Genomic DNA, 54,796 nt, shown 5'->3' on the forward strand with positions numbered 1-54,796 from the left:
CCCGCCGTGGGCGACTGCGGGTGCGTGGGGCTGTCTCAGGTGAGCCGCTTGCTGAACCAGTGCTCGGCGTACGGGTCCGTGTTGTGCGGCTGCGTTTCCTCGTAGCCGAGGCGTGCGTAGAGGGCCCGGGCCTCCACCAGGTCGCTCCTGGTGTCCAGGATCATTCGGGTGGCGCCCAGGGTGCGGGCGGCCTGCTCTGCGGCGGTGACGAGGTGGGTTGCTCCGCCCTTGCCGCGCAGGTGGGGTAGGAGGAACACGCGGGTGAGTTCGGTGGTGGTCGGGTCGGGGGTGCGGCGTATGCCTGCGGTGCCTGCCGGGGTGCCGTTGTGCCGGGCGAGGAGGAGCAGGCTGAGGTCCTTGCCCGTGTTGGCGGTGATCTCCCGTTCCAGTTCGGCCGGGTCGGTCGTACGGCCCTGGTGGAGGAGGTACCAGCGGTCGCTCACCTCCGTGTAGTACGACCGCCAGAGCGCGACGGCGTCGGGGGAGTCGACGGGTTCCGGGGTGATCGTCCAGGTCATGGGCGGCATTGTCGGGCATGGGGGTGGGCGTCGTTTGGGTGGGGGCGTGTGGGCAACCCGGTCAGCGGACCGGCTCGGCGATGGGTCGGTCGGGTCGAGAACCCGGAAGGCATTCATGTCCACTGGCTGGATCATTGCTCTGATCGTGATTGTGGCGGCGGTCGCCCTCATCGTGGCCGCCCTGACCCTGCGCGGCCGTGGCGCCGGCGGCGGACGGGACCTGAGGCGGCGCTTCGGACCCGAGTACGACCGGGCCGTGTCCCGGCACGACGGGGATGCCAGGGCTGCCGAACGTGAGCTCGCCGAGCGCGTGGAGCGGCACGGCAAGCTGCGCGAGCGGCCGCTCGAACCGGCGCAGCGTGAGCGGTTCGAGGCCCGCTGGACGGCCGCCCAGGAGCGGTTCGTCGAAGCGCCGCAGGACGCCGTGACCGAGGCGGACCAGCTGCTGGCCGAGCTGGCCGCCGTACGGGGTTTCCCGGACGGCGGGCAGTACGAGGAGCAGCTCGCCGCGCTGTCGGTGCACCACGCGGACCACGTGCACGGCTACCGGCACGTCCACCGCATCGCCCGCGCGCGGGTGAGCGGCGCACCCGAGGGGCGCACCGCCACCGAGGAGATGCGCGAGGCCATGGTCGAGGCCCGTGCCCTGTTCGACGACCTGCTGCGTCCGACGCGCGACGACGACCAGGGGCGTCCGCCCGCCGAACGGACCAGGACACCGGCCCACGCGCGCCCCGGCCGCCTGCATCTGCCGTGGGCCTTCGGGCGCCATGCGAAGGGGAGTTGAGGCACATGACCGACGTGACACGGCCCATGGGTGGCGAGCCGCCCGAGCAGGGGCGCGAGGATCTCATCGGGCGTGAGGCGGTGCCGGGGGCGACTGGTGAGGCGGGGGTCGGTGGGGCTGAGGGGGCTTCTGAGGCGCAGGAGACTCCTGGGGCGCCGACTGCGACGAGGGCCCCGGCCGACCCCTCCGCCCCGACCTCCCGTATGGCCCCGCTGCTGCCCCGCGAAGAGACCGACAAGTTCGAGCTGCGGATGCAGCAGGCGGTGTCCTCGTTCGTGGACGGTCCGCGGGCCGCCATCGAGGAGGCGGACCATGTGATGGAGGAGATCGCGAACCGGTTCACGGACGCCGTGACCCAGCGCCGTCGTACCCTGCGCAGGTCCTGGGAGGCGACCGACGAGGCCACCCCCGCCACCTCCGACACCGAGCAACTCCGCCTCGCTCTGCGGGACTACCGTGAGCTGGCCGACCGGCTGCTGCGCCACTGACCGTGGCTACTCGGCCCGGCCCTCCCGCCACCGCCGTACGACATCCTCGACGTCGTAGGGCTTCAGACCGAGCGGGGGGCCGGGCGGCGGCTTGAACATGACGTCACGGATCTTGACGTTGATGTCCTCGACGATCTTCCGCACGAGCCGCTCCGACGGCGCCCGCATCGCGGCGAGCAGCGCGTCCTCGGCCTCCTTGCGCAGGGCGAGGGTGGGCGGCAGGACCGAGATGCCCTCTCGGGCCAACTTCCGCTTGATCCACCACTGTTCGTCGTAGCTCTCCTCGATGTCCTTCGGCAGTGGCTTGCCGGCGCCCGGCAGATGGGCGAAGTCGCCGCGCGCCTCCGCATCACGGATCTGCTTGTCCGTCCAGGACTCGAAGCTGACGCCCGGTGGCTTTCGCTCGGTCATGAGGCCATTGTGCCGGACGCCGCCACGCCGGGCGATTTATCATGCGGCGGCGGCAGGCCAACCGGACTGCCGGACAAGGACATTGCAAGGGAGCGCACGTGCTCGAACTGACCATGGCCTCCGTCTCCGGGACGGAAGCGGGCGCCACGGCCGGCATGCTCATGGCCGACGCGCCCAGCGAGCCGGGGACGGTGCTGCGGGTGGGCCGGGACAAGACCGTGTGCCGGCTCGTGACGCCCGAGGACTGGCTGTTCGTCTCGCGGGTGCACCTGGAGTTCCTGTGCGGGCCGGACGGCGGCTGGCAGGTGACCTGGCTGCGCGGCTCGCAGCCGGACCCGTCCTCCGAGGTCCGGCTGATGTCAGGCGAGTACGCCCAGCCGCTCGCGTACGGCGGTACGGTGCCGCTGCCCAGAGGCGGCAACGGCGAGATAGTCATCCAGGACCGCACCGGGCCGCGCAGCGTGAACGTGGGCTACTACCACGAGGCCTGAGCGGCGTCACCCGAGGACGCGGGCCAGCGCGAAGCCGTCGTAGCCCTTGCTGCCCACCGTCTGGATCGCGGTGCCGGTGAGCCTGGGGTGGGAGCCGATGAGTTCGATGGCGGCCCGCGTGCCCTGGACGTCGGGAGCGGAACTGTCCGTCTCGGCGACGCGGCCGCCGCGGACGACGTTGTCGACGACGATCAGGCTGCCCGCGCGCGTGAGTTTCAGCGCCCACTCCACGTAGTGGGCGTTGTTGGCCTTGTCGGCGTCGATGAAGACCAGGTCGAAGGGCGGCGGATTCTCGTCGGCGAGCTGCGGCAGCGACTCCAGGGCGGGGCCTACACGCACCTCGACGATCTTGTCGAGGCCCGCGCGGGCGATGTTGCGCGTGGCGACCTCGGCGTGCTTCGGGCTGTACTCCAGCGAGATCAGGCGGCCGTCGGCCGGGAGGGCGCGGCCCATCCAGATGGTGCTGTAGCCGCCGAGCGTGCCGAGCTCCAGGATGTTCCGCGCCCCCTGCACCTGGGCCAGAAGCTGGAGGAACTTGCCCTGGGTCGCCGTGACGTTGACCGGCGGCAGCTCGGCCGCCTCGCTGTCGCGCAGGGCGGCCCGGAGGACCTCGTCGTCGCGGGAGAGGTGGGTGGTGAAGTACTCGTCGACGGCGTCCCAGATCTGCGACTCACTCATGCGGTCTGCCTCTCCTATCCCCGATCACACGACGGGTCTCATCGTCCCACGCCGGTCCCGCCGGGAGGGCGGCACGCCGTGACTGCGTACCGCCCGCGGAGGGGTGGGTCAGGAGAGCCAGTCGGCGTAGCGGGTGGGAGCCAGGTGAGCGTTCTTGTCGGTGAGGACGTCGCCCTTGACGGCGGCGAACGTGCCCGCGGTGGGGTCGGTGACGACGGTGCGGTGGTCGCCCTTGCGGGACAGAGTGATCCGGCCCAGCTCGTCCAGGGCGAAGATCTCGGGGCCGCCGATGTTGCGAATGCCGTTCAGCGGGGCGCCCACGGCGACCTCCGCCACCGCGTCGGCCACGTCGTTGGCGGCGATCGGCTGGATCGGCGTGGCGGGCAGCCGGACGGTGTTGTCGTCGGCGGTCCAGGACATGACCGCGTCGATGAACTCCATGAACTGCGTCGCCCGGACGATCGAGTAGGGGATCGGCCCGGACGCGAGGAGCTGCTCCTGGAGCGCCTTGGCCCGGTAGTAGTCCAGCTCCGGCACCTGGTCCACACCGACGATCGAGAGGAGGACGAAGTGGCCGACGCCGGCCTTGTGGGCCGCGGCCAGCAGGTTGTCCATCGAGGTCTGGAAGAAGTCCAGGGACGCTTCGTCGAAGGTCGGGGAGTTCGTCAGGTTGACGACGACGTCGGCGCCCGCCACCGCCTCGTCCAGTCCCTCGCCGCTGATGATGTCGACTCCGGTGGACGGCGAGTGCGGTACCGCTTGGTGCCCGGCGGCGTTCAGCTTCCCGACGACCTGCGAGCCGATCAGCCCGGTACCGCCCATGACTGCGATCTTCATGATGTGCCTTTCGTTCGGAATACGGCTTATTCGGAATGTGGCGGCAACGGGCTCTCCGTCGCGGCGGTCTCGCTGTGGTGGGCGCGGATGAGCCCGATGACGGTGTCGGCGGTGCGGTCGAGGTGGCTGCGGCCGTCGGGCAGCCGAGCCGTCGGGCTGATGTAGCTGCCGGGCCCGACATGGGTGGCCGGGTCGAGCCGATGGACGGTGATCTTCCCGGCGCGGCGGGCCCGGTTCCATCCGCTCCCGCGGAACAGCGGCCAGCGCTGAGGGAAGATCCAGGTGCCGACCCGCTCGATCCGGTCGCCCGCACTGGTCAGCCGATGCAGGTGCTCGGCACGGGTGATGTCGTTGGCGCCGTTGTGGAACCCGCCCAGCGTGATCAGCAGGAGCGGGGAGCGCAGCCGGGTGTGCAGTTCGTCGACCGCGCCGGTGGCAACCTGAGCGCCGCCGCTGTAGCTCAGCAGCACCACGGGGACACCGCTGCCGGGCTGGTAGCCGGCGAGCCGGAGCTGAGTGGCGATCTGGGAGCCGACGGCCCGGTTGTACAGGGGCCGGTAGCGGTGGTCGGCGGCGACGAAGATCTGCATGACGTTGTGCAGGAACAGCAGCAGCCCGATGCGCCGGCGCAGCCACGCCCAAACCGGCCGGTCGGCGAGCGGCTCGGCCAGTGGCGAGTAGGGCTGCACCTGACCCAGCAACCGCAGCTCCGGCGCCCCGGCGAGCAGGGCCTTGACCAGCTGCCCGCCGTCCCGGCTGTCGCGGACCCGGCGTTTGCCGATGCCGTCCAGGTAGACCAGGTAGGCAGCCGGGGGACGGTCGGGAGCCGCGCCCCGGGCGTAGGGCAGGCCCCCCGGGAGTTCGGTGACGGGGGCCCGCCAGCCCGCGCCGTAGGCCAGCACCTCGTAGCGTGCCAGCAGAGCCTCGGCGATCAGAGCAAGCCCGAGCCCGCCGCCCCAGAACAGGAAATCGTTCATGCCGTCGACTCCCGCCCCTCGGTCGCGCTGATCCGCACGACCAGACGCCGAACGGCCTCCACGGCGACACCGAGCCCCGCGCCGGCGACGGCCACGCAAGCCGCGGCGCCCCACCAGCCCAGCCCGGTCGCCGCGGCGAGCGGGCCGGCCAGACCCGCGCCGACCCCCACGAAGAGCAACAGGTGAAGAAGGGGCCCGAGCAACGGGAACGCGAGGACGGCGGCGAGCACGAGCGGGGCGACCAGGTCCGGTGTCCACGCCAACCCGGCGCCCGGCGGCTCGGAGGACAGCACCAGCTCGGCCAGGGTCCACGCGGTCAGCGGCCACAGCGTGAACACGGCAGCCTCGACGAGGCCACCGGCCACCAGCAACCCGGCCACCACAGGCCGCGACATGCCGGGCCGGCGCACGGCCAGCGGCACGATGCGCCCCGCGGCCTCCGACACCCCGGCGAGCAGCAGCAGGAAGACGACGAGTGACATCACTCAGCCCCGCTGTGACGGATCGACGGGAGCGGACTGACCGACCGACCCGGCCGCATGCAGATACCGCTCGAGTTCGTCGGCGGCGCGCCGGTGTCCACCCGCCTCGTGCTGGGCAACCCGCAGGGTGGCCGCGGCTGCCCGGAACCGGGCGCTGTGGAGCAGGCGCCCGGCGAGAGCGCGCACGGAGCCCTTGGTGACGTCCTCGGTACGAATGGACAGGCCGGCGCCGAGCTCCACGATGCGACGGGCCACCATCGGCTGGTCGGCACCCTGCGGGACCACCAGCATCGGAACCCCGGCGTACATGGCCTCATTGACGCTGTTCATCCCGCCGTGGGTGACGAACAGCGCCGCACGGGCCAGCACCTCCGGTTGCGGGACGAAACGGCGCGCGAGCACATGCGCCGGCAACGGACCCAACGCGGCGGGATCGGTCTGCCCGGTGGAGACGATCACCGAGCCGCCCAGTGAGGCGAGCCCGGTGGCGAAAGTGCGCAGCAGCCTCGGGTCGGCGTTGAACACCGTGCCCAGCGACGCGTACAGCACGGGGTCCCGCAGCCGATCGGCCGGAAACGACGGGTCGTCGGGGCGGGCGCCGATGCTCGGGCCGACGAACCGGTAGGACTGGTCGAATTCCTCCACGGCGGGCTGGAAAGCCCGCGAGGTGTAGACCAGATTGAGCGGTTGGCGGATGTTCCCCAAGTCGACCCAGGGCAGCCCACTCGCGTCGAACCGGCGCCGCAGCTCCCACCGGGACCGCAGGTAGCCCTGGACACCGCGTGGTCGAGCCAGCGCCGCGGCCAGCAGGTCCCACGAGCCGCGGGTTGGGCTGGGCACGTGCCGGTTGAACGCGAACGTGGTGAACGACGCCGCCGCCGGCACCCTGAGTTGGCGCGCGGCGACCGCCCCCCACGGACAGGCGTTGTCGTGAACGATCAGATCGGGCCGGATACGACGCAGATCGGCGAGCACCGCGGGCAGCAAGCGAACGGCGGTGCCCGCCAGCCCCTCGATCAGCGAGACCGGCGTCGGCGGATCGGGGAGCGGCTGCTCGCCCCCGGCGTAGAGGCACACCGTCGCGCCGACGGCCTCGATCTCCTCACGGAACGCGGGCGAGGTGTGGTACGTGACGGAGTGACCGCGCCGGACCAGCTCGGCCACCACCGGCAGCGTCGGGTTGACGCGCCCGTGCATGGCGATGTTGAGGAACGCGACGGTACTCACCGGGCAGCCCCCGAAGCGGAGGAAGCCGATGGCTCGCCCGGCCCGGCCGGCACCGCCGGGGCGTTCTCGAGCCGATACAGGCCCGGCCCACTGACACGCAGCCCGTCGAGAAAGCGTCCTGCCGTGCGGGACGCGGTGCTGATCAGTCGTCGGGTATGGCCGAAGTCCCACGGGGCGGGCCACGTGTCGACGCCGGTCGGCAGCACGACGGTCGGGATGTGCTGGGACACTTCGTGCAGGTCGCGCTCGATCTGATGGTGCAACAACAGCTGCCCGGCCCTGGCGGCGATCGCGCCGGCCCGTCGGCGCGGGACGGTGGGGCTCAAGGGCGAGCTCTCCGGCCCGGTCGCCACGACCACCACGCTGGCCGCGCCGGCCTGCCGGGCCGCCAGTACCGGGACATAGGCGATCACCCCGCCGTCGACGAGCGTCCTGCCCTCGCGATCCACCGGGGGCAGGATCCCGGGAATGGCCGCGCTGGCCAGCAGTGCGGACTCCAGGTCTCCGTGGTCGAGCAGCGCCGCGGCGCCGGTGCCCAGGTCCATGGCGACCGCGGTGAACGGAACGGCCAGCTCCTCGATCCGCGACGGCAGCCCGGACCGGGCGATCAGTCGCCGCAGGCCGCGATCGGTGAAGATGCTGGCCCGTGAGGACAGATAGCCGAGCGGATACACCTCACGGCGACGCAACTGCGTCCACACGTGATCCAGCCACGGCGCGGCCCTGTCGGGGTGGGCGGCCGCGATGGCCCCGTTGAGGGCGCCCACCGAGGTGCCGATGATCATGTCCGGGACGAATCCGCGCTCCTCCAGCGCATACCCGACACCGACATGCGCCGCGCCGAGTACGCCACCGGCGCCCACCACCACGGCCACGGGGCGGGGCAGGGCGTCCAAGGCCATCATGATCCACCTTTGTGCACATGAGGGAGGAACGTGGCTGTCTCCCCACAAACCAGCATGGACTCATCCGGCGGTGACAGCACCTCCGCACCTCTTCGTTTCACTCACGATAGTATCACTCAATACCTTCTCACGTTAGACCACCTGTACGGAGTGCCTCGCCGCATGAAAAAGCGCGCCCGCGCGGCACACAACTGCCGCGCGGGCGCGCTTACGCCTCACCCTCGGGATGGGCAAACCGGCTCAACCGCCGGAGGCAGCCGCACCCGCCGACACCGAAGGCGCAGACCCCGGCAACGGACGCCCCGCCGACTCGGCCATGAACCACACCGCCACACCACCGATCACGGCCGCGGCCATCATGTAGTACGCGGGCATCATCATGTTCCCGGTCGCGCCGATCAGCGCCGTCACCACCAGCGGAGTCGTACCGCCGAACAGCGACACCGAGACGTTGAAGCCGATGGACAGCGAGCCGTAGCGGACCCGGGTCGGGAACAGCGCGGGAAGAGCCGACGGCATCGCGGCGGTGAAACAGACCAGCAGCAGACCCAGCGCACCCATGCCCAGCGCGACCGCGGCGAGGCTGCCCTCGCGGATCAGCAGCAGGGCCGGGATGGAGAGGAACAGAAAGCCCGCGCACCCGAACGCGATCACCGGACGGCGCCCGACGCGGTCGGTCAGCGCACCCGTGAACGGCTGGGCGATCATCATCAGGGCCATCACGGCCAGCACGACCAGCAGGCCGTGCGTCTCGTCGTAGTGCAGCTCACTCGTGAGGTAGCTCGGCATGTACGACAGCAGCATGTAGTCGGTGACGTTGAAGACCAGCACCAGGCCCACGCACAGCAGCAGCGCCTTCCACTGACCCGTGATCATCTCGCGCAGCGGCACCTTCGGCCGCGCCGTCTCCGCCTTCTCGACCTCCGCCGCGAAGGCAGGGGTCTCCTCCAGCCGCATCCGCAGGTACAGGCCGATGATGCCCATCGGGCCCGCGATCAGGAACGGAATCCGCCAGCCCCAGGACAGCAGATCGTCGGAGGACAGCAGCGCGGTCATCAGCGTGACCAGGCCCGCACCGCCGATGTAACCCGCGAGCGTGCCGAACTCAAGCCAGCTGCCGAGGAAGCCACGCCGCTTGTCGGGCGCGTACTCGGCGATGAAGGTGGCGGCACCCGCGTACTCACCGCCGGTCGAGAAGCCCTGCACCAGACGCGCCGCCAGCAGCAGGATCGGCGCGCCGACGCCGATCGCGGCGTACGACGGGATCAGGCCGATCGCGAACGTGCCGATCGCCATCATGATCATCGTCAGGGCGAGGACCTTCTGGCGGCCGATCCGGTCGCCCAGCGGGCCGAAGACCATGCCGCCCAGCGGGCGGACCAGGAAGGCCGCGGCGAAGGCGCCGAACGTGGACAGCAGCTGCGCCGTCGGGTTGCCGGAGGGGAAGAAGACCTTGCCGAGCGTCACCGCGATGTAGCTGTAGACACCGAAGTCGAACCACTCCATGGCGTTGCCGAGCGCGGCCGCCTTCACGGCGCGCTTGACCAGGGCGGGGTCGGTGACGGTGACGTCCTTGACCGGCGGACGGGTGGGGACGGGGAACGGATTCGGGGCGGCGACAGTGGCAGTCGACAAGACTTCGCTCGCCTACCTTTCGACGGGGACAGGGACGGACCCGCGCGGCAGCGTCGGCGGCAGGCCGAAAAATGACGATAGGGGGTTCTGTCCTGATTACGCAGGGTGGCCATTTCGGTGCATTAAGCACCTAAATGCGCCCTGTCCAGGCCTGTCGAAGGGCGCCCGACCGCCTGTTCCGGAACCGCCTTGTGATCTATCTCGCCCCCGCCCGAGGCAACCCGACCCCCTGGCGACTATCGTCTTCCGGACAAAAGGAGGGGGGACGTCAGGTGAAGCGGGGGTTGCCTGCGTCTTCCCCACGTGCGCGGCACGTGGGACGAACGGGGCGGGAGGCCGACGCGGCGTGGCGAATGCGGAGCACAGCGGGAGACCGGTGGGAGTCCTCGGAGCGACGGTCGGCGCACGCCTGCGCGCCGCGCGCCTGGCCCTGTGGGTGGTCGCCGCCATCCTCGGCGTACGGCAGATCGCCGTCGTCCTCAGCACCCCCCGGGGTGAGCGGCTGACCGACCTGGAGACCTGGGTCGGTCCGGGCGGCGTCCTGCACGTCGAGGGCTCGCTCTACGACTCCACCCGCTTCACCGGCACCCCCTTCGGCGGCCTGGTCCTCAAACCCCTGACCCGGTCCGCCGAGCAGGCGCTCGGCTGGGGCTGGACGTTCGGCACACTGCTGCTGGTCGTCGTCCTCGGCCTGGTCGCCGCCCGCGCCCTCCCGCACCCCATAAGCCGCCGTACGTCCCTCGTCGCCGCGCCCGTCGCGATCTGCCTGCTGATGCTGTCGCTGCCGGTGCGCAACGCGTTCTGGCTCGGCCAGACCAGCATCATCCCGGTGCTGCTGGTCCTCCTCGGCTGCTTCGCCGTGCGCGGCGAGCGGGCCGGCGGCGCGCTGATCGGTGTCGCCGCCGCCTTCCAGCCGACGGTGCTGCTCTTCGCCCCGCTGCTGTGGTTCACGGGGCGCAAGAAGGCCGCCGCCTCCCTGGGCGTCACGTTCGCCTCGTGCACGGCGCTCGCCTGGGCGGCGATGCCACAGGACTCGTACACCTACTGGGTGCACCACCTGGCCGGCGTCGGCCTCGGCGGCCGGGCCGACGACCTCGCCAACCAGTCCCTGCACGGCGCGCTGCTCCGGCTGGGCCTGTCCGGCCCGCTGGAGATCGTCCTCTTCCTGACCCTGGGCGCGGCGGTCGCCACCCTGGGCCTGCGCCGGGCCGTCCGCTACGCCCGCGACGGCCAGCTCCTGCTCGCCGTCGCCGTCACCGGCTGTGCCGCGATCGTCGTCGCGCCGACGGCCTGGCAGCACCAGCTGCTGTGGGTGCTCCTCGCGGTGGTCGGCCGGGTCGGCAGGCGCGCCTCCGACCGCATGGTGTGGCCGGTGGCCGTCGTCCTGGTCATGACGCTCCCGGCGAAGATGCTGCTGCCGAACATGGCCGCGCTGCACCCCCTGCGCGACAACGTCGTCCTGCTCGCCGCGATCGCCGCCGCCACGGCCGTACCGTTCCTGTCGCGCACCTCGCCCTACTACCGTGCACCGATCCCCACGGACTACGCCCCACCGGTCCCCGCCCGCTGGAAGCACATACCGCTCCTGCCCTTCCTGCGCCGGGTCCTCGGCCGCCCGAACCTCCTCCTGGAGCTGCTCCTCATACGCGTCACCTACGCCGCGTACTCCAAGGTCCGGCTGGCGGCGACCGGCGGCACGATCTCCGGCGGCCGGGAACGGGCTGAGGCGCACGGCGAGCAGATCCTCTCCCTGGAGCGGGTGCTCCACCTCGACATCGAGCACACGCTCAACCACGCCATAGTGAAGGTCGACTGGCTCCGCCAGTTCTTCGACTTCTACTACACGTCGTTCCACTTCACGATCCCGCTGACCGTCCTCGCCGTCCTGTACTGGCGCCGCCCGGTCGACTACCGCTGGGCCCGCTCGACGCTGGGCCTGACCACCCTGCTGGCCCTGATCGGCTTCTGGCTCTACCCCCTCGCCCCGCCCCGCCTGATGCCGGACCTCGGCATCATCGACACGGTCCACGGCGTCCAGGACTTCTCCCAGCCGGACTACGGCACCCTGACCGCCCTCACCAACCAGTACGCGGCGATGCCCTCACTGCACTTCGGCTGGTCCCTGTGGTGCGGCGTCGTGATCGCGATCGTCGCGCCCAAGGGATGGATGAAGGCACTGGGCCTGCTGCACCCGACCCTCACGGTGACCGCGATCGTCGTCACCGGCAACCACTGGGTGCTCGACGCGGTGGGCGGTGCACTGGTGGTGGGCGCGGGCTTCGGGCTGGCGTATGTGTTCCAGGGGCCGCGGGCGCGGGCGGTGACGGCGGCCGCGGCCAGTGCGGAACGGGAACCGGAGCCCACGGCCGGGAAGATCGGGTGACCGTGGGCTCCGGTTGTGGCGCTCAGGGTGTTACCAGGTCCACCTCTGGTCGTTGTTCGTCGAGCAGGTCCACTGAACGGCCGCAGTACCGATGGCGGGGTTGGCCTGAGGGATGGCGAGACACTTGTCGCTGTTCAGGTTCCGCAGTCGGCCGATGCTGTCGTTGATCCAGATCTGGTCGTTGCTGCCGGAGCAGGTCCATTGAATGGCCTGGGTACCGTTGTCCAGGCCGGCCTGGGGGATGGCGAGACACCTGTTGCTGTTCTGGTTCCGGACGCGGTAACGGTCGCCGTTTCCGCCCGCGACCTTCTCCAGGTGCCACTGCTGTTCGCTGTTGCCGGTGCAGGTCCACTGCATCAGCTTGGTGCCGTTGTCCAGGCTGGCCTGGGGGACGGCCAGGCACTTCCCGGTCGCCTTGTTGGTGAGGGTGTGGGGGGCGGTGACGGCGGTGGTGACCCAGGCGGCCAGGTCGTCGGCGCGGGAGGCGATCGCGCCGGTTCGGGTCTCCTCGGAGCCGAAGCATCCGCCTTGCCAGGAACGGCTGCTGACGGCGACAAGCTCATCGCCGGAGGTGCCGGCACGGACCACCGGACCGCCCGCGTCACCCTTGCAGATCGCGGCGCCGTCCTGGCCGTCGATGTCCAACTCCAGGCCGCGGGTGCCGGTGACGGTGAACGCCCCGGTGTGCAGCCGGTTGGGCACCCACTCGGTCTTTGTACGGCCGTAGCCTCCGGCGGTCAGTGCCTCGCCGTTGGTGGGGGCCGTGGCGCTGAGGGCGACGGGAGTGACATTCGAGACCGGCGCGGACAGCCTCGCCAGGACCAGATCCCGATCGGTCCGGGGGATCAGTTCCACGATGTCGCGCACCTGGCCGGACGTCGTCGTGAGGTCGGTGCGTCCCACGGTGACCTTTGCGGGGAGAGACGGCGCGCCCGCGGGGACCGATGCGTACTGCGCGGGGTCGTCGACGAAGCAGCTCGCCGCCGTGACCACCCACCGCGCCTCGATGAGGGCGCCGGTGCAGGCACGGTCCGTGGCACCTATCTCGATCTTCGCGACGTAAGCCTTCTCCCCGTCACCGGCCGAGTCACCCACGATCGCCTGGGCCGGACTGGCAACGAGCGTTCCCGCCGCGACCAGCACACCGGCGACCCACGCCCCGTATCTCGTTGTCCTTCTCACGTTGCTCCCCACATCGCGGCTCGCCGACCGCTTGTTCATGTTGTTCATGCAATGGCCCACTGATGCCCTTGCTGGGCGTATCACTTGGTGTGTCACTTGGTGGCGCGGATCTCCACGAGCATGTGCTCGCGCCCGTCCGGATCGGCGCTTTCCCCCACCGGCGTCCACGTGTTCTGGCCGACCTCGAAGGTCTTCCGCTCGTCGTCGACGGTCATCGCGACCTCGGTCTGGTAGTCATTGCCCCGGACGGCGTAGACGGAGGGGATCTCCAGGGTCAGCCAGCCGGAGTTGCCCGTGACGTTGAAGCAGACCTTTTCCCGGCTGCGGGCCCAGACCTCGAGCTGGCCGGTGTCGCTCACACAGTCGGCGAGCAGGATGTGGCCGTCGCCGCGCTTGAGGGTGATGCCCTGCTCGGCCAGGATCCTGTCGGCGCCGGGGTAGTTGAAGTCCTCCACCGCGTAGCCGGGGGCTTCGTCGGCGACCGCGCGGACCGCCGGCCCGTCCGCGCCGCCGGAACCGCCGGCCGTGAGGGCCAGCACCATGGCACCGGCCGCGGCCAGCCCCGTGGCCAGCACTCGAGAAATCAATCTCATAGGTGTCCCGTTTCGTGTGTCCGTGAATCAGAAAAGAGCACGCGGAAATACACCAGGCGCGCACCATCGCATTTGCGTGTGCCGCACCTGGCGACTGGCGACTCGAGAAGGTCAATTCATCTGGATGTCAGGATTCCGACACCGCGCATTCACCTTGGTCAACTCCCCCCGTACCGAACCAAGTTGTCGCCCTGAAATCCGGATCGACAGGCCTATTGCTATCACCGGAAACAACTCGCACAGAAGTTCACCCTGCGGTGACGGGCGTCACAACGCGGAGGCGGCCTCGCATTCGAACCAGACCGTCTTGCCGCCGTCCGCCCTCGGCTCCACGCCCCACTTGTCCGCCACCGCGTCCAGCAGCACCAGTCCGCGGCCGTTCTCCGCGTCCGGGGACAAGGTGGCGGAGGGCGTGGGCAGTTGGGGCGAGCCGTCCGACACCTCCACACGGGCGCCCGTCTTCTGACGCAGGAGCAGCAGGGTGCAGCGGCGGTCCGGGACATGGCGTACTACGTTGGCGACCAGCTCCGTCACGCCGAGTTCCACCGCGTCGGTCAGGTCCGGCATCTCCCACTCCGCCAGGAGCGAGCGGACGATGCTGCGGATGTGCCGCGCCGAGTGCTCGCCCACGGTCAGGCTCATGCGGTACTGGACGGGGCGCGGGGCCAAGTAGGCCGGGGGAAAGTATTCGTTCACGCTACGAGGCTGGCCAGCCGCGACTACTCTGGGCAACGGAATGGATACAACCCGTCCCGCTGTGGGCGGAGTTGCGTGAGAGGGGACCGTGCGTGACCCACATCAACGTCCTCGACCCGGGTGCCTCGCCTCTGGACTACTACGGCTACGAGCTGCGGCGACACCGGGAAGCGGCGGGACTGACACAGCGGCAGCTCGGGGAGATCATCAACTACACCGGTTCGCTGATCGGGCAGATCGAGACGGCGCGGAAGTTGCCGACGCCGGAGTTCAGCGAGCGGGTGGACGCGGCCCTGGGTACGGGCGGCTTGCTGTCCCGCCTCATGGAGCTTGTGCTGCGCAGCCAACTTCCGGCCTGGTTTCAGCAGACGGCGGAACTCCAGGCGCGGGCAACGGAGATCTGTTGCTTCGAAATGAACCTCGTGCACGGCCTGCTTCAAGCCAGGGGGTACGCACGTGCCGTTCTCGGCGTGCTGAACCAGACCGACCTCGACGACCGCACCGCCGTACGACTCGCCCGCCAGCGCATCTTCGAGAAGTCCGAGCCGCCGGTCTTCTGGCTGATCATCAGCGAGGCTGTGCTTTATCAGGAGATCGGCGGACCCGAGGCCATGCGCGAGCAACTCACACACCTGTTGTCCTTCGAGGGCAACCCCCGCGCCAACATCCAGGTGCTGCCGTTCTCGGCTGGCGCTCATGCAGGGCTGCAAGGCTCGTTCGACATCTACCGCTTTCCGAGCGACCCGACCATCGTCTACACCGAGGGTTACGGCAGCGGGCACCCGACCGCCAATCCGGACACCGTCAAAGACTGCTCGCTCCGTTACGATCATCTTCAAGCCGCCGCGCTCTCCCTCACGGACTCGGCGGAGCTGATCCGGCGCGTAATGGAGGAACGCTATGGCGAGCAACGCGATTCCGACGTGGGTCCAGTGGCGTAAGTCCAGCTACAGCAGCGACCAGGGCGGCAACTGCGTCGAGTGCGCGTCTGTCGGTCTGGCGTGGCGCAAGTCGACGTACAGCGGTGATCAGGGCGGCAACTGCATAGAGGTCGCTGAAGCCCCCTGCGCCACCATCGCCATCCGCGACTCAAAGACCCCGACCGGCCCCATGCTCACCGTCGACCCCGCCGCCTTCACCACCTTCGTCTCCTGGTCGGCGGCTACAGTCGCTGGATGATCGTGCCGGTGGCCAAGCCGCCACCCGCACACATCGTCACCAGCGCGAACTCCTTGTCCGCTCGCTCCAGTTCATGCAGCGCCGTCGTGATGAGCCGGGCACCCGTCGCTCCGACCGGGTGCCCGAGCGCGATCGCACCGCCGTTGACGTTGACCTTCTCCAGGTCCTGTTCGAAGACCTGCGCCCAGCTCAACACCACTGACGCGAACGCCTCGTTGATCTCGACGATGTCGATGTCCTTCAGTGACATCCCCGCCTTGCCCAGTACGGCGCGCGTGGCGTCGATCGGACCGTCGAGGTGGAAGTGCGGGTCGGCGCCGACCAGCGCCTGCGCGACAATCCGTGCCCTCGGCTTCAGCTTCAGGGCGCGAGCCATGCGCTTCGAGGCCCACATGATCGCCGCGGCGCCGTCCGAGATCTGCGACGAGTTGCCCGCCGTATGCACGGCCGTCGGCATGATCGGCTTCAGGCCCGACAGTGCCTCCATCGACGTATCGCGCAGACCCTCGTCGCGGTCGACGAGCCGCCACATGCCCTGCCCGGCGTGCTGCTCCTCCTCCGTGGTGGGGACCTGTACGGCGAAGGTCTCGCGCTTGAAGCGTTCCTCGGACCAGGCGTTGGCGGCGCGCTGCTGGGAGAGCAGGCCGAGGGTGTCGACGTTCTCGCGGGTCAGGCCGCGGTGGCGGGCGATGCGTTCCGCGGCCTCGAACTGGTTCGGGAGGTCGACGTTCCACTCGTCGGGGAACGGCTTTCCGGGGCCGTGCTTCGAGCCCGACCCGAGCGGTACGCGGGACATGGACTCGACGCCGCAGGAGATGCCGACGTCGATGACGCCCGCCGCGATGAGGTTGGCGGTCATGTGGGAGGCCTGCTGCGAGGAACCGCACTGGCAGTCGACCGTCGTCGCCGCCGTCTCGTAGGGCAGGCCCATGGTCAGCCAGGCCGTGCGTGCGGGGTTCATGGACTGCTCGCCGGCGTGCGTGACCGTGCCGCCGACGATCTGTTCGACGCAGTCGGCGGGGATGCCGGTACGGCCGAGGAGTTCGCGGTACGTCTCGCCCAGCAGGTAGGCGGGGTGCAGATTGGCGAGCGCGCCGCCGCGCTTGCCGATGGGGGTGCGGACGGCTTCGACGATGACGGGTTCGGCGGCCATGAGGCAGTCCTCTCGTCCAGAACCAGGACCAGCAGGAACCAGCGGGAACCAGCAGGAACCAGCAGGAACTGGCGGAGCCGGGGGAGAGCTGGTTGGGAACTAGTACGTGTTCTAGTTCTCTGTGCAGTCTGCTGACGTGACGTCCGTCACCGCAAGGGTCTTGCAGTCTTCGGTGTCCGCCGTTACGTTCACGGCACTTCCTGATGGGTCGTCAGATGGCTGGAGCCGCCATGCCCTGTCCAGCGCTTCCCGACGGGTTCGACTTCACCGACCCCGATCTGCTGCACCACCGTGTGCCCCTGCCGGAGTTCGCCGAACTGCGCCGCGTCGAGCCGGTCACCTGGATCGCCCAGCCCGCGGGCCTGGCCGGATTCCAGGACGAGGGCTACTGGGCCGTCACGCGGCACGCCGACGTCAAGTACGTCTCGACCCACCCCGAGCTCTACTCCTCGTACCTCAATACCGCGATCATCCGCTTCAACGAGCACATCGAGCGGGACGCGATCGACGCGCAGCGGTTGATCCTGCTGAACATGGATCCGCCGGAGCACACCCGGGTGCGGCAGATCGTGCAGCGCGGGTTCACGCCCCGGGCGATCCGGGCGCTGGAGGAGCGGCTGCGGGCGCGGGCGCACGCCATAGTCGAGAGCGCCCGCGCGCACTCCGGTCCGTTCGACTTCGTCACGGAGGTCGCGTGCGAGCTGCCGCTCCAGGCGATCGCCGAGCTGATCGGCGTACCGCAGGACGACCGGGCGAAGCTCTTCGACTGGTCGAACAAGATGATCGCGTACGACGATCCCGAGTACGCCATCACGGAGGAGGTCGGCAAGGAGTCGGCCACCGAGCTGATCGCGTACGCCATGAACATGGCCGCCGACCGCAAGCAGTGCCCGGCGCACGACATCGTCACCACGCTGGTGGCAGCGGAGGACGAGGGCAATCTCGGGTCGGACGAGTTCGGGTTCTTCGTGCTGATGCTGGCGGTGGCGGGCAATGAGACGACCCGCAACGCCATCACGCACGGCATGCACGCCTTCCTCACGCATCCCGAGCAGTGGGACCTCTACAAGCGGGAGCGGCCGTCGACGGCGGCGGAGGAGATCGTGCGCTGGGCGACGCCGGTGGTGTCCTTTCAGCGGACGGCCACCCAGGACACGGAACTGGGCGGCAAACAAATCCGGAAGGGCGACCGGGTCGGCCTCTTCTACTCCTCGGCGAACCACGACCCCGAGGTGTTCGACACCCCGGACGCTTTCGACATCACCCGCGACCCCAACCCCCACCTCGGCTTCGGCGGAGGCGGCCCCCACTTCTGCCTCGGCAAGTCTCTGGCGGTCCTGGAGATAGACCTCATCTTCAACGCGATCGCAGACGCGATGCCGGAGCTTCGGCTGGAGGGGGATCCGCGGAGGCTGCGGTCGGCTTGGATCAACGGGGTGAAGGAGCTGCGGGTCAGGGCGGAGTGAGTGCGTACGCAGAAGGCGGCGGCCCCGGGGATCGGGGGCCGCCGCCGTCTTGGGGGCTGGTTTTCAGCACCAGCCGAGGCTGTGGGTGTCGGCTCAGTACCAGCCGTTGGCCTGCCAGAAGTTCCAGGCGCCGACCGGGCTGCCGTAGCGGGACTTCATGTAGTCCAGGCCCCACTTGATCTGGGTCTGGGCGTTGGTCTTCCAGTCGGAGCCGGCGGTGGCCATCTTGTTGCCGGGCAGGGCCTGGACCAGGCCGTAGGCGCCGGAGGACGGGTTCGTGGCGTCGATGTCCCAGCCGCTCTCGTGCTGGACGATCTTGCTGAAGGCGTTGTACTGGGCGGCGTCCGGGATCATCTTCTTGGCGATCGCCTGGGCCTGGGAGGGGGAAGCGCCCGACGCGGCGTGGGCCGGGGCGGCGGACAGCGCCATACCGGCGGTGGCGGCGGCGACGGCGATACCGGTGAGGGCCTTCTTCGGGGTGGCGATGCGGCGGAGGATGGAGACGGACACGAGCGAACCTTTTCGTCGGGGACGGGGGGTCGCGGCAGGCCGTAACCACGTGGTGTGCGGCGGTGGCATGCGTTGGCGCCGCGGCCCTGTGGGCTCTCGGCGCCTTGCGACGTCATCCAGAGAAGCAGCCGACCGAAGTGTCCGCAATGACCCCTTTTACTAGTTGTGGTCGCATCCGGGGTGTAGGTCCCCTGTGTGATCTGGCTCTCAATGCGCAGGTCAGAGGGCCTGATGCTGCGTGCATGACAGGGTTTCGGATCTACGAATGCGGGTCGTAGGTGATGTGCGTCATGTGGGGTGCTTCACCGTCGGGGTGACCGTCCGCGTGCGAGCTCTCACCCGCTGGTGAACGAGTGGGCGGGGCGAATGTGACCGGCGTCTCGAAGGCGGCGCGGCGAGTGGCTCGGCGGAGGGCCTTCAGGACCGCCGGGCCGAGGGTGACCGTGAGGACGACCGTCACGATCGCGCGACCCAGGTCCCAGCCGAGGGACGTGGCCAGGCAGTACGCCAGGAAACGGGCCAGGTTGGCGGGGACCGGTGCGTTCGGGTCGAAGGCGATGTTCGAGGCCAGCGCGCTCATGAAGGGCCAGCCCGCCAGGTTCATGATCGTGCCGTAGGCGAAGGCCGCTAGGAAGCCGTACGCCGCCAGGAGGAGCAGTTCGGTACGACCGCGGAGGCGGTCCCCAGCCGGGAGCAGGCCCGCCGCCATCGTGAACCAGCCCATCGCCAGCATCTGGAACGGCATCCACGGACCGACACCGCCCGTGAGCAGTGCCGACGCGAACATCGTGATCGCGCCGAGTACGAAGCCGAAGCCGGGGCCGAGGACGCGGCCGCTCAGCACCATCAGGAAGAACATCGGCTCGATGCCCGCCGTACCGGCACCGATCGGCCGCAGTGCCGCACCCGTCGCGGCCAGCACACCGAGCATGGCCACGGCCTTCGGGCCGAGACCCGACTCGGAGATCGTCGCCGCCACCACTGCTATGAGGAGGACCAGCAGGCCTGCGAAGAGCCAGGGGGCGTCCTGGGCGTGGGCCGCGACCTGGGAGGTGGGCGGGGCCAGGAAGGGCCAGAAGAACGCCGCCGCGCCGACTGCGGTGGTGAAGGTGAGGGCGGCGAGGGAACGGGGGCCCAGGTGGACGGGGCCCCTCATGACAGGGCCTTTCGGACCTGGGCGACCGTGAGCCACTGCTGGGGGGCGAGGATTTTCGTGACCTGCGGGGCGAAGGACGGGGACGAGACCACCACGTCCGCCGTCGGGCCGTCGGCGATCACCTCGCCCTCTGCCAGCAGGATCACCCGGTGGGCCAGTTCGGCGGCCAGTTCCACGTCGTGGGTGGCGAGGACGATCGCGTGGCCCTCGGCGGCCAGCTCGCGCAGGAGCGTGACCAGGCGGGACTTGGCCGCGTAGTCCAGGCCACGGGTCGGTTCGTCGAGGAGGAGGAGTGGTGGGCGGGCGGTGAGGACGACCGCGAGGGCGAGCGTGAGGCGCTGGCCCTCGGAGAGGTCGCGGGGGTGCGTGTCGTCGGTGATACCGGGGAGCAGTTCGGAGACCAGCGCACGGCAGGTGCCGGGGGCGGCGCCCGCGTCGGCGTCGGCGGCCGTGCACTCGGCGGCGACCGTGTCGGCGTAGAGGAGGTCGCGTGGTTCCTGGGGGACGAGGCCTACGCGGCGTACGAGGTCGGGGGGTGGCGTGCGATGTGGGGTCGCGTCGCCTACGCGGACGCTTCCGGAGGTCGGCTGGACCAGGCCGACGAGGGTGGAGAGGAGGGTGGACTTTCCGGCGCCGTTGCGGCCCATGAGGGCGATGGTTTCGCCGGGGGTGATGGAGAGGTTGATGTGGCGGAGGGCTTGGATGCGGCCGCGGGTGACGGTGAGGGCTTGTATTTCGGCCGCACAGGGGGGCTTTGAGGTGGTGTGGGTGCGTTTGCGGCTGAACCATCGGCGGTGAGTGGCGCCCAATAGCTCGGGGGGTGTTGATTGTTGGCGGGTGCGGGTTTGCTGTGGCTGGTCGCGCAGTTCCCCGCGCCCCTGGGCGGCGATGTCGTGCCGTTCCTTGAGTCGTTCCCGGAGTTCTGCCGCGCGTCGCCGTGCGTCCCTGACTGTCAGCGGTAGGGGGGTCCAGGCCGCCAGGCGGCCCAAGGCCACGACCGGGGGGTACACCGGGGACACGGCCATCACCTCCGCCGGGGTGCCGAGTATCGGGGGTGCGCCAGGGGTCGGGAGGAGGGCGATCCGGTCGGCGTACTGGATGACTCGTTCCAGGCGGTGTTCGGCCATCAGGATCGTCGTACCGAGGTCGTGGACGAGGCGCTGGAGGACGGCGAGGACCTCTTCCGCGGCGGCCGGGTCCAGGGCGGAGGTCGGTTCGTCGAGGACGAGCACGCTGGGGTGCGGGGTGAGGACCGAGCCGATCGCGACGCGCTGCTGCTGGCCGCCGGAGAGGGTGGCGATGGGGCGGTGGCGCAGGTCGGCGAGGCCGAGCAGGTCGAGGGTCTCCTCGACACGGCGGCGCATCACGTCCGGGGCGAGGCCCAACGACTCCATGCCGTAGGCGAGTTCGTCCTCGACGGTGTCCGTGACGAAGTGGGAGAGGGGGTCCTGGCCGACCGTGCCCACGACGTCGGCGAGTTCGCGCGGCTTGTGGGTGCGGGTGTCGCGGCCGGCGACCGTGACGCGGCCGCGCAGGGTGCCGCCGGTGAAGTGCGGGACCAGGCCGCTGACCGCGCCGAGCAGGGTGGACTTGCCGACGCCGGACGGGCCGACGAGGAGGACGAGTTCGCCTTCCGGGACCTCGAAGTCGACGCCCTGGATGGTGGGTTCGGCTGCCCCGTCGTAGATCACGGAGACGTCCTCGAAGCGGATCATGACGGTTCCTTGGGTGGTGCGGTGAGGAACGCCGGGAGCAGGCCGAGGAGTACGGCTGCCGCGGGCCAGAGGGGGAGGGTGGGGGCGACCAGGGGGATCACGCCGGGGTGCAGGGCGGTGGGGTCGGTGGAGGCGGCGAGGGTGAGGAGCGCGGCTACCGCGGCGCCGGACGCGGCGATCAGGCAGGAACGGGGGTTCCAGGTGTCGGGGCGGTAGCGGGTGCGGGGGGTGCGGCGGCCGCCCAGCCAGAGGCCCGCGAGGGCGGCGGCGAGGCCTGCGAGGAGGACGGGGAGGCCGTAGGTGCCGCCTTCGGCGGTGAGCAGGCCGTACGTTCCGGCGCAGACGCCGAGCAGGCCGGTGAGCGTGAGCGCGGCTGTCGTACGGCGGACCGCGCGCGGGACCTGGGCGGTACGGCCGTAGCCGCGGGCGTCCATGGCGGCGGCGAGGGCGACGGAGCGTTCGAGGGCGCCTTCGAGGACGGGGAGGCCTACCTGGAACAGGCCTCGTATGCCTCTGTCCGGGCGGCCGCGCAGGCGGCGGGCGGCGCGGAGGCGTTGGGCGTCGGCGATCAGGTGCGGGGCGAAGGTGAGGGCGACGACTACTGCCACGCCGGTCTCGTAGAGGGCGCCGGGGAGGGACTTGAGGAGGCGGGTGGGGCTGGCGAGGGCGTTGGCGGCGCCTACGCAGATCAGGAGCGTGGCCAGTTTCAGGCCGTCGTAGAGGGCGAAGACGAGGGTCTCGGCGGTGACCTTGCCGCCCAGGCGGATGCCCTGGGCCCAGTCGGGGAGGGGGACTTCGGGGAGGGTGAGGAGGGTGTGGGTGCCGGGGAGGGGGGAGCCGAGGGTGATGGCGAAGAGGAGGCGGATGAGGAGGACGGCGAGGGCGAGTTTGACGAAGGCGCCGTAGGAGCGGGACCACGGCGTGGCTGGGCGGCGGGTTGCCACGACGTACGCCGAGACCGTGATGAGGAGGGTGAGGAGGAGGGGGTTGGTGGTGCGGGTGGCTGCGGTGCCGAGGGCTAGGGACCAGAGCCACCAGGCGCCGGGGTGTGTCTGTGCGCGGAGTTGTGCGCGGTGGTGCGCGCCGTCGTTCGTCTGCGGGCCGTGGGGGGCTGGTCGCGCAGTTCCCCGCGCCCCTTTAGGGCGATGCTGCTCAGCCACGTCGATGGCGCCGGGTCTGCCATACAGCCGCAGCGCCCAGTACGGCGATCGCTGCGATGCCCGCCCAGACGCTCGCCGTCGGTCCCGAGTCGGACGTGTCGTCCTTGCTCGGCGTGGACTGCTTGCTGTCCGTCACCTGCTCGCCGCACCCCTTCTCCGGATACCCCCCGATCGCGCACAGCAGCGCGTTCGTGTTGTAGCGGAGGGGCTTGGCCACGGCCGCCAGGGCCTCGGCCGTCGTCGCGTCGGGGGAGAGCTGGGCGCAGGCCGTGCGGGCGGGCGGTGGGGTTTCGCCGGAGGGGGCGTCCGACGTCGTACCGAAGTCGATGACCAGGGCCACCCGCTTAGTTCCGTCCCGCGCCGGGGTGTCGGCGCAGATCGTCGCGAAGTCGGCCGTGCCGCGCGGCTGGGACGCGTCCGCGGAGTCCTCGCTGACCGCGAAGCGGAAACCCTGGACGTCGCCGTCGGCGGGGCGGGTGGTGGCGGGGCCCTGGGTGGCGTACGTCCACGCCTCGCCGTTGCGCTCCCAGAACGACCAGTAGCGGTAGCCGGCGGCCTGCGCCTGGCCGGTGTTCAGCAGGAGGAACAGCGCGGCCAGGAGCAGGGCGGCGATACGGCGGAACCTCACGGCTACTGCCTCTTGTTGCGGTTGCTGAGCAGGAAGCCGATGCCGATGCCGACGACGAGGAAGACGCCGACGTACCACCACACGCCGAAGGTCAGGCCCTCGTCCTCGTCGTCCTTGTCCGCGGCCTTCGCCACGGCCCGGTCCTGGACATGGAGCTGCGGGGTCGGGCCGGTCGCGTTGAGCTGGGCCACCAGGTCGGTGCCGCCGAAGTCCTTCGGGTCGGCGCCGGCCGCGTGGGCGGCGAGGATCAGCTGGGCGTAGGCGGCGGGGCCGCTCTGCCTGGCCCAGTTGGCGGAGTTCTGTTCCAGCCAGGTCAGCGGCTTGGCGGCCTGCGCGGCGCCACCCTGCGCGGCCAACGCGACCACGGCGTCGGCGGTGTTGCCGTAGTCGGGCTGGTCCTCGGCGCCGGGGAGGGCGGAAGTGAGGTGGCCGTCCTTGGCGAGGGTCTTGGTGAGGTAGGCGGCGCCATTGGCGGCGGCCTGCTCGGGGGTCTTGGCGTCGGCGCAGGTGGGCTCCGCCTTCCGGCCCGCCTTCTGGCCTGCCTCCCTGCCCGCCTCGGCCGCGAGGCCCTTGCCCAGCGCGCCCAGGACGGCCGCCGCGGTCGCGTCCGCGTTGGCCGCCAACGTGCCCTTCTTGTCGGGCTGGTAGGCGAAGGCGCCGCCGTCCTTCTCGTCGCACGGGATGGCCAGCTTCAGCAGGGCGTCGTAAGGAGACTTGCCGTCCTTGACGACGGCGTCCGGCTTCTCGCCCGCCGCGGTGAGGGCACCGATGACGACGGCGGTGGAGTTGGCGTCGCTGGGGCCGCCGGGGGTGTAGCCCCAGCCGCCGTCCTTGTTCTGCACGGACTTCAGCCAGTCGACCGCCTTGCCGGTGGCGGCTTCGTAGTCGCCGACCGCGGCGAGGGCCTGGACGGCGGCGGCCGTGCTGTTGGTGTCGACCACGGTCTTGGCGTCGCAGTCCTTGGCGGGCTCGGCCCGGTAGGCGGCGAAGCCGCCGTTGTCGCACTGCTGCCGGGCCAGCCAGTCCGTGGCCTTCCAGGCGGGCGTGAGGCCCATCGTGTCCTGGGCGAGCAGGGCCAGCGACTGCCGCCACACGCCGTCGTAGGTCGGGTCGGACGTGCCGAACAGGCCGGAGGGCAGGGCCACCGACGGCGACGGGGACGGGTCGGCGGCCTGCGCGAGGGGGGTCGCGGCGGTGCCGAGCACGACGGCGGCGGCCAGGGCCGCGGCGGTGCGGCGGACGACGTTCATGATCGGCGGGTGCCTCTCCCTGCGGGGAGCCGGGCAGCACGGGGCACCCCCGGGCGGCTCGGCTCCGTATACCTCGACGGTGCCGCACACCGGCCGGTTGCCGGTGCACGTGAGCCGGTCACGTTCCGTGCGGGGCATTCCGGCTCACAGCTCGGGCTGCGCACAGCTTCTGCTGCTCACAGCTACGGCTGCTCACGGTTGCGGGTCAGCGCCGGATTTGCACCGGCTTCCCCCCGTACGGGTGTGATGACGACGCCGCCACTCTACCGGGCCGTAATGGAACGCCCTGCGGGGGCCCACAACCGCGAGTGGCCCGGCTCACATGGCGTGGCAGGCCCGCCCCCGACACCATGGTGCTCACTGCCGGCAGGCTGAAGGGGGCACGAATGTTCCGCAAGGTGCTGGTCGCCAACCGCGGAGAGATCGCGATCCGCGCGTTCCGGGCGGGTTATGAACTGGGCGCGCGTACCGTCGCCGTCTTCCCCCACGAGGACCGCAACTCGCTGCACCGCCTGAAGGCCGACGAGGCCTACGAGATCGGGGAGCCGGGGCACCCGGTGCGCGCCTATCTCTCCGTGGACGAAATCGTCCGCGCGGCCCGCCGCGCGGGTGCGGACGCCGTGTACCCGGGGTACGGCTTCCTGTCCGAGAACCCCGAACTGGCGCGGGCGTGCGAAGAGGCGGGCATCACCTTCGTCGGGCCGAGCGCCGACATCCTGGAGCTGACCGGCAACAAGGCGCGCGCCGTGGCCGCCGCCCGCGAGGCCGGCGTCCCGGTCCTCGGCTCCTCGGCGCCCTCCACCGACGTGGAGGAGTTGGTCCGGTCCGCCGATGACATCGGCTTCCCCCTGTTCGTCAAGGCCGTCGCGGGCGGTGGTGGGCGCGGTATGCGCCGCGTCGAGGATCCCGCCCAGCTGCGGGAGGCCATTGAGGCCGCATCCCGGGAGGCGGCGTCCGCGTTCGGTGACCCCACGGTCTTCCTGGAGAAGGCCGTCGTCGAACCCCGCCACATCGAGGTGCAGATCCTCGCCGACGGGCACGGCGACGTCATCCACCTCTTCGAGCGCGACTGTTCGGTGCAGCGCCGCCACCAGAAGGTGATCGAACTCGCGCCCGCGCCGAACCTCGACCCGGCGCTGCGCGAGCGGATCTGCGCCGACGCCGTGCGGTTCGCCCGGCAGATCGGCTACCGCAACGCCGGCACCGTGGAGTTCCTCCTCGACCGCGGCGGAAACCACGTCTTCATCGAGATGAACCCGCGCATCCAGGTCGAGCACACGGTCACCGAAGAGGTGACCGACGTCGACCTCGTGCAGGCGCAGCTGCGCATCGCCGCCGGCGAGACCCTCGCCGACCTGCGACTCGACCAGGAATCCGTCACGTTGCGGGGCGCGGCCCTGCAATGCCGTATCACCACGGAGGACCCGGCCAACGGCTTCCGCCCGGACACCGGCAGGATCAGCGCCTACCGCTCGCCCGGAGGCTCGGGCATCCGCCTCGACGGCGGAACCACCCACGCCGGTACGGAGATCAGCGCACACTTCGACTCCATGCTGGTCAAACTGACCTGCCGGGGCCGGGACTTCAGCACCGCCGTGGGCCGCGCCCGGCGTGCCGTGGCCGAGTTCCGCATCCGCGGCGTGGCCACGAACATCCCGTTCCTGCAAGCGGTGCTGGACGACCCGGACTTCCAGGCCGGCCGGGTCACCACCTCGTTCATCGAGCAGCGCCCGCACCTGCTCACCGCACGCCACTCCGCCGACCGCGGCACCAAGCTCCTGACCTACCTCGCAGACGTCACCGTGAACAAGCCCCACGGCGAGCGGCCCGACCTGATCGACCCGCTGACCAAGCTGCCGCCGCTGCCGGACGGTGAGCCACCGGCCGGCTCCCGGCAATGGCTCGCCGAACTCGGCCCGGAGGGCTTCGCCCGCCGGCTGCGCGCGTCACCGACCATCGGCGTCACCGACACCACCTTCCGCGACGCCCACCAGTCGCTGCTCGCCACCCGGGTCCGCACCAAGGACATGCTCGCCGTCGCTCCGGTGGTGGCGCGTACCCTGCCCGAGCTGCTGTCGCTGGAGTGCTGGGGCGGTGCCACCTACGACGTCGCCCTGCGCTTCCTCGCGGAGGACCCCTGGGAACGCCTGGCCGCCCTGCGGGAAGCCGTGCCGAACCTGTGCCTGCAGATGCTGCTGCGCGGGCGCAACACCGTCGGCTACACGCCGTATCCGACCGAGGTCACCGACGCGTTCGTGCAGGAGGCCGCGGCCACCGGCATCGACATCTTCCGCATCTTCGACGCCCTGAACGACGTCGAGCAGATGCGCCCCGCCATCGACGCCGTACGACTGACCGGAACTGCTGTGGCGGAGGTGGCGCTGTGCTACACCTCCGACCTGTCCGATCCCTCCGAGCGGCTCTACACCCTGGACTACTACCTGCGACTGGCCGAACAGATCGTGGCCGCGGGCGCCCACGTTCTGGCCGTCAAGGACATGGCGGGCCTGCTGCGGGCACCGGCCGCGGCGAAACTCGTCTCGGCCCTGCGCCGGGAGTTCGACCTGCCGGTCCACGTCCACACGCACGACACCGCCGGTGGCCAGCTCGCCACCTACCTGGCCGCGATCCAGGCGGGCGCGGACGCGGTGGACGGAGCAGTGGCGTCCATGGCGGGCACCACCTCGCAGCCGTCCCTGTCGGCGATCGTGGCCGCGACCGACCACTCCGACCGGCCCACCGGCCTGGACCTGAGGGCCGTCGGCGACCTGGAGCCGTACTGGGAGAGCGTCCGCAAGGTCTACGCACCCTTCGAGGCGGGTCTGGCCTCGCCGACCGGCCGCGTCTACCACCACGAGATCCCCGGCGGGCAGCTGTCCAACCTGCGCACCCAGGCGATCGCGCTGGGCCTCGGCGACCGCTTCGAGGAGATCGAGGCGATGTACGCCGCGGCGGACCGGATGCTGGGCCGCCTGGTGAAGGTGACCCCCTCGTCGAAGGTGGTCGGAGACCTGGCGCTGCACCTGGTGGGTGCCGGAGTGTCCCCGGGGGACTTCGAGGCGGCCCCGGACCGGTTCGACATCCCCGACTCGGTCATCGGCTTCCTGCGCGGCGAGCTGGGCACACCGCCCGGCGGCTGGCCCGAGCCGTTCCGCAGCAAGGCGCTGCGGGGCCGCGCCGAGCCCAAGCCCCTACAGGAACTGACCGACGACGACCGTACGGGGCTCGCGAAGGACCGGCGGGCGACGCTCAACCGACTGCTGTTCCCCGGACCGACGCGCGAGTTCGACACCCACCGCCACACGTTCGGCGACACCAGCGTGCTGGACAGCAAGGCCTTCTTCTACGGGCTGCGGCCCGGCAAGGAGTACGGCGTCGACCTCGAACCCGGAGTGCGTCTGCTCATCGAGCTGCAGGCCATCGGTGACGCGGACGAACGCGGCATGCGCACGGTGATGTCGTCGCTGAACGGTCAGTTGCGGCCGATCCAGATCCGCGACAGGGCAGCGGCCTCCGACGTCCCGGTCACCGAGAAGGCGGACCGGGCCAACCCCGGCCATGTCGCGGCGCCGTTCGGCGGCGTGGTGACCCTCGCGGTCGCCGAGGGCGACGAGGTGGCGGCCGGCGCGACGGTGGCCACCATCGAGGCGATGAAGATGGAAGCCGCGATCACCGCTCCGAAGTCCGGCACGGTGGCCCGGCTGGCCATCAACCGAATCCAGCAGGTCGAGGGCGGTGATCTCCTCGTGGAACTCGCCTGAGCCGCCGACGTTCACGAAGCGCTCTGTACGTTCGCCTCCTGCACGCTGCGGTCCGGTCGCCGCTGCATGGGCGGCGCGGCTCGGTGCGCCGGTGGCGCGTCATGCGCCGGCAGGGCCTGCTCGGCCCAGATGACCTTGCCCTGCGGGGTGTACCGAGTACCCCAGTGGTCCGCCACCTGGGAGACCAGGAACAGTCCCCGGCCGCCCTCCTCCGTCGTGGTGGCGTACTGCAGGTGCGGCGAGGTGCTGGTGCCGTCGGACACCTCGCAGATCAGGGTGCGGTCGCGCAGGAGCCGTACGTGGATCGGGGGCGAGCCGTGGCGGATGGCGTTGGTGACCAGCTCGCTGAGCACGAGTTCCGTTCCGAAGGAGAGCTCGGACAGGTCCCACTCGTCCAGCTTCCGCGCCACGGCGGCGCGCATTCCGGCGACGGCGGCGGGGTCACAGGGCACGTCCCAGTCGGCGACCCGGTCGGCCGGCGTGGCCAGGGTACGGGCGATGAGCACTGCGACGTCGTCCCTGGGCCGCCCGTGGAGGAGCTCCTCCACCACAGCCTGGCAGTGTTCGTCGGGCGAGCGGTCGGGGTGACGGGCGAGGGCCTCGCGCAGCATGTCCATGCCGACGCCCAGATCCCGCGAGCGGTCCTCGATGAGCCCGTCCGTGTAGAAGACGATCTGGGTGCCCTCCGCCAGCTCGAGTGCGACGGCCTGGTACGGCATGCCTCCGAGGCCCAGCGGCAGGCCCGCCGGCACGTCGGCGAACGTGACGTCGCCGTCGGGACCCACCAGGGCGGGGGCCAGGTGCCCGGCCCGTGCCATCGCGCAGCGGCGCTCGACCGGGTCGTAGACGGCGTAAAGGCAGGTGGCACCGATGACGCCGGAGTCCCGGTCCGCATCGGACTCGTCCTGGTCGATACGGCTGACGAGCTCGTCGAGACGGCTGAGCAGTTCGTCGGGCGGCAGGTCGAGGGTGGAGAAGTTGTGTACGGCGGTGCGCAGTCGGCCCATGGTGGCCGCCGCGTGCAGACCGTGGCCGACGACGTCGCCGACCACCAGCGCCACCCGGCCGCCGGGCAGGGGGATGACGTCGAACCAGTCGCCGCTCACACCCGACTGTGCGGGCAGGTAGCGGAAGGCGACGTCGAGCGCGCTCTGCTCGGGCAGTGCGCGCGGCAGCAGGCTGCGCTGGAGGGCGACGGCGAGGGTGTGCTCGCGGGTGAAGCGGCGGGCATTGTCGATGCTGAGCGCGGCGCGGGCGACCAGCTCCTCGGCCAGGGACAGCTCCTCCTCGTCGAAGGGCTCCGGTTTGCGGCAGCGCCAGAAGGCGGCCACCCCGAGCATGATGCCGCGGGCCTGGATCGGGACGGAGATCATGGAGTGGATGCCACGGGCCTCGATCGTCCTCATCTGCTCGGCGTCCTGCAGACGGAGTCCCGTCGCGGTGGCCAGATCCGGCACGAGCTCCGAACGACCCGTGCCCATGCCCCGGGCGTGCGGTGTGGAGGGGACGAAGTCGATCAGGCTGCCGACCTCGGAGAAGGGATGGTCCTCCCGGATGCCCTTGACGGCGGTACGGCGCATTCCCGTCCCGGTGCCGGTCGGCTCCTCGCCCTGCAGCACTTCGTCGACCAGGTCCACGGTCACGAAGTCGGCGAAGCGGGGAACGGCGATGTGGGCCAGTTCCTCGGCCGTACGCGTCACATCGAGGCTGTCGCCGATGCCCAGACCGGCGTCGTAGAGAAGTTTCAGGCGCTCGCGGGCCATCTCGGCCCGGCCGGAGAGTGCACGCAACTCGGTGGAGTCGCGCAGGACGACCACCGTGCCGTCGGAGCAGCCACCGCGGCGTGCCGTGGGCCGCTGGGTGACCGCGAGCAGGCGCTCCCCGGCGAGGTGCACTTCGCCGCTGGCCCTGCGCCCGGAGGTCAGCAGTTTCCGGATGCCCGGGGGGAGGCCGGGCAGCTCCGCCACCAGGCTGCCCTCGGCGTCCGGGGGCAGGGCGAGCAGCCGTGCGGCCTCGTCGTTCGCCAGGAGCAGTCGGCCGTCCGCGCTGACGATGAGCAGACCTTCGCGCACGGAGTGCAGCACCGCGTCGTGGTGCTCGTACATCCGCGTCATCGCGCCGGGATCCAGGTTGTGGGTCTGCCGCCGCAGTCGCCTGTTGAGCAGCGCCGCTCCGGCCGTGACCAGCAGCAGTGCGACCCCTCCGGCGCCCAGGATGAGTGGCAGCTGTCGTTCCACCTGGCTGGTGACCGTCTTGACCTTCAGACCGGCGGAGACCAGCGCCACCACCTTGCCTTCGCCTCCCCTGACCGGGACGGTGGCCTGCACCTCGTGGCCGAGCGGCCCGTGCACGCTCTCGGTGTAGACCCGGCCGGCCAGCGACGGCTCGATCCGCCCCACGAAGCGCTTTCCGATCCGGTCCGGCTTGGGATGCGTGTACCGGATGCCATGGGTGTCCATGACGACGATGAAGTCGACGCCGGCGGACCGCCGGCCCGCCTCGGTGAGCGGCTGCAGCACCTTCGACGGCTGGGGGGCCCGCAGCGCGGACAGGATGCCCGGAGAGTGGGCGAAGGTCTCGGCAACGGCGATGGAGCGTCGCTTGGCCTCAGCGCTGCCGGCCATCCGTGCCTGGATCACCTGCGCCACCACGGCGCACGCCACGAGCAGCACCACCAGCGCCACCTGCAGGAAGAACACCTGCCCGGCGACGCTTCGCGGACTTCTTCTGATCAGAAGTCGCGAGGGTATGCCCCTAAAGCGACTGAAAACGTCCATTTGGCCCACATTCCTACATGAAGAATGGCCCCGTGGCTATACCCCCTCCTCACACGGAAGCCGGACATCGGCCCGACGGCATGCCCAGGGACGGTTCCAGTCCATGTGTTCGAGCGCGGTCAGTACACGTAGTCGCCCGCCCGCCACATGAGCCAGACCCCCACCCCCGTGAGGACCACCGCGATGCTCCAGCCCACCACCCCCGTCGACTCCAGCCCGAGCAGCTGGTGCGCGACCATCAGGTACGGCACGGTCAGCAAGAGCCAGCCTCCCAGCAGCGGGAAGAACCACGGCCCGAACAGGGCCAGCAAGGCCGCCCCTGCCAGCAGCCACGCGAGGACCAGCCAGCCGAGGGAGGCGAACTCGGAGGAGGTCAGATAGATCTCGGTGTGGCCCCGCGTCACCATCCGGACCACTTCTCCGTGCCAGATCCGCAGGTCCGCCCGGTCTCCGGGCCGCGCCGAGCGATAGGTGTCCTCGTCGACGTCCAGCCACTCCTCACGCTCATCCTCACGCTCACCGAAGCGGATCCGCACGCTGTAGTACGTGGTACAGCTCCGCAGCCCGTTGCTGTCCGTGGTGCACGACTCGCGCCAACTCCTGTCGACGACCTCGGCGACGGTCCGCGCGACGCAGTCTCCGGCCGTCTCCCAGTACGTTCCGGCGGGGCACAGGGCGGCTTTCCGGTACAGCCGGACAGCCTGCCCGTGGATGTCGACCCGGTCCGCGCACACGACAAGTCCCAGTACCGCGACCGCGAGCATCAGCAGCCGCAGAAACAGCTGAGTCCCCGTGGACATGCCGGGCTGCCTAGACGCGGGACTGGGCCACGCCCGCCGCACGGCAGCGGGCGACCGGGCCGGACCCGTGGCGGAACCATGTGGAGTCGATCTCCCGGCCGTCGCGCAGGGTGTGCGTGGGTGGTCCCTCGGCCGGGACGAAGCCCGCGCGGAGCAGGGCGCCCCGGCAGGCCGCGTTCGTCGCCTCGGTTCCGGCGTGGACGGTGTCCATGCCGAAGTGGCTGTGGCCGAGCAGGGCGCCCGCGGCGAACAGTTCCGCGCCGAGGCCCTGGCCGCGGCCGTGCGGTGCGAGCCAGCCGCCTGTCTGGCCGGTGGTGTGGTCGAGTTGGAGGGCAGCGGCGTAGCGGCCGTTGTCGCGGCGTACGCCGACCAGGAGTTCGGCTGCCTCGGTGCCGGGCTCGAAGGCCACGAGCAGCTCCCGGCGGATCTTGCGGTCGTTGTCGCCGGGGCGCATCCGCAGCAGGGTCTCGCGGAGCCGGGCGTCGGCCACGACCTCCTCGCCGCGCATCCCGAGCCACCGCTGGGCCTCGGCGTCCGACCCGGCCGCGATCGCCGCGAGCAGGTCCAGCTGCGTCTCCGGGGTGTAGAGCAGCAGCCGTTCGGTGTGCACCGTGTGCCGACCGAGCGCGCAGGGCCCCGGCACGGGGAGCAACGTCACGGCCCTCCGACGACGCAGCGGCGCCCACACCATACGAACCCCCCGCGGCGAGAAACGAAGCCGACTCACTGAGTGATTCAGACTGCCACGTACCGCACGGGACCGCTCCCGGGCACCGCCTCCGCCCGGCCCAGTTTCACCAGGCGGCGCAGATGGGCCTCCGCCTCCGACACGGCGATGTTGCGGGACCCGTACGGGATTTGGGCCCACGGGCGGTTCCAGTCCATGCGTTCGGCGAGTTGCCAGGGGGTGAGGGGTTCGGTCAGGAGCCGGGACAGGCCGGTGAGGCGGGACTCGTGGTGGGTGAGCAACTGCCGTACGCGGGCGGGGGCGTCGGTGAAGGGGTGCTGGTGGGCCGGGAGGATTTCGGCGGGCGCGAGGTGGGCGATGCGTTCCAGGGAGGCGAGGTAGTCGCCGAGCGGGTCGGTGACCGTCGTGTCGTCCGGGTCCTCGTACAGGCCGATGTGCGGGGTGATCTCGGGCAGGACGTGATCGCCGGAGAACAGGCGGCCGTGGCCGGGGAGTTGGGAGGGGTGCTGCTCCTCCAGGTGCAGGCAGACGTGGCCCGGCGTGTGCCCCGGCGTCCAGATCGCGCGCAGGCGGCGGCCGGGGAGGTCGAGGAGTTCGCCGGGGATGATCTCGCGGTCGGGGAGGGCGGGGGAGAGGCCGGGAAGGGGGCCGCGGGCGGTGCGCAGGGGCGCCACATGGGCCTCGGGGGCGCCGGCGGCGGTGAGTTTGTCCGCCATGTATGAGTACCAGTGCTCGGGACGGGCCTCACGCGTACGTCGTACCACCGCCGAGTCCGCCGCGTGCATCGCGATCCACGCACCCGACGCCTCCCGCACCCGGCCGGACAGGCCGTGGTGGTCGGGATGGTGGTGGGTGATGACCACACCATGGACCTCGGCGGCCGACGTCCCGCACGCCGCGAGCCCGGCGACGAGCGTGTCCCAGGACGCCGGATCGTCCCAGCCGGTGTCGATCAGTACCGGACCGGCGTCGGTGTCGACGACGTAGACGAGGGTGTGGCCGAGGGGGTTGTCCGGGATGGGGACCTGGACGGACCGTACGCCGCCGCCGTGGTCGTAGACCGGTGTCCTGGATCCCTCGGCCCGGCTGCTGCTCATCCGCATCTGCCCTCCACCCCAAGCCCCCACGACCCCATCGCCATTGCCCACTATAACTAGAACTGGTATCAGTTCTGAAACACCGTCAGGCCGGGAGGGCAGTCGCCATGACCGAGCTCGTGGAACACGGACAGCTGTTCATCGGCGGGGAGTTGACCGACCCCCTGGGCAAGGACGTCATCGAGGTGGTCTCGCCGCACACCGAGGAGGTCATCGGGCGCGTGCCGCACGCGTCCGCGCAGGACGTGGACCGGGCGGTCGCGGTCGCCCGTCGGGCGTTCGACGAGGGGCCCTGGCCGCGGATGTCCCTCGACGAGCGGATCGAGGTCGTCGGGCGGATCAAGGACGGGATCGCCGCCCGGCACGAGGAGATCGCCCGGGTGATCTCGTCGGAGAACGGATCGCCGTACTCCTGGAGCGTCCTCGCGCAGGCGCTCGGCGCGATGATGGTCTGGGACGCGGCGATCAGGGTCGCGCGGGACTTCCGTTACGAGGAGCCGCGCGACGGCGTGCTCGGGCGGATCCTCGTGCGGCGCGAGCCGGTCGGGGTCGTCGCGGCCGTCGTGCCCTGGAACGTCCCGCAGTTCGTGGCCGCCGCCAAGCTCGCGCCCGCGCTGCTCACCGGCTGTTCGGTCGTGCTCAAGCCGTCGCCGGAATCGCCGCTGGACGCGTATCTGCTCGGCGAGATCGCGAGGGACGCCGGGCTGCCGGACGGCGTGCTGTCCATCCTGCCCGCCGACCGGGAGGTGAGTGAGTACCTCGTCGGGCACCCCGGCATCGACAAGGTGTCGTTCACCGGGTCGGTGGCGGCCGGGAAGCGCGTGATGGAGGTGGCGGCACGCCATCTCACCCGCGTCACGCTGGAGTTGGGCGGCAAGTCCGCAGCCGTCGTACTGCCGGACGCGGACGTGGAGACGTCCGTCGCCGGGATCGTGCCGGCGGCCTGGATGAACAACGGGCAGGCGTGCGTGGCGCAGACGCGGATTCTGCTGCCGCGCTCGCGCTACGAGGAGTTCGCGGAGGCGTTCGCGGCGGCCGCGAGCGCGCTCGTGGTCGGCGACCCGCTGGACCCGGCGACGCAGGTGGGGCCGCTGGTCGCGCAGCGGCAGCAGCGGCGCAACCTCGACTACATCCGCATCGGCCAGGAGGAGGGCGCGAAGATCCTCACGGGCGGCGGGCGCCCGGCGGGCCTGGAGCGCGGCTGGTACGTCGAACCGACCCTCTTCGGCGACGTCGACAACTCGATGCGGATCGCCCGCGAGGAAATCTTCGGCCCGGTGATCTGCCTGCTGCCGTACGGCGACGAGGCCGAGGCCGTGAAGATCGCCAACGACTCCGAGTACGGGCTGAGCGGCAGCGTGTGGACGGCCGACGTCGAGCGCGGCATCGAGGTGGCGCGGCAAGTCCGTACCGGTACGTACTCGGTGAACACCTTCAGCCTGGACATGCTGGGCCCGTTCGGCGGCTACAAGAACTCGGGTCTGGGGCGGGAGTTCGGCCCGGAGGGCTACGGCGAGTACCTGGAGCACAAGATGATCCATCTGCCCGCCGGTTGGGAGGGCTGAGGGGCCATGGGTGATCGCTGGCAGGTCCAGGTCGACCGCTCCCTGTGCATCGGCTCCGCCCAGTGCGTCCACCGGGCCCCGGACGCCTTCCACCTCGACACGGGCCGCCAGTCCCACCCCACCGAACCGGAGACGGACGCGGGCGAACGCATCCTGGCGGCCGCCGAGAACTGCCCCGTCGAGGCGATCACGGTCACGGTGCTGGGTAGCGGGGAGGCGGTGTTTCCGCCGGAGGAGTAGGTAGGAGGAGTAGGTAGTAGGTAGGGGCGGACGGGGCCCTGGGGGCGTGGCGGGTCAGGCTTCGGGGGGTCGGTAGTTCACCTTCTGCCGGGCCGCCTCGTCGATCTCGTCAGCCGTCAGCAGGACGACCGTACTCGTGCGGACGCCACCGGCCGCCGAGGTGACGAGACCCAGGGCCGCGGCGGAGGTGTTGCCCGGCAGTTCCGCCGTGATGAAGACGTCGTCGTCGCCGAAGGCCCAGTAGACCGATTCGAGCCGGCCCCCGATGTCCTGGACCGTCCGCTCGATGACCGCACGCCGTGCGGTGGCGCCTTCCTTGAGCAGGCCCTGAAGGCCGTTCACGGTCAGCCTGACCTTGAAGAGGTACATCGGCATCGGGACTCGCCTCCACACGTGTCACAAAAGGTGCTTTTCGTCTCTCATCCTCCTGCTGTTTCGCACGCTCGTCGCGGCGGCCGGTGTGGCTGCGGGGCCGCCGGGACATTTTGGTAAAAATCAGCGCCTAGGGGGTGTTCTTCACGGGCAGGTGTTCTAGTCTGATAACAGGCCTACGAGGCGAGTGAGGGAGTTCGACCGGAGTAGCCGACTCTGGCGAGAGGCTTCGGCTTCCGCTGGTGCCGACGTCGACGGTCGGGCTGAGAGGCCCGAAGGTTATAGGACCGAAAGGTCTTATGACTGGAAGGCGACCCCCAGCCACCTGATCCGGGCAATACCGGCGAAGGGAACCCGTCTCGTAGGTCGCTTCTGTGTGTCCGGGTCACTTATGTGCGTCGGGCGCCGTCAGGTCGATCAACCGGCACACCGTCTCGATGTCGATCTTGACCTGGGCGATGGAGGCGCGGCCCGAGAGCCAGGTGATCAGCGCCGAGTGCCAGGTGTGCTCGATGACGCGGACGGCGGAGAGCTGGGCGGGCGTGGGGTCGTCCAGGCCCATGGCGTCCAGGATGATCGCCGTGGTCTGCCGGGAGACCTGGTCCACCTCGGGGCTCACGCTGCGGTCCGCGAAGGTGAGGGCGCGGACCATCGCGTCGGCCAGGTGCGGCTCGCGCTGCAGGGCGCGGAAGGCGCGCATCAGCGTCTCGGCGACCCGCTCCGCCGACGTCTCGCCCGTCGGGGGCTTCTTGCGCAGTGTGCCGTGCATGTGCTCCAGCTGGTCCTGCATGGTGGCGACCAGTAGATGGATCTTGGACGGGAAGTAGCGGTAGAGGGTGCCGAGGGCGACCTGCGAGGACTCCGCGACCTCCCGCATCTGCACCGCGTCGAAACCGCCCCGGCTGGCCAGTTGCGCGCTCGCCCGCAGGATGCGGCGCCGGCGCGCCTCCTGCCGTTCGGTGAGGGGCGGCGTGGCGGGGGTGGCGGGTCGCGCGCTACTGGCTTCCGCCTTGGCTTCCGCTGGCATGAGGTCCCGTTTCGTGACAGTCCGTGAGGGCGTGCGATCAGACAGCATGGCAGGCCCGGGCCGCCGCCGCGTGCCCCGGCGTGCCGTGGCGTGAATCACCTGATCCACTGCTCACAGCGGGCCTACCTGCCGGTAGATTCAGAGCCTCTTGAACGATCAAGTCTGTAACTTGTTCTAGATTAGCGTCCCGGCGTAATGTCGCGGGACAGTGCAGGGAGAAGGGGGCCCAGAGTGACCGCTGAGGCCAGTCAGGCGGGCCCCCCGGCGGGACCCGCGGCCGACGGCTTGCGACCGCTCCGTATCGCGCTCCTCACGTACAAGGGAAACCCGTTCTGCGGCGGCCAGGGCGTCTACGTCCGGCACCTCTCCCGCGAACTCGCCCGTCTCGGCCACCACGTCGAGGTCATCGGCGCACAGCCCTATCCCGTCCTCGACGAGGGTTACGACGGCCTCAGCCTCACCGAACTGCCCAGCCTCGACCTGTACCGCCAGCCCGACCCCTTTCGCACGCCCGGGCGCGACGAGTACCGGGACTGGATCGACGCCCTCGAAGTCGCGACCATGTGGACCGGCGGCTTCCCCGAGCCGCTGACCTTCTCCCTGCGGGCGCGCCGCCATCTGCGCGCCCGACGCGGCGACTTCGACGTCGTGCACGACAACCAGACGCTCGGGTACGGGCTCTTGGGAGACGTCGGTGCGCCCCTGGTGACGACCATCCACCATCCCATCACCGTGGACCGGCAGTTGGAGCTGGACGCGGCGGAGGGCTGGCAGCGGCGGTTCTCCGTGAAGCGGTGGTACGGCTTCACGCGCATGCAGAAGCGGGTGGCGCGGCGCCTGCCGTCCGTGCTCACCGTCTCCGGTACGTCACGGCAGGAGATCGTCGACCATCTCGGCGTCCGCCCGGACCGCATCCACGTCGTGCACGTCGGCGCCGACACCGACCTGTTCTCGCCCGACCCGGCCGTGCCGCAGGTGCCGGGGCGAATCGTTACGACGTCCAGCGCGGACGTGCCGCTGAAGGGGCTGGTCTTCCTCGTCGAGGCGCTGGCGAAGGTGCGCACCGAGCATCCCGACGCCCACCTCGTCGTCGTGGGGAAGCGGCCCACGGAGGGGCCGGTGGCGCAGGCCGTGCAGCGGTACGGGCTCGAAGGCGCCGTCGAGTTCGTCAAGGGCATCTCCGACGCCGAGCTCGTCGACCTGGTGCGGTCGGCGCAGGTGGCGTGCGTGCCGTCGCTCTACGAGGGCTTCTCGCTGCCGGCGGCGGAGGCGATGGCCACGGGCACGCCGCTGGTCGCCACGACCGGCGGGGCGATTCCCGAAGTGGCCGGGCGGGACGGGGAGACCTGCCTCGCGGTGCCGCCGGGCGACGCGGGCGCGCTGGCCGCCGGGCTGGGCCGACTCCTGGGCGACGCGGATTTGCGCACCCGCCTCGGCACGGCCGGACGCGAGCGGGTCCTACGGCACTTCACCTGGGCACGCGCCGCGGAGGGCACGGCGGCGCGGTACCGGGAGGAGATCGCCCGGTCCGCGGGTCCGGAGCGACGGAGCGCTGCGGGTTCGGAGCAGCGTCGCGTGGCGGGCCCGGAACGACGCCGCCTTGCGGCCCGCCTCGACCGCCCCGCGCTCCAGACGCCCGGCCACTCCCCGGCCGCTCTGGACCAGGTGCCGAGCCCCGGCTCCGAGCGCTCCGCGGGTCCGCGGCCCGGCGTCGATCGCACTGTGGCCCTCAGCCGTCCCGCCCTCGACCGCCCCGCGGCCCCAAGTCTCGGCCCCCTTGCCGAAGAGGCGACAGCAGGCGGGGTCTCGCAAGCGGTCACGGTGAGCGGCAAGTCCAGCGGCTCCCCGGCGGAAGGCGCCACGGCCGGAGCCCCCGGCGGCGTATCCCCGAGCCCCACACCCACCCCCGCGCCCCCCGAAGCCACCCCCACCCGTACCACCGGCGTCTACCGCGAAAGCAGGACCACGTGCTGACCGTCGACTTCTCCCGGTTCCCGCTCGCCCCGGGCGACCGTGTGCTGGACCTCGGCTGTGGTGCCGGGCGGCACGCGTTCGAGTGTTACCGGCGGGGTGCGCAGGTCGTGGCGCTCGACCGGAACGGGGAGGAGATCCGCGAGGTCGCCACGTGGTTCGCGGCGATGAAGGAGGCGGGCGAGGCGCCCGAGGGCGCCACCGCGACCGCCATGGAGGGCGACGCCCTCGCGCTGCCCTTTCCCGACGAGTCCTTCGACGTCGTCATCATCTCCGAGGTGATGGAGCACATCCCGGACGACAAGGGCGTCCTCGCCGAGATGGTGCGGGTGCTGAAGCCGGGTGGGCGGATCGCGATCACGGTCCCGCGGTACGGGCCCGAGAAGGTCTGCTGGGCCCTCTCCGACGCCTACCACGAGGTCGAGGGCGGGCACATCCGCATCTACAAGGCCGACGAGCTGCTGGCGAAGATACGCGAGGCGGGGCTCAAGCCGTACGGCACGCACCACGCGCACGCCCTGCACTCCCCGTACTGGTGGCTGAAGTGCGCGTTCGGCGTCGACAACGACAAGGCGCTGCCGGTGCGGGCGTACCACAAGCTGCTCGTCTGGGACATCATGAAGAAGCCCCTCGCGACCCGCGTCGCCGAGCAGGCGCTGAACCCGCTGATCGGCAAGAGCTTCGTGGCGTACGCGACCAAGCCCCACCTCCCGCGCGTCGCCGAGGAGGCGGCCGTCAAGTGACCACTCCCCGGACAGAACACCTCGTCCTGCCCGGGGTCCTCACCGCCGAGCAGGCCGCCGCGACCGTCCGCGGGATCCTCGCCGTGCAGCGGGAGGACGGGGCGATACCGTGGTTCCGCGGGCACCACCTGGACCCCTGGGACCACGTCGAGGCCGCGATGGCGCTGGACGCGGCGGGCGAACACGAGGCCGCCGAGCGGGCGTACCTGTGGCTGGCGACCCATCAGAACCCCGACGGCTCCTGGTACGCGGCCTACGCCGACGGAGCGCACGACGACGTCACCGACCGGGGCTGCGAGACCAACTTCGTCGCCTACACGGCCGTAGGCGTCTGGCACCACTACCTCTCCACCGGCGACGACACCTTCCTCGACCGCATGTGGCCGGTCGTCCACGCGGCCATCGAGTGCGTGCTGCGGCTCCAGCAGCCCGGCGGGCAGATCGGCTGGAAGCAGCAGGAGGACGGCACGGCCGTCAGGGACGCGCTGCTCACCGGGTGCTCGTCCATCCACCACGCGCTGCGCTGCGCGCTCGCCATCGCCGAGCAGCGTGAAGAGGCGCAGCCGGACTGGGAGTTGGCGGTGGGCATGCTGCGGCATGCGATACGCCGGCACCCTGAGCGGTTCCTGGACAAGGACCGCTACTCGATGGACTGGTACTACCCCGTGCTGGGCGGCGCGCTGACCGGTGCGGAGGCCAAGGCGCGGGTGGAGGAGGGCTGGGACCGGTTCGTCGTTCCCGGCCTCGGGGTGCGGTGCGTGGTCCCCAACCCGTGGGTAACCGGTGGGGAATCGGCCGAACTCGCCCTGGCGCTGTGGGCGATGGGCGAGTCCGACCGTGCGCTGGACATCCTGCAGTCGATCCAGCACCTGCGCGATCCGGCGACCGGCCTGTACTGGACGGGCTACGTGTTCGAGGACGACGCGATCTGGCCACGTGAGCTGACCACCTGGACGGCGGGCTCGCTGCTGCTCGCGGTCGCCGCGCTGGGGGGCCATGAGGCGACCTGCGCGGTGTTCGGCGGCGATCGCCTGCCGACGGGGCTGGACCCGGACTGCTGCGCCTGAGAACTCGGGTGGGTTCTGTTGTATGGCGGGTGCGGGTGCGGGTTCGGTTGTGGCTGGTCGCGCAGTTCCCCGCGCCCCTGGGGGCGTGCAGCTCACCGGCGTTCAGTCAGTGCTGGCGGTGCAGGCGGCCCGCGATCGCGTGGCCGACGAACAGGTACACGACCGCCGCCAGCCCGTAGCCGGCCACGACCCTCGCCCACGCCTCGTCGAAGGTGAACAGGTCGTGCGACCAACCCGCCAGCCAGCGGGCCGCGTCGTGCACGAACTGCACGAAGTCGTTGCCGGGGTTGGCGTCCAGCAGGTACATCAGGATCCACAGGCCCAGGATGAGGGCCATGATGTCGGCGACGATCGCTATGACCGTCCCGGCCTGGTTCGCACCGTTGCGATATCTGGGGGACATGCCCTACGGGTTGCCGCGCACGCGTGGCTGAAACCCGAAAGCCGCGCGCTCACAGCAGCCACTCATTTACCCCACGTTCGGGTGGAGTTGACCACTCCGGGGAATGGTGTTCCACGGGGTCTTTGATGATCCTGCCCCCTTGAGCGGCAGGAGGGCCGTTGTCCGAGGAACCCAGACTCACCACCCGCAGAACGACACACCGCCGCATCCCGCGCCTCGTTGTCGTCGCACTGCCGCTCGCCCTCGCCGGTCTGCTGTCGCTGCTGATCTCCGGCAACGCGCTCCGGCCGTTCGAACGGATCACGGTCATCGAGTCGCGGATGGCGTCCAAGTCCGACTACTTCAAAGATCCCGAAGTGAAACGGCTGTTACTCAAGCACGGCATCCGCGTGGACATACGCCGCCTCGGCTCACGAGGCATCGCCACCCGCTCCTTGAACGGCCTGGACGTCGTCTTCCCGTCCGGTCAGCCCGCCGCGAAGCTGATCCTGGACCGGCCGGACGACACCGGGCAGTCGGTGCGCCCCTTCGTCTCCCCGCTGGCCCTCGGCAGCTTCCGCGACTACGCGGAGACCCTGGTGAAGGCGGGCGTGGCCAAACGGCAGCCGTCGACGAGCGGGGAACCGACCCTCTACTACGACCTCGACATGGCGAAGTTCATGACCCTGCTCGACGGCGTGGACGACGAGAACAACCCCAGGGACGGCGAGGGCAGCGACGCGGACACCTGGAACGGCATCGGCTTCAAAGCCGTCACCGGCGAAAAGCGCAGCAACAGCGGCAGCGTCCTGGTACGTACGTCCAACGTCTGCGAGTCCAACTCCGCCGGCACCTATCTGAGCCTGCTCGCCTTCGTCGCCAACAACGAGAAGACCCCGGGGTCGAGCGACCCCAACAATCCCCGGCGCGTCAAGGAGGAGGTGGACCGGGTCGCCGCGAAGATCAAGCCCCTCGTCAGCCTGCAGGGCATGTGGGCCGACGAGCAGGCCGACAGCTACTTCTCCGCCCTCGGCGAATCCATAGCCTCCATAGCCCTGATCTACGAGCACCAGTACCTGGCCCACCAGATCGCCCACCACGAAAAGCACGGCGAGCAGGACACCAACCGCGTCCTGCTCTACCCCAGGCCCTACGCACTCACCGAACCGCAGCTCATCTCCCTCAGCCCCAAGGGCGACCGGCTGGTCGAGCTGATCAGGGAGGACGAGGAGCTGCGCCGGCGGGCGCTGGAGCTGGGCTTCCGCATCCGCTTCTCCGGTGAGAGCGGCGCCAGCGAGGAACTGGACAAGTACCTCCAGGACCACGGCATCCAGAAGCCGGTCCCCAACCGCGACCAGACCAAGGCGCTCGAACCCGACCTGGACATCCTGCAGGACATCATCAACTACGTCGGCGACTGCCCACCGCCCAACCCGGACGGCTCTGCATGACAAGGCTCGTACGCGCCGTGACGGCCTCGCTCACCCTGGTCCTCCTCGCCGGCCTTACCTCCTGCACCCAGGACCAGGACCCGGTCACCCTCCAGGTCATCGCCAGCCCCGAACTCGCCGACATCGAGCCGCTGCTGGACGAGCTGGAGGAGGACACGGGCGTCGCGCTGGAGATGGAGTACGAGGCGGACGCGGACCTCGAAGGGCAGTACCCGGGCAGCCCGGGGTACGACCTGGCGTGGCTCGCCTCGGACCGCTCCTTCCTGCTCCGCGTCCAGGACTCCGAGGGCGCCCTGACCCGGCCCGAGACCACCCCGATCATGCGCTCACCGGTCGTCGTCGGCCTCGAACCCGACATCGCCGACAAGCTGAGCAAGGCCGCCCCCGAGGGCCGGATCTCCTGGGCGGACGTGGCGGACGCCGCCGCCGACGGCACCGTACGGTTCGGGATGGCCGACCCCCGGCGCAGCGACACCGGCCGCGCCGCGCTCGTCGGCGTCGCCACCGCCGCCGCCGGCACCGGACGCGCACTGCGCCAGGAGGACGTCTCCTGCGACCGGCTGCGGGGCTTCCGCTCCGGCCAGAGCCTCACCGCGGACAGCTCCCGGGACCTGATCGACGCCTACCTGAGCAAGCCCGGCGGCACCAACGCGGTGATCGCGCACGAGGCGGAGCTGCTGTCGCTGAACGCCGACGACCGGCGCGGCGAGCCCCTGCGGATCGTGCACCCCGACGACGGCATGGTGCTCTCCGACTTCCCGCTGCTGCTGCTCGACCAGGAGCAGCGGTCGGCGTACCGCAGGGTGGTGGACTGGCTGCTGAGCGACGACACCCAACGCGAGCTCATGGAGCGCACCTTCCGGCGCCCGGTCAACGAGGACGTCGAACCCTCCGAGCAGCTGCGCACGGACGTCGGCAACGCGCTCTCCTTCCCCGACAGCCTCTCCATCGTCCAGCAGCTGATCACCGACTACGGCGACCCCAACAGCCGCACCGCCGACCAGGTCGTCTTCGTCCTCGACTTCTCGACGTCGATGCGCGGCGAGCGGATGGCCGACCTGCGCGCCGCCTTCGCCGGGCTGAGCGGCGCCGACGAGACCTCCACCGGCAAGTTCGCCCGCTTCTACCGGGGCGAGCGGCTCACCGTCGTCCGGTTCGGCGGCCGGGTATTGGAGGAGCGTACGGTGACCGTGCGCGGCGACGCCGACCTCCGTACCCTCAACCAGCTGGTCGCCGAAGGCGGTTACGACGACGCCACCGCCGTATGGACCGCCCTCGACCGGGGCTACCGCATCGCCACCGACGCCGTACGCGACGACCCCGCACGGCCCGTCGCGATCGTGCTGATGACCGACGGCGAGAACAACGCGGGCATCACCTACGAGGAGTTCCTGCGCCGCCACGACTCCCTCGGCAGCGACGCCGACGCGGTGCCCACCTTCCCCGTCCATTTCGGAGAGGCCGACGCGGCGGCCCTCAAGCGCGCCGCCGCCGCGACCGGCGGCCGCATGGTCGACGCGGGCCTCTCCTCCCTCTCCGACGCGTTCAAGGAGATCCGTGGGTGTCATTGATGGTCAGTGGTGGGGCCTGTGGTGGCCGTGGCTGCTCGTCTGGGCCGCCACGGCGGCGAGCTTCGCCATCGTGCTCGGATACGGATGGCGGCGCCTGCGCAACCGGCGCAAGCCGGGCGGGACACACCTCGACATGTGCTTCTACCTGCACAAGCAGCGCGTCATGGACATCTACGAGGTCGGCGGCTTCGCCCAGTCCCTGAGCCAGGAGGTCGCCCACCGGCTCCAGGTGCAGAACAACTACGGGCTGTGGGGCAGGCTCTTCTTCTGGATGGGCAAGGCGGAGCGCGGCGTCACCCGGGAGCAGGTCACCACCTACCTCCGCGAGGCCAACCCCATGAACGTCATCGGCGTCGTCATGGACGCCATGCGCAAGGAGGACCGCGTCGTGGACGCCGACCTCATCGAGGGCGACCTCGTCCTCAACCGGGAGAGCGCGGACCGGCTGAGCCGCCGATACCCCGACGGGGAGATCCCCCTCAGCGCCCTGGGGCTGGCGTACGTCTCCGTCACCGGCGGCTTCACCGCGAAACGGGAGGAGAACGGCGTACGCCTCAGCGCCCCGTACGGCGCCGGCGCGCACGTGGAGATCATGTGCTTCGAGGCCCAGGGCCGTGGCGACTTCCACGAGGACCACTACTACACCGGCAAGTTCACCGCCCGCTGCCTGGGCAAGGTCCTGGCCTGGGACGAGGGCCAGAAGAAACTGACCCTCGACCCGGTCGCCATCTTCCGCTGAGCCGTCAGCAGTTCAGCTCGGCCAGCACCCGCAGGGTGTGCGGGTCCGGGGCCAGCACCAGCAGGTCGGTCACCGGGCCCTTGCGCCACAACTCCAGCCGCTGCGCTATGCGTTCCCGCGGCCCGACGAGCGAGATCTCGTCCGCGAACGCGTCCGGCACCGCCCGCACGGCCTCCTCCCGCCGCCCGGCGAGGAACAGCTCCTGGATCCGCCGGGCCTCCTCCTCGTACCCCATGCGCGCCATCAGCTCGGCGTGGAAGTTGCGCCGGGCGTGCCCCATGCCGCCGATGTAGAAGCCCAGCATCGCCTTGACCGGCAGCAGCCCCTCGGCGACGTCCCGGCAGACCCGCGCCTGCGCCATGGGCGCGACGAGGAAGCCCTCGGGAGCGCCCCCAAGAGAGGGCTCGTACACATCGGTGCGCAGCGGCGACCAGTACAGCGGCAGCCAGCCGTCGGCGATCCGGGCGGTCTGCGCGATGTTCTTCGGGCCCTCGGCGCCGAGGAGGATGGGCAGGCCGGGGCGGAGCGGGTGGGTGATCGGCTTGAGCGCCTTGCCGAGGCCGGTAGCGTCCGGGCCCCGGTAGGGATGGGCGTGGAACCGCCCGTCGACCTCGACGGGGGCCTGCCGCTTGAGCACCTGCCGCACGACATCGACGTACTCCCGGGTCGCGGTCAGCGGCGAGGACGGGAACGGCCGCCCGTACCAGCCCTCCACCACCTGCGGCCCGGACAGCCCCAGCCCCAGCATCATCCGCCCGCCGGAAAGGTGGTCGAGGGTGAGGGCGTGCATGGCGGTGGTCGTCGGCGAGCGGGCGGCCATCTGGGCAACCGCCGTGCCAAGTTTGATGGTTGACGTGTGGGCGGCGATCCAGGTGAGCGGGGTGAAGGCGTCCGAGCCCCACGACTCGGCGGTCCACACGGAGTCGTAACCGAGCCGCTCGGCCTCCCGCGCGAGCGCCACATGGTCGGGGGAGGGGCCACGGCCCCAGTAGCCGAGCGCGAGACCGAGCCGCATGCCTGCCTCCTGACGGTCTGTCAGCCGAGCGGGGCGACGACTGTACGACAACGGCCCCCCGCCCGGAAGGGCGAGGGGCCGTACGTACGGCGGGCAGGTCAGCCGCGCTGGATACCGGTCGTGTCCTGAAGCACACCCCGGCGGCCGTCCTGTGTCTGCGCGACCAGCGCCGGACCGCGCTGCTCGACGGCCAGGTACCAGGTGCCCGGCGCCAGTTCGGCGATCGGGGTGGGCGAGCCGTCCTCCGCGAACAGCGGGCGCGGCACCGGCACGGCGAACCAGAACGGCGAGAAGTCGGCGGCGGGCGGCTGCGGCTGGCCGTAGGGCTGACCGGGCTGGCCCGGCTGCGGCTGGCCGTAACCGGCGGGCTGCGGGGCGCCGGGGTAGCCGTAACCGCCCTGCGGCTGGCCGCCGTAGGGCGGCTGGGGGGCGGCGGGACGGGGGGCCGGGATGAGGGCGCCCTTGAGGGCCGGGACCAGCGGGGTGGCGATCGCGGCGGCGGCCATGACGAGGGTGGCGACCAGGGCGAGGATCAGGCCGATACCGGCGTCGGGGCCGTCGGAGGAGCCGCTGCCGAAGTTGTTGGCGGCGCTCGCCGGGTCGAAGACGTTGCCGAGCGCGCTCCACGCGGCGAACACCGTGAAGGCGACGCCGAACTGACCGAGGTCGAGCCCCGCGACCTTCGGGGCCTGCGGCAGCCCACGGCCGACGACGACGAGTGCGGCGCCGATGACGCCCGCCAGCACGACGCTCATCAGCACCGGGCCGCTGCCCCACAGGCTGGGCATGTCCAGGCCCTCCGGCGCACCGTCGGACGAGTAGAAGTCGAGGAACGACGCGATGAACAGCAACACCGCTGCTCCGATCACCACGCCGTCGCCTCGAGTGAGGGAGCGGATATTCACTTCAGGTCCTTCGTAGGTCGTCTCGTCGTCGGTAGAGGCGTCGCTGTCACCATGTCGCCGTAAGGCCCCGGTGCGAAGCGCGGGGGTGGCCCCTCATCGTAGGGATGACACTATCGTCCGTCCGGACGACCTGTCCGCCGGGATGATCGCGCCGGGCACTACCCGCGCAGGAAACTCACGATTCCCTCAGAGATCCCTTGCGCCGCCTTCTGCCGCCAGGCTCCGCTGATCAGCAGGGCCGCGTCCTTGCTATCGCGCATGTTGCCGCACTCGATGAAGACCTTCGGAACCGTTGACAGATTGAGACCGCCCAGGTCCTGACGCGTGACGAGACCGGTGCCGCCGCCGACGTAGTTGGCGGGCGCGCTGCCGGTGACGCGGACGAAGCTGCCTGCGATGCGCTCACCGAGTTCGCGTGACGGCGCGACGATCGGCCGGGTGTCGGCGGCGCCCGCGTGCACGGACGCCGGGAGGATGACGTGGAACCCGCGGTTGCCCTTCCCGGACCCGTCCGCGTGGATGGAGACGACCGCGTCGGCCTTCGCCTCGTTGCCGATCCGCGCCCGCTCGTCGATGCACGGCCCGTACGTCCGGTCGCCGTTCTGCGTCAGTTTCACCGTGGCGCCCTGCTCTTGCAGGAGGGTGCGCAGCTTGCGGGCGACGTCGAGGGTGAACTCGGCTTCCGTGTAGCCCGCGTTGGTCGCCGTGCCGGTGGTGTCGCACTCCTTCCAGTTCGTCCCGATGTTCACCTTGCGGTTGATCTCGGCCGTGTGCTGGAAGTTGTGCGGGTTGTGACCCGGGTCGATGACGACGACCTTGCCCCTGAGTGGCGCCGCGGCGGAAGGGGCGGGTGCGGGCTCGGCGCCGGTGGACGTGGCGGAGGCGGTGGGCTTCGCGCTCGACGGGGACGCGGGCGACGGGGACGCCTGGGGCGTCGAGGGTGCCTTGGCCTCCGTACGCCCCGACCCCGATCCGCCGGTGTCACCCACCGCCTCGTACACCAGCCAGCCGAGCAGTGCGCCGGGCACCAGGGCTGCGACGGCGACGGTCATCGCCCCGCGGCGACGGCGGCGGGGCGCGGGCGAATCGAACTCCGGACCTGTGTACGACACGCCTGCCACCCTAGCGGCCGGGACGGCGACACCTGGTTCTCTGTACGTCTCAATGGGTGGCGGCCGGTCAGATCCCGTCGCCGGTGCGCCGCAGCACCCGCAGCGAGTCCGTTGCCGAGACCTCCGTGAAGGCGCCCGAGGCGAGGGCGCGGAGGTAGACGCGGTACGGGGCCTGGCCGGTGAACTCGTCGGCCGGGTCGGGGAAGACGTCGTGGATGACGAGCAGGCCGCCGTCCGCGACATGGGGCGCCCAGCCCTCGTAGTCGGCGGTGGCGTGCTCGTCGGTGTGGCCGCCGTCGATGAAAACCAGGCCGAGGGGGGTCCGCCAGACCTTCGCCACCTGAGGGGACCGGCCGACCAACGCCACCACGTGCTCCTCCAGGCCCGCCCGGTGCAGGGTGCGGCGGAAGGTGGGCAGGGTGTCCATCAGGCCGACCTCGGGGTCGACCGTCTCCGGGTCGTGGTAGTCCCAGCCCGGCTGCTGCTCCTCGCTGCCCCGGTGGTGGTCGACGGTGAGCGCGGTGACGCCGGCCGCGCGGGCCGCGTCGGCGAGCAGGATCGTGGAGCGGCCGCAGTACGTGCCGACCTCAAGGAGGGGGAGCCCGAGCCGGGCGGCTTCCATGGCCGCCGCGTACAGGGCCAGCCCCTCACCCGTGGGCATGAACCCCTTCGCCGCCTCGAACGCGGCCAGGATCTCGGGCTTGGGCGCCGCGGTCATGGGCTGGGCCTTCCGGTCGTACGTGTGTCTGGGCGCCCCATGCTGCCGCACACCCGGTCGATGGGGTGACGGGGGGTGTGGGGTCGGGGGTCGGGTGGCTCGGGTCGTGTGTGCTTGGCGCGTGCGGCTGTGCCCTCGGTCGTTGTGGTGGCTGGGGGTGTGGGGATGGGTGTCGGGTGGCTCGGGGCGTGAATGCCTGGCGCGTGCGGCTGCGCCCTCGGTCGATGTGGTGGCTGGGGTGCGGGCGGCTCAGGGCGTGGCCGCCTCGCGCTTGCTGCCGCACCCCCGGTCGATGCGGTGACCGGGGGTGCGGAGAGGGGGCTGGGCTGGGTCGTGTTGCGGTGCCTGCGGTTGGTGCGGTGACCCGGGGCTCGGGTGGGCTCAGGCCATGACTGCCTGGCCCATGCTGCTGCGCCTGCGGTTGATGCCGTGACGGGCGTGCGGAGACGGGGGTTCAGGCGGGCTCAGGCCGTCACCGCCTCGGCGGGTTGCGGACTGGGCGCTGGGGGCGTGGCCGGTGGCCTGGGTGGCGAGGACGTAGCGGGTGGGCTCAGCCATGGCTGTCTGTCCCATGCTGCCGCGCCTGCGGTTGATGCCGTGACCGGGCGTGCGGGGAGACGGGGGTTCAGGCCGTGACCGCCTTGCCGGGCAGGGAGAGGTCCAGGTCGATCGGGTGGGTGTCGCCGGTGTGGGTTGCGGAGTGGGCGCTGGGGGCGTGGCCGGTGGCCTGGGTGGCGAGGACGTAGGAGCCCTCGGCCGGGACCGTGAGGGTGTAGCTGCCGTCCTCGGCGGAGACGGTCGCGCCCGCGTGGCGGCCCCGGCGGTCGATCAGTGTGACCTTGGCGCGGGCGACCGGTGTGCCGTCGGCGGCCAGGACCCGGCCGCGGAAATCGCCCAGCGCCGCGATCGCGCGCTCCAGGTTCGCGTCCTCCTCGCTGCTCGCCCGCAGCTGCGGCTTGTCGGCGGGGCGGCGGCGGGGCAGGCACAGGGCGAGGACCAGGCCGACGGCGACGGCGGCGGTCGCGATCAGGAAGGAGACGCGGAAGCCGTGCATGGTGGGGATCTCGACGCCCCCGACGGTGTTCGCGGTGTTCGCCAGCACCATGCCGATGACGGCGCTGGAGACCGACGTACCGATGGACCGCATCAGGGTGTTGAGGCCGTTCGCCGCGCCCGTCTCCGAGGCCGGGACCGCGCCGACGATCAGCGCGGGCAGGGAGGAGTAGGCGAGGCCGATGCCCGCGCCGAGGACCACCGAGGTGACGACCGTCTGCCAGGCGGCGCTCATCAGGCCGAGGCCGCCGGCGTAGCCGAGGGCGATGACGAGGAGGCCGATGATCAGTGTGGTGCGCGGGCCGTAGCGGGCGGAGAGGCGGGCGTAGACCGGCGCGGTGAACATCATCGTCAGGCCCAGCGGGGCCACGCACAGACCGGCGACGACCATCGACTGGCCGAGGCCGTAGCCGGTGGCGGCGGGGAGCTGGAGGAGCTGGGGCAGGACGAGGGAGACGACGTAGAAGGAGACGCCGACCATGATCGACGCGAGGTTGGTGAGCAGCACCTCGCGGCGGGCGGTGGTGCGCAGGTCCACCAGGGGCGCGGAGCTGCGCAGCTCCAGCAGGCCCCAGAGGATCAGGACCACGGCGGCGGCGCCGAACAGGCCGAGCGTGGTGGTCGACGACCAGCCCCAGTCGCTGCCCTTGGTGATCGGGAGCAGGAGAAGGACCAGTCCCGTGGACAGGCCCAGTGCGCCCAGCAGGTCGAAGCCGCCCTCCGCGCGGACCGGGGACTCCGGTACGACGAGGAGGATGAGGGCGATGGCGAGGACGCCGAGGCCGGCGGCGCCGTAGAAGAGGGCGTGCCAGTCGGTGTTCTGGGCCACCAGGGCCGCGGCGGGCAGCGCGAGACCGCCGCCGACGCCGATCGAGGAACTCATCAGCGCCATCGCCGAGCCGAGCCGCTCACGCGGCAGCATGTCGCGCATCAGGCCGATACCGAGCGGGATCGCGCCCATCGAGAAGCCCTGGAGCGTACGGCCGACGATCATCGGGAAAAGTGCGCTGGTGACCGCGCTGATCAGCGCGCCGACCACCATCACCGTCAGGCTCATGACCAGCATGCGCCGCTTGCCGTACAGGTCGCCGAGCCGGCCCATGATCGGGGTGGCCACGGCGCCCGAGAGGAGGGTGGAGGTCAGGACCCAGGTGGCGTTGCTGGGCGAGGTGTCCAGCAGTTGCGGCAGGTCCTTGATGACCGGGACGAGCAGGGTCTGCATCACCGCGACAACGATGCCCGCGAAGGCGAGCAGCGGGACGACGGCTCCGCTCGCTCTTCCGGAGGGCTGGTCGGTCGTCGTGAGCGTCATTGAAGGGGGCCTCCAGGCCGAAGAAGATCGTGGATACGTTCACGATGAACCACGTGCGCTCGGGCAACTATTCCGGTCCTTCGAGTCCCTAAGGAATCCTTGACCCTCTCATTGGGAACTGATGCGGCGTCAGCCCCGTGACGTCCCCGGGGTGAGCGGCCCGTCGGCGGCGAAGGCGAGTTCGGCGAAGCGTTCGCCGATGCGGCGGTGGGTGGCCGCGTCGGGGTGGAGGTCGTCGGGGAGGGGGAGTTCGGCGTAGTCGGCCTCGCCGTAGAGCTCGCGGCCGTCGAGGTAGTGGAGGTGGGGGTCGTCGGCCGCGCGCTGCTCGACGATTCGGGACAGTTCGGCGCGGATGACGTTCAGGGTGAGCTTCCCGGCGGCCGTCTCCGCCGGGTCGCCCGCCGCCCGGAACCGGAGTTGACCCGCACCGAGGGCGCTGAAGTCGAAGGCGCAGGGGCCGGGGGTGTCCTCATGGATGGGGCACAGGATGGGGGAGACGACCAGCAGCGGTGTGGTGGGGTGGCCCTCGCGGAGCGTGTCCAGGAAGCCGTGGACGGCGGGGGTGAAGGCGCGCAGGCGCATCAGGTCGGCGTTGACCAGGTTGATCCCGATCTTGACGCTGATCAGGTCGGCGGGGGTGTCGCGCATCGCACGCGCGGTGAAGGGGTCGAGCAGGGCGCTGCCGCCCAGGCCCAGGTTGATCAGCTCGACACCGCCGAGGGCGGCGGCGAGGGCCGGCCAGGTGGTGCTGGGGCTCGCGGCGTCCGAGCCGTGGCTGATCGAGCTGCCGTGGTGCAGCCAGACCTTGCGGCCGGGGTTCGGCGCGGGTTCGACGGGGGCGTCGGTGCGCAGGGCGACGAGTTCGGTGGTCTCGTTGTGCGGCAGCCAGATCTCGACGGTCTTGGCGCGGTCGGGCAGGCCACCGAAGCGGACGGTGCCGGGCGGGCCGGGGCGGTGCTCGGTGGTACCGGTAGTCATGTCGATGGTGAGGGTGTTGCCGCCGGACGCGGTGGCCCGGTCGGTCGGGTGGCCGTCGACGAGCAGGTCGTACACGCCGTCCGGGCGCGGTGGGGCGCCGACGTAGACCCGCTTGGTGGGGAGCGTGTCCAGCTCGACGGCGGTGGCGCGGGTGCGGAAGGCCAGTCGTACGCCGGAGGGCTGGGCCTCGGCCATGGCGAGCTGTCCGTCGGTGTTCTGGGCGCGGGCGGCGGCGAGCAGCCGGTGCGGGAGCAGGCCGTGCGCGGTGCGCTCGACGTCGAGGGCGCCGCGGAGGAGGGCGGGGGTGAGGGGGGTGGTGATCCAGCGGTGCGTGGGGTGCATGGCCTCTGCCTGTGGTTCCGGGGCGTGCTTCTGCCTGTGGTTCGGGGGGCTTGCTTGCGGGTCAGGCCGTGGGCCAGTTGTGCAGGAGGGCGTCGAGGGCGTCGAGGATCCGGGACCAGGATTCCTGCGCGTCGGGGGCGCTGTGGCTGAAGCCACCGGCCAGCTCCAGGCTGACGTAACCGTGGAAGACGCTGCCCAGCATGCGGACAGCGTGTGTCTGGTCGGGCTCCGTGAGGTCGTAGCCGCGCAGGATGGCCCGGGTCATGGCGGCGTGCCGGACCCCGGCGCTGGCGGCGGCCGTCTCGGGGTCGAGTCTGAGCTGGGCGGCGGCGTAGCGGCCGGGGTGCTCGCGGGCGTAGTCGCGGTAGACGTCGGCGAAGGCGGTCAGCGCGTCCTTGCCGGCCCGCCCGGCCAGGGCGTCGGCGGCGCGGTCGGCCATCTCCTCCAGGGCGAGCAGGGCGATCCTCGTCCTGAGGTCCTGGGAGTTCTTCACGTGCGAGTAGAGGCTCGCGACCTTGACGTCGAAGTGGCGGGCGAGCGCGGAGACGGTGACCTGGTCGAAGCCGACCTCGTCGGCGAGTTCGGCGGCGGCCTGGGTGAGGCGTTCGGGGGTCAGTCCTACGCGGGCAGCCATAAGTGTCCTTTCATTTGCTTGATACGATTCTGCATCTGCCTAAAGCCTTTAGGCAAACGGATTAGGTGTGTAGGCCGGTGGAGGGCAGGGGAGAGCGTGCCTAGGCCGCAGGGCCGACGAATCGTGGGCCCAATTCCCGATGCGCGGGCCCTGGCACGGTTGAGAGCATGGCCCGCATGCTCCGAGCCGCACCCGATCCCCGCATATCCCGTCGCACCGGCCGCGCCCCCACGTGGCTGGTGGTGGCGCTCGCCTGTTCCGGGCAGTTCCTGGTCGTCCTCGATGTGTCCGTCGTGAACGTGGCGCTGCCCTCGATGCGCGCCGATCTGGGGCTGAGCGGCCACGGGTTGCAGTGGGTGGTGAACGCGTACGCGATCGCCTTCGCCGGGTTCATGCTGCTCGGCGGGCGGGCCGGTGATCTGTACGGCCGGAAGCGGATGTTCCTGGTCGGGCTCGCGCTGTTCACGCTGGCCTCGCTGGGCGGCGGCCTGGCCCGCGAGGGATGGGAACTGCTCGCCGCGCGGGCGGCGCAGGGGCTGGGCGCGGCCGTGCTGGCGCCCTCGACGCTGACGATCCTCACGGCGGCGGTGCCGGAGGGGGCGGCGCGGGCGCGGGCGATCGCGACGTGGACGGCGGTCGGCGCGGGGGGCGGGGCCGCGGGTGGGCTGGTCGGCGGGCTGCTGGTGGACGGGTTGTCGTGGCGGTGGGTGCTGCTGATCAATGTGCCGGTCGGTGCGGTCGTCCTGCTGGGCGCGCTGTGGTGGCTGCCGGAGAGCCGGGCCGGGGACGGGCGGCGGCTGGATCTGCCGGGCGCGTTGCTGGTGACCGCGGGGCTGGGGGCGCTGGCGTACGGGATCTCGCAGACCGAGGCTGCGGGGTGGACGGCGGCGGCGACGCTGGTGCCGTTGGTGGCGGGGCTGGTGCTGATCGGGGGGTTCCTGCTGGTCGAGGCGCGTACGGCGGCTCCGCTGATGCCGCTGGGGCTGCTGCGGCTGCGGTCGGTGGCGTCGGCGAACGTGGCGATGTTCCTGAGCGGGTCCGCGATGTTCTGCATGTGGTTCTTCATGACGCTGTACGCGCAGAACGTGCTCGGCTACACGCCGCTGGAGGCCGGTCTCGCCCTGGTGCCCAGCTCGCTGGCCGTGGTGGTCGGCTCAAAGCTCGCGCCGCGGCTGATGCGGGGTGCGGGGGCGCGGAACGTGGCGGTGCTGGGGACCGTGGTGGCCGCGGCCGGGTTCGGGTGGCAGTCGACGATCAGTGTGGAGGGGTCGTATCCGACGGCGATCATGTTCCCGGGGATTCTGATGATGCTGGGGGCCGGGCTGGCGATGACGCCGCTGGCGGCGCTGGCCATGTCGGGGGCGGAGCCGGGGGAGGCGGGGCTGGTGTCGGGGCTGATCAACACCTCCCGTGTGATGGGCGGTTCGCTGGGGCTCGCCGTGATGTCCACGATCGCGGCGGCACGGACGGCGGGCAGCGGGGCGCCTGCGGCGCTCACGGAGGGGTATGCCTTGGCGTTTCGGGCGAGTGCGGGGGTGCTGGTGGTGGGGGCGGTGGTTATGGCGGTGTGGTTGCCGCGGAGGGTGCGGGTGCGGTGAGGCTCGGCGGCCGGGGGTCTTGGTGACGTTCAGGCCATCGTGTGTCGGTGATGCTCGGGCGGCCGGTGGCCCTGGGGTGGGTGGGGCGGCGGTGGTCTTGGGGCGGCTCGGGCGGTCGGCGGCCTTTGGGTGGCTCGGGCGGCCGATGGTCTTGCGGTGGCTCTGGTGCCGTGGTCTTGGCGTGGCTGAGGTGCCCGCGGTGCCGCTGCGCCCACCCGTGCCGCCCAAGCGGCACGACTGCCCGCAGCTACGCGCGTATGCGGCAGCCGCCACACGTGGTCTAGAGGTGGCTTGGGTGGCCGGTGGTCTGGAGGTGGCTTGGGTGGCCGGTGGTCTGGAGGTGGCTTGGGTGGCCGGTGGTCTGGAGGGGG

Annotated in this window: 51 protein-coding genes and 1 riboswitch; of the genes, 17 read left to right on the top strand and 34 right to left on the bottom strand. The window is 71.0% G+C overall.

Annotation, left to right across the window (positions count from 1 at the left end; translation table 11 throughout):
* Positions 1-35: 35 nt before the first annotated feature.
* Positions 36-518, bottom strand: a complete 483-nt coding sequence (locus SSP24_RS33055; protein WP_174864765.1) for a GNAT family N-acetyltransferase — start codon at positions 516-518, stop codon at positions 36-38.
* Positions 519-633: 115 nt separating this feature from the next.
* Here SSP24_RS33055 and SSP24_RS33060 point away from each other — a divergent pair, with 115 nt between their 5' ends.
* Together SSP24_RS33060 and SSP24_RS33065 are read left to right on the top strand one after the other, a co-directional pair.
* The gene (locus SSP24_RS33060; RefSeq protein WP_141313659.1) at positions 634-1,305 is read left to right on the top strand and encodes a hypothetical protein; all 672 of its coding nucleotides are present in this window, start codon (positions 634-636) and stop codon (positions 1,303-1,305) included.
* Positions 1,306-1,310: 5 nt separating this feature from the next.
* The gene (locus tag SSP24_RS33065) at positions 1,311-1,793 is read left to right on the top strand and encodes a hypothetical protein (RefSeq protein ID WP_141313660.1); all 483 of its coding nucleotides are present in this window, start codon (positions 1,311-1,313) and stop codon (positions 1,791-1,793) included.
* 6 nt (positions 1,794-1,799) lie between these two features.
* On the opposite strand, the gene SSP24_RS33070 is transcribed toward SSP24_RS33065, so the two are convergent.
* Positions 1,800-2,204, bottom strand: coding sequence for a DnaJ family domain-containing protein (locus SSP24_RS33070; protein WP_141313661.1), 405 nt, complete (start codon positions 2,202-2,204; stop codon positions 1,800-1,802).
* Between the two features lie 98 nt (positions 2,205-2,302).
* On the opposite strand from SSP24_RS33070, the gene SSP24_RS33075 reads away from it, so the two are divergent.
* Positions 2,303-2,695: an FHA domain-containing protein gene (locus SSP24_RS33075; protein ID WP_141313662.1), complete on the top strand. Its 393-nt coding sequence runs from the start codon at positions 2,303-2,305 to the stop codon at positions 2,693-2,695.
* Positions 2,696-2,701: 6 nt separating this feature from the next.
* Here the strand turns inward: SSP24_RS33075 and SSP24_RS33080 are convergent, their stop codons facing one another.
* The 7 genes from SSP24_RS33080 to proP all read right to left on the bottom strand — a co-directional run bounded on the left by SSP24_RS33080 (position 2,702) and on the right by proP (position 9,436).
* A complete protein-coding gene (locus SSP24_RS33080) occupies positions 2,702-3,373 on the bottom strand; it encodes an O-methyltransferase (protein ID WP_141313663.1) in 672 nt (223 codons plus the stop codon).
* A gap of 108 nt (positions 3,374-3,481) precedes the next feature.
* The gene (locus SSP24_RS33085) at positions 3,482-4,210 is read right to left on the bottom strand and encodes an SDR family oxidoreductase (protein ID WP_141313664.1); all 729 of its coding nucleotides are present in this window, start codon (positions 4,208-4,210) and stop codon (positions 3,482-3,484) included.
* Between the two features lie 26 nt (positions 4,211-4,236).
* The gene (locus tag SSP24_RS33090; RefSeq protein WP_141313665.1) at positions 4,237-5,187 is read right to left on the bottom strand and encodes a hypothetical protein; all 951 of its coding nucleotides are present in this window, start codon (positions 5,185-5,187) and stop codon (positions 4,237-4,239) included.
* Positions 5,184-5,669, bottom strand: a complete 486-nt coding sequence (locus SSP24_RS33095) for a hypothetical protein (protein WP_141313666.1) — start codon at positions 5,667-5,669, stop codon at positions 5,184-5,186. The genes SSP24_RS33090 and SSP24_RS33095 overlap by 4 nt, the downstream gene beginning before the upstream one ends.
* Before the next feature lie 3 nt (positions 5,670-5,672).
* A complete protein-coding gene (locus SSP24_RS33100; protein ID WP_141313667.1) occupies positions 5,673-6,896 on the bottom strand; it encodes a macrolide family glycosyltransferase in 1,224 nt (407 codons plus the stop codon).
* Positions 6,893-7,801 carry a patatin-like phospholipase family protein gene (locus SSP24_RS33105; protein WP_141313668.1) on the bottom strand — a complete coding sequence of 303 codons (909 nt, stop codon included), beginning with the start codon at positions 7,799-7,801 and terminating at the stop codon, positions 6,893-6,895. Before SSP24_RS33105 ends, SSP24_RS33100 begins: the two co-directional genes overlap by 4 nt.
* 240 nt (positions 7,802-8,041) lie before the next feature.
* Entirely contained in the window at positions 8,042-9,436 is a 1,395-nt protein-coding gene (gene proP / locus SSP24_RS33110) for a glycine betaine/L-proline transporter ProP (RefSeq protein ID WP_141313669.1), read from the bottom strand.
* A 346-nt stretch (positions 9,437-9,782) separates the two neighbouring features.
* Here proP and SSP24_RS33115 point away from each other — a divergent pair, with 346 nt between their 5' ends.
* A complete protein-coding gene (locus SSP24_RS33115; protein ID WP_167529768.1) occupies positions 9,783-11,819 on the top strand; it encodes a bifunctional glycosyltransferase 87/phosphatase PAP2 family protein in 2,037 nt (678 codons plus the stop codon).
* 30 nt (positions 11,820-11,849) lie between these two features.
* On the opposite strand, the gene SSP24_RS33120 is transcribed toward SSP24_RS33115, so the two are convergent.
* The 3 genes from SSP24_RS33120 to SSP24_RS33130 form a co-directional block, all read right to left on the bottom strand.
* Positions 11,850-13,001: an RICIN domain-containing protein gene (locus SSP24_RS33120; RefSeq protein WP_176605071.1), complete on the bottom strand. Its 1,152-nt coding sequence runs from the start codon at positions 12,999-13,001 to the stop codon at positions 11,850-11,852.
* A 92-nt stretch (positions 13,002-13,093) separates the two neighbouring features.
* A complete protein-coding gene (locus SSP24_RS33125) occupies positions 13,094-13,594 on the bottom strand; it encodes a hypothetical protein (RefSeq protein WP_229865157.1) in 501 nt (166 codons plus the stop codon).
* A gap of 267 nt (positions 13,595-13,861) precedes the next feature.
* On the bottom strand, positions 13,862-14,290 hold the full coding sequence (locus SSP24_RS33130; RefSeq protein WP_229865160.1) for an ATP-binding protein: 429 nt from the start codon (positions 14,288-14,290) through the stop codon (positions 13,862-13,864).
* Positions 14,291-14,382: 92 nt separating this feature from the next.
* On the opposite strand from SSP24_RS33130, the gene SSP24_RS33135 reads away from it, so the two are divergent.
* Together SSP24_RS33135 and SSP24_RS33140 are read left to right on the top strand one after the other, a co-directional pair.
* Positions 14,383-15,231, top strand: coding sequence for a helix-turn-helix domain-containing protein (locus tag SSP24_RS33135; RefSeq protein WP_141313671.1), 849 nt, complete (start codon positions 14,383-14,385; stop codon positions 15,229-15,231).
* Positions 15,191-15,469, top strand: coding sequence for a DUF397 domain-containing protein (locus SSP24_RS33140; protein ID WP_141313672.1), 279 nt, complete (start codon positions 15,191-15,193; stop codon positions 15,467-15,469). The genes SSP24_RS33135 and SSP24_RS33140 overlap by 41 nt, the downstream gene beginning before the upstream one ends.
* Here the strand turns inward: SSP24_RS33140 and SSP24_RS33145 are convergent.
* Entirely contained in the window at positions 15,453-16,622 is a 1,170-nt protein-coding gene (locus SSP24_RS33145; protein ID WP_141313673.1) for a steroid 3-ketoacyl-CoA thiolase, read from the bottom strand. The two genes, SSP24_RS33140 and SSP24_RS33145, sit on opposite strands and share 17 nt — an antisense overlap.
* A gap of 230 nt (positions 16,623-16,852) precedes the next feature.
* Between SSP24_RS33145 and SSP24_RS33150 the strand changes: the two genes are divergently transcribed.
* On the top strand, positions 16,853-18,088 hold the full coding sequence (locus SSP24_RS33150) for a cytochrome P450 (protein WP_141313674.1): 1,236 nt from the start codon (positions 16,853-16,855) through the stop codon (positions 18,086-18,088).
* Between the two features lie 93 nt (positions 18,089-18,181).
* On the opposite strand, the gene SSP24_RS33155 is transcribed toward SSP24_RS33150, so the two are convergent.
* The 6 genes from SSP24_RS33155 to SSP24_RS33180 all read right to left on the bottom strand — a co-directional run bounded on the left by SSP24_RS33155 (position 18,182) and on the right by SSP24_RS33180 (position 24,507).
* Complete coding sequence (locus SSP24_RS33155; RefSeq protein ID WP_141313675.1) at positions 18,182-18,598, bottom strand: aggregation-promoting factor C-terminal-like domain-containing protein; 417 nt, start codon at positions 18,596-18,598, stop codon at positions 18,182-18,184.
* 259 nt (positions 18,599-18,857) lie between these two features.
* Entirely contained in the window at positions 18,858-19,754 is an 897-nt protein-coding gene (locus SSP24_RS33160) for an ECF transporter S component (protein ID WP_141313676.1), read from the bottom strand.
* Complete coding sequence (locus tag SSP24_RS33165) at positions 19,751-21,469, bottom strand: ABC transporter ATP-binding protein (RefSeq protein ID WP_141313677.1); 1,719 nt, start codon at positions 21,467-21,469, stop codon at positions 19,751-19,753. The genes SSP24_RS33160 and SSP24_RS33165 overlap by 4 nt, the downstream gene beginning before the upstream one ends.
* Positions 21,466-22,629, bottom strand: a complete 1,164-nt coding sequence (locus SSP24_RS33170) for an energy-coupling factor transporter transmembrane component T (RefSeq protein ID WP_141313678.1) — start codon at positions 22,627-22,629, stop codon at positions 21,466-21,468. Before SSP24_RS33170 ends, SSP24_RS33165 begins: the two co-directional genes overlap by 4 nt.
* On the bottom strand, positions 22,622-23,257 hold the full coding sequence (locus SSP24_RS33175; RefSeq protein ID WP_141313679.1) for an SCO2322 family protein: 636 nt from the start codon (positions 23,255-23,257) through the stop codon (positions 22,622-22,624). The genes SSP24_RS33170 and SSP24_RS33175 overlap by 8 nt, the downstream gene beginning before the upstream one ends.
* 2 nt (positions 23,258-23,259) lie before the next feature.
* On the bottom strand, positions 23,260-24,507 hold the full coding sequence (locus SSP24_RS33180; RefSeq protein WP_141313680.1) for an SCO2321 family membrane protein: 1,248 nt from the start codon (positions 24,505-24,507) through the stop codon (positions 23,260-23,262).
* A 132-nt stretch (positions 24,508-24,639) separates the two neighbouring features.
* A riboswitch (cobalamin riboswitch) is annotated at positions 24,640-24,740 on the bottom strand.
* Between the two features lie 153 nt (positions 24,741-24,893).
* Between SSP24_RS33180 and SSP24_RS33185 the strand changes: the two genes are divergently transcribed.
* Positions 24,894-28,268 carry a pyruvate carboxylase gene (locus tag SSP24_RS33185; protein WP_141313681.1) on the top strand — a complete coding sequence of 1,125 codons (3,375 nt, stop codon included), beginning with the start codon at positions 24,894-24,896 and terminating at the stop codon, positions 28,266-28,268.
* Between the two features lie 11 nt (positions 28,269-28,279).
* Here SSP24_RS33185 and SSP24_RS33190 read toward each other — a convergent pair whose 3' ends face one another.
* The 4 genes from SSP24_RS33190 to SSP24_RS33205 form a co-directional block, all read right to left on the bottom strand.
* On the bottom strand, positions 28,280-31,045 hold the full coding sequence (locus SSP24_RS33190) for a SpoIIE family protein phosphatase (RefSeq protein WP_141313682.1): 2,766 nt from the start codon (positions 31,043-31,045) through the stop codon (positions 28,280-28,282).
* A gap of 119 nt (positions 31,046-31,164) precedes the next feature.
* The gene (locus SSP24_RS33195) at positions 31,165-31,845 is read right to left on the bottom strand and encodes a hypothetical protein (RefSeq protein WP_141313683.1); all 681 of its coding nucleotides are present in this window, start codon (positions 31,843-31,845) and stop codon (positions 31,165-31,167) included.
* A 10-nt stretch (positions 31,846-31,855) separates the two neighbouring features.
* Complete coding sequence (locus tag SSP24_RS33200; RefSeq protein WP_229865161.1) at positions 31,856-32,503, bottom strand: GNAT family N-acetyltransferase; 648 nt, start codon at positions 32,501-32,503, stop codon at positions 31,856-31,858.
* A gap of 77 nt (positions 32,504-32,580) precedes the next feature.
* Complete coding sequence (locus tag SSP24_RS33205) at positions 32,581-33,630, bottom strand: Strvi_7410 family MBL fold metallo-hydrolase (RefSeq protein ID WP_141313685.1); 1,050 nt, start codon at positions 33,628-33,630, stop codon at positions 32,581-32,583.
* Positions 33,631-33,737: 107 nt separating this feature from the next.
* On the opposite strand from SSP24_RS33205, the gene SSP24_RS33210 reads away from it, so the two are divergent.
* Together SSP24_RS33210 and SSP24_RS33215 are read left to right on the top strand one after the other, a co-directional pair.
* The gene (locus SSP24_RS33210) at positions 33,738-35,195 is read left to right on the top strand and encodes an aldehyde dehydrogenase (RefSeq protein ID WP_141313686.1); all 1,458 of its coding nucleotides are present in this window, start codon (positions 33,738-33,740) and stop codon (positions 35,193-35,195) included.
* 6 nt (positions 35,196-35,201) lie between these two features.
* Positions 35,202-35,435 (top strand): ferredoxin, encoded by a 234-nt coding sequence (locus SSP24_RS33215; RefSeq protein WP_141313687.1) that lies wholly within the window; start codon positions 35,202-35,204, stop codon positions 35,433-35,435.
* 54 nt (positions 35,436-35,489) lie between these two features.
* On the opposite strand, the gene SSP24_RS33220 is transcribed toward SSP24_RS33215, so the two are convergent.
* Positions 35,490-35,810 (bottom strand): GYD domain-containing protein, encoded by a 321-nt coding sequence (locus SSP24_RS33220; protein ID WP_141313688.1) that lies wholly within the window; start codon positions 35,808-35,810, stop codon positions 35,490-35,492.
* A gap of 382 nt (positions 35,811-36,192) precedes the next feature.
* Positions 36,193-36,834, bottom strand: coding sequence for a TetR family transcriptional regulator (locus SSP24_RS33225; RefSeq protein ID WP_141313689.1), 642 nt, complete (start codon positions 36,832-36,834; stop codon positions 36,193-36,195).
* A 231-nt stretch (positions 36,835-37,065) separates the two neighbouring features.
* On the opposite strand from SSP24_RS33225, the gene SSP24_RS33230 reads away from it, so the two are divergent.
* From SSP24_RS33230 to SSP24_RS33240, 3 genes are read left to right on the top strand one after another with little or no spacing between them, the layout of a single operon-like run.
* Entirely contained in the window at positions 37,066-38,808 is a 1,743-nt protein-coding gene (locus tag SSP24_RS33230; protein WP_167529769.1) for a glycosyltransferase family 4 protein, read from the top strand.
* Positions 38,802-39,548 carry a class I SAM-dependent methyltransferase gene (locus tag SSP24_RS33235; protein ID WP_141313706.1) on the top strand — a complete coding sequence of 249 codons (747 nt, stop codon included), beginning with the start codon at positions 38,802-38,804 and terminating at the stop codon, positions 39,546-39,548. Before SSP24_RS33230 ends, SSP24_RS33235 begins: the two co-directional genes overlap by 7 nt.
* The gene (locus tag SSP24_RS33240; protein WP_141313690.1) at positions 39,545-40,615 is read left to right on the top strand and encodes a prenyltransferase/squalene oxidase repeat-containing protein; all 1,071 of its coding nucleotides are present in this window, start codon (positions 39,545-39,547) and stop codon (positions 40,613-40,615) included. Before SSP24_RS33235 ends, SSP24_RS33240 begins: the two co-directional genes overlap by 4 nt.
* A gap of 106 nt (positions 40,616-40,721) precedes the next feature.
* On the opposite strand, the gene SSP24_RS33245 is transcribed toward SSP24_RS33240, so the two are convergent.
* A complete protein-coding gene (locus SSP24_RS33245) occupies positions 40,722-41,018 on the bottom strand; it encodes a hypothetical protein (RefSeq protein ID WP_141313691.1) in 297 nt (98 codons plus the stop codon).
* Between the two features lie 158 nt (positions 41,019-41,176).
* On the opposite strand from SSP24_RS33245, the gene SSP24_RS33250 reads away from it, so the two are divergent.
* From SSP24_RS33250 to SSP24_RS33260, 3 genes are read left to right on the top strand one after another with little or no spacing between them, the layout of a single operon-like run.
* The gene (locus SSP24_RS33250) at positions 41,177-42,448 is read left to right on the top strand and encodes a hypothetical protein (protein ID WP_141313692.1); all 1,272 of its coding nucleotides are present in this window, start codon (positions 41,177-41,179) and stop codon (positions 42,446-42,448) included.
* Positions 42,445-44,019 carry a VWA domain-containing protein gene (locus tag SSP24_RS33255; protein WP_141313693.1) on the top strand — a complete coding sequence of 525 codons (1,575 nt, stop codon included), beginning with the start codon at positions 42,445-42,447 and terminating at the stop codon, positions 44,017-44,019. Before SSP24_RS33250 ends, SSP24_RS33255 begins: the two co-directional genes overlap by 4 nt.
* A complete protein-coding gene (locus SSP24_RS33260) occupies positions 44,006-44,758 on the top strand; it encodes a hypothetical protein (RefSeq protein ID WP_141313694.1) in 753 nt (250 codons plus the stop codon). The genes SSP24_RS33255 and SSP24_RS33260 overlap by 14 nt, the downstream gene beginning before the upstream one ends.
* A 4-nt stretch (positions 44,759-44,762) precedes the next feature.
* On the opposite strand, the gene SSP24_RS33265 is transcribed toward SSP24_RS33260, so the two are convergent.
* The 8 genes from SSP24_RS33265 to SSP24_RS33295 form a co-directional block, all read right to left on the bottom strand.
* The gene (locus SSP24_RS33265) at positions 44,763-45,773 is read right to left on the bottom strand and encodes an LLM class F420-dependent oxidoreductase (protein WP_141313695.1); all 1,011 of its coding nucleotides are present in this window, start codon (positions 45,771-45,773) and stop codon (positions 44,763-44,765) included.
* A gap of 98 nt (positions 45,774-45,871) precedes the next feature.
* Entirely contained in the window at positions 45,872-46,678 is an 807-nt protein-coding gene (locus SSP24_RS33270; RefSeq protein WP_141313696.1) for a DUF5336 domain-containing protein, read from the bottom strand.
* 158 nt (positions 46,679-46,836) lie between these two features.
* Positions 46,837-47,790: an N-acetylmuramoyl-L-alanine amidase gene (locus SSP24_RS33275; protein WP_141313697.1), complete on the bottom strand. Its 954-nt coding sequence runs from the start codon at positions 47,788-47,790 to the stop codon at positions 46,837-46,839.
* Between the two features lie 67 nt (positions 47,791-47,857).
* Positions 47,858-48,508 carry a class I SAM-dependent methyltransferase gene (locus tag SSP24_RS33280; RefSeq protein ID WP_141313698.1) on the bottom strand — a complete coding sequence of 217 codons (651 nt, stop codon included), beginning with the start codon at positions 48,506-48,508 and terminating at the stop codon, positions 47,858-47,860.
* Between the two features lie 381 nt (positions 48,509-48,889).
* Positions 48,890-49,066, bottom strand: a complete 177-nt coding sequence (locus SSP24_RS43125) for a hypothetical protein (RefSeq protein ID WP_167529770.1) — start codon at positions 49,064-49,066, stop codon at positions 48,890-48,892.
* Positions 49,067-49,133: 67 nt separating this feature from the next.
* Positions 49,134-50,873: an MFS transporter gene (locus tag SSP24_RS33285; protein ID WP_141313699.1), complete on the bottom strand. Its 1,740-nt coding sequence runs from the start codon at positions 50,871-50,873 to the stop codon at positions 49,134-49,136.
* Between the two features lie 129 nt (positions 50,874-51,002).
* Positions 51,003-52,193 (bottom strand): GDSL-type esterase/lipase family protein, encoded by a 1,191-nt coding sequence (locus SSP24_RS33290; RefSeq protein ID WP_141313700.1) that lies wholly within the window; start codon positions 52,191-52,193, stop codon positions 51,003-51,005.
* A gap of 61 nt (positions 52,194-52,254) precedes the next feature.
* Positions 52,255-52,827 (bottom strand): TetR/AcrR family transcriptional regulator, encoded by a 573-nt coding sequence (locus SSP24_RS33295; protein WP_141313701.1) that lies wholly within the window; start codon positions 52,825-52,827, stop codon positions 52,255-52,257.
* 176 nt (positions 52,828-53,003) lie between these two features.
* Between SSP24_RS33295 and SSP24_RS33300 the strand changes: the two genes are divergently transcribed.
* Positions 53,004-54,425 carry a DHA2 family efflux MFS transporter permease subunit gene (locus SSP24_RS33300; protein WP_373306694.1) on the top strand — a complete coding sequence of 474 codons (1,422 nt, stop codon included), beginning with the start codon at positions 53,004-53,006 and terminating at the stop codon, positions 54,423-54,425.
* The last annotated feature ends 371 nt before the right edge of the window (positions 54,426-54,796 follow it).

The organism is Streptomyces spinoverrucosus, assembly GCF_006539505.1.
Lineage (GTDB): Bacteria > Actinomycetota > Actinomycetes > Streptomycetales > Streptomycetaceae > Streptomyces > Streptomyces spinoverrucosus.

Excerpts from the sequence above, each read along its gene's own strand:
- SSP24_RS33055 (WP_174864765.1), bottom strand. The coding sequence starts at position 518 with ATGACCTGGACGATCACCCCGGAACCCGTCGACTCCCCCGACGCCGTC.
- SSP24_RS33060 (WP_141313659.1), top strand. The coding sequence starts at position 634 with ATGTCCACTGGCTGGATCATTGCTCTGATCGTGATTGTGGCGGCGGTC.
- SSP24_RS33065 (WP_141313660.1), top strand. The coding sequence starts at position 1,311 with ATGACCGACGTGACACGGCCCATGGGTGGCGAGCCGCCCGAGCAGGGG.
- SSP24_RS33070 (WP_141313661.1), bottom strand. The coding sequence starts at position 2,204 with ATGACCGAGCGAAAGCCACCGGGCGTCAGCTTCGAGTCCTGGACGGAC.
- SSP24_RS33080 (WP_141313663.1), bottom strand. The coding sequence starts at position 3,373 with ATGAGTGAGTCGCAGATCTGGGACGCCGTCGACGAGTACTTCACCACC.
- SSP24_RS33085 (WP_141313664.1), bottom strand. The coding sequence starts at position 4,210 with ATGAAGATCGCAGTCATGGGCGGTACCGGGCTGATCGGCTCGCAGGTC.
- SSP24_RS33090 (WP_141313665.1), bottom strand. The coding sequence starts at position 5,187 with ATGAACGATTTCCTGTTCTGGGGCGGCGGGCTCGGGCTTGCTCTGATC.
- SSP24_RS33095 (WP_141313666.1), bottom strand. The coding sequence starts at position 5,669 with ATGTCACTCGTCGTCTTCCTGCTGCTGCTCGCCGGGGTGTCGGAGGCC.
- SSP24_RS33105 (WP_141313668.1), bottom strand. The coding sequence starts at position 7,801 with ATGATGGCCTTGGACGCCCTGCCCCGCCCCGTGGCCGTGGTGGTGGGC.
- SSP24_RS33125 (WP_229865157.1), bottom strand. The coding sequence starts at position 13,594 with ATGAGATTGATTTCTCGAGTGCTGGCCACGGGGCTGGCCGCGGCCGGT.
- SSP24_RS33140 (WP_141313672.1), top strand. The coding sequence starts at position 15,191 with ATGGCGAGCAACGCGATTCCGACGTGGGTCCAGTGGCGTAAGTCCAGC.
- SSP24_RS33145 (WP_141313673.1), bottom strand. The coding sequence starts at position 16,622 with ATGGCCGCCGAACCCGTCATCGTCGAAGCCGTCCGCACCCCCATCGGC.
- SSP24_RS33150 (WP_141313674.1), top strand. The coding sequence starts at position 16,853 with ATGCCCTGTCCAGCGCTTCCCGACGGGTTCGACTTCACCGACCCCGAT.
- SSP24_RS33160 (WP_141313676.1), bottom strand. The coding sequence starts at position 19,754 with ATGAGGGGCCCCGTCCACCTGGGCCCCCGTTCCCTCGCCGCCCTCACC.
- SSP24_RS33165 (WP_141313677.1), bottom strand. The coding sequence starts at position 21,469 with ATGATCCGCTTCGAGGACGTCTCCGTGATCTACGACGGGGCAGCCGAA.
- SSP24_RS33180 (WP_141313680.1), bottom strand. The coding sequence starts at position 24,507 with ATGAACGTCGTCCGCCGCACCGCCGCGGCCCTGGCCGCCGCCGTCGTG.
- SSP24_RS33185 (WP_141313681.1), top strand. The coding sequence starts at position 24,894 with ATGTTCCGCAAGGTGCTGGTCGCCAACCGCGGAGAGATCGCGATCCGC.
- SSP24_RS33190 (WP_141313682.1), bottom strand. The coding sequence starts at position 31,045 with ATGGACGTTTTCAGTCGCTTTAGGGGCATACCCTCGCGACTTCTGATC.
- SSP24_RS33195 (WP_141313683.1), bottom strand. The coding sequence starts at position 31,845 with ATGTCCACGGGGACTCAGCTGTTTCTGCGGCTGCTGATGCTCGCGGTC.
- SSP24_RS33205 (WP_141313685.1), bottom strand. The coding sequence starts at position 33,630 with ATGAGCAGCAGCCGGGCCGAGGGATCCAGGACACCGGTCTACGACCAC.
- SSP24_RS33210 (WP_141313686.1), top strand. The coding sequence starts at position 33,738 with ATGACCGAGCTCGTGGAACACGGACAGCTGTTCATCGGCGGGGAGTTG.
- SSP24_RS33215 (WP_141313687.1), top strand. The coding sequence starts at position 35,202 with ATGGGTGATCGCTGGCAGGTCCAGGTCGACCGCTCCCTGTGCATCGGC.
- SSP24_RS33220 (WP_141313688.1), bottom strand. The coding sequence starts at position 35,810 with ATGCCGATGTACCTCTTCAAGGTCAGGCTGACCGTGAACGGCCTTCAG.
- SSP24_RS33225 (WP_141313689.1), bottom strand. The coding sequence starts at position 36,834 with ATGCCAGCGGAAGCCAAGGCGGAAGCCAGTAGCGCGCGACCCGCCACC.
- SSP24_RS33245 (WP_141313691.1), bottom strand. The coding sequence starts at position 41,018 with ATGTCCCCCAGATATCGCAACGGTGCGAACCAGGCCGGGACGGTCATA.
- SSP24_RS33255 (WP_141313693.1), top strand. The coding sequence starts at position 42,445 with ATGACAAGGCTCGTACGCGCCGTGACGGCCTCGCTCACCCTGGTCCTC.
- SSP24_RS33265 (WP_141313695.1), bottom strand. The coding sequence starts at position 45,773 with ATGCGGCTCGGTCTCGCGCTCGGCTACTGGGGCCGTGGCCCCTCCCCC.
- SSP24_RS33280 (WP_141313698.1), bottom strand. The coding sequence starts at position 48,508 with ATGACCGCGGCGCCCAAGCCCGAGATCCTGGCCGCGTTCGAGGCGGCG.
- SSP24_RS43125 (WP_167529770.1), bottom strand. The coding sequence starts at position 49,066 with ATGGCTGAGCCCACCCGCTACGTCCTCGCCACCCAGGCCACCGGCCAC.
- SSP24_RS33285 (WP_141313699.1), bottom strand. The coding sequence starts at position 50,873 with ATGACGCTCACGACGACCGACCAGCCCTCCGGAAGAGCGAGCGGAGCC.
- SSP24_RS33290 (WP_141313700.1), bottom strand. The coding sequence starts at position 52,193 with ATGCACCCCACGCACCGCTGGATCACCACCCCCCTCACCCCCGCCCTC.
- SSP24_RS33295 (WP_141313701.1), bottom strand. The coding sequence starts at position 52,827 with ATGGCTGCCCGCGTAGGACTGACCCCCGAACGCCTCACCCAGGCCGCC.
- SSP24_RS33300 (WP_373306694.1), top strand. The coding sequence starts at position 53,004 with ATGCTCCGAGCCGCACCCGATCCCCGCATATCCCGTCGCACCGGCCGC.